Origin of the sequence: Micromonospora purpureochromogenes, assembly GCF_900091515.1 — a bacterium.
Lineage (GTDB): Bacteria > Actinomycetota > Actinomycetes > Mycobacteriales > Micromonosporaceae > Micromonospora > Micromonospora purpureochromogenes.
Genome location: NZ_LT607410.1, coordinates 2,995,037 through 3,051,848, shown reverse-complemented (window position 1 = coordinate 3,051,848; position 56,812 = coordinate 2,995,037). Strand labels below are relative to the sequence as shown.

Here is a 56,812-nt window from a genome sequence, read left to right as displayed (position 1 = left end):
AGGGCGACTGGCCCGACTGTGACCGGGTCGATCGCAGCGTACGGTGCCGCAGCGACGCGCCTGCGGATCCGCGCGCGGCCCTCGCGGCGTTCGAGCGGTGGCCGACCTGGATGTGGGCCAACGAGGAGGTCGTCGACTTCACCCGCTGGCTGCGGACCCACAACGCCCAGTTGGACGAGCCGGCACGGGTCGGCTTCCACGGCCTGGACGTGTACTCGCTGTGGGAGTCGCTGCACGAGATCCTCGTCTACCTGCGCGAGCACGACCCGGAACAGGTGCCGGCGGCGCTGGCCGCCTACCGCTGTTTCCAGCCGTACGACGAGGACCCCCAGCAGTACGCGCTGGCGACCCGGCTGGTGCCGAACAGCTGCGAGAACGAGGTCGTCGACCTGCTCGCCGCGCTGCACGAGCGGGCCGCCACCGACGGCGCGGGCCGCTTCGGGGCGTGGCAGAACGCCGAGGTGGTCGCCGGCGCCGAGCGCTACTACCGGGCGATGGTGCGCGGTGGCCGCGAGTCGTGGAACGTCCGTGACCGGCACATGGACGACACCCTCGACCGGCTGCTCACGCACTACGGACCGGGCGCGAAGGCGGTCGTCTGGGCACACAACACCCACGTGGGTGACGCCCGGGCCACCGACATGGTCGAGGCGGGTGAGGTCAACATCGGCCAGCTCGCCCGCGAGCGCCACGGCGTCGACCAGGTCGTCCTGGTCGGCTTCGCCACCCATCGGGGGACCGTGGTGGCCGGCGACGCCTGGGGGGCGCCGATGCGGGTGATGTCGATGCCGCCGGGCCGGCGGCACTCGCTGGAGGACGCGCTGCACGCCGCCGCGCCGCCGGAGGCGCTCTTCGTCTTTCCCCGGGACGGCCGTCCCGATCTGCTCACCGACGAACTCGACCATCGGGCGGTCGGGGTGGTCTACCACCCGGAACGGGAGAGCTGGGGCAACTACGTCTCCACCGTGCTCGGCGACCGCTACGACGCCCTCTGCTGGGTCGACCAGTCCCAGGCCGTCCGGCCGCTGCACATTCGGCCCGCCAGCCTCGCCGAGCCCGAGAGCTACCCCTCCGGCGTCTGACCACATCGGCCAGCGGTGCCCTACCTGACGGCGACGGTGATCTTGTCGAAGTCGGGTGCCGGCGAGTCCGGGTTGAACATCTTCAGCGTGTTGGACCCGGGTCGGAGCGGCACCGTCACGACCATGGTGCCGACGCTGCTCCACCCGCCCGTCCCCGGGAAGGTCAACGTGATCGGGGCCGCGCCGTTCACACTGATCTGCCCCACCCGGGGGGACTCGCCGTTGACGTACGCGATGGTCACGGTGGCCGACCCGCCGGTGCGGGCGGTCACGCCGTTGAACTGCAGCGTTCCCATGTCGCGCCCGATGTTGCCCACCTTCTTCCCGCCGGAGCAGCCGGGACAGTCGTAGATCCTGATGTTGTCCAGGCCGTTCTCCGTCGACTCGGCCTCGTAGGACCGCACCACCATCGGTGCCGCCGGGGCGGCGGGCGGGCGGGTGGCCGGCGGTCGGGTGGTCGGGGGTGCCGTCGACGGCGCGGCGGGTCGGGTCGCCACCGATCCGACGCGCACCTCCCGGCCGCCCTCGGCCGAGGTGGCCGTCGCCGGGTCCGGCGTCGGGAAGGCCGGATCAAGGTGGCTCGCCGGGCCGGTCGGACCGGGGCGATCCGCCGCCGGCGACCCCCCGAGACCCAGATCCACGTTCATCACCGCCAGCGTCAGCACGATGATCAGGTAGCCGACTCCCACCACCGCCAGCAGGCGGATCGGGCCGATCCGCCACATGCCGTCAGGACCGGATCCGTGACGTGGACTCACTCCCGAGGCTCCCCTCCACGCGCCGAGTGGTGCGCCCGGCGCGGCGACGACCCGGAGCCGGGTGTGACAGGTGCCACAGGATTGTAGGGGGCCGATCAACTTCTGGCCCGCCGCCAGGTGCCGTTACGCGGGCACCGTCCCGGTCCGCGGGCCGCCGCCGGGCCCGCCTACTCCTCGATCTGGGTACGCGGCAGCATGGTCGGCGACCAGCCGAAGTCGTACCGGGGGGCGGCTACCGCCTGGGCGAAGGCCTTGGCGGCGGCCGGAGAACTGACCACCCGCCAGTCCACCTCCTTGTTCGCCTCGAACCAGATCAGGCCGATGATGTCCCGGTGGCGGGGCAGCAACTGGAAGGTCTGCTTGATCCACTCGGCCTTGCGCCCGTTACCGTCGGAGGCGCCGGTCTCGGTGATGACCAACGGCTTGTGGGTGAAGGCGCGGATCTCCTTGATCGTGGGGTTGAAGATCGCGTCGAAGGACCGGTACGTCGAGAGCGCCCCGGGGCCGTAGTAACCGGAGAGTCCGATCCAGTCGACGTAGTCGTCGCCCGGGTAGAGCGTGGAGAGTTCCGGGGTGGAGTCGTCCCACCTGACGTTCGGGCTCCACGTCCAGATGACGTTCTTGACCCCGGCCGCCTCGAACACGTCGTGGACGTGCCGCCAGGCCTTCACGAAGTCGCCGGGCCGGTTGCCGTTGACCGTCTCGCACCACGGGTACCAGTCGCCGTTCATCTCGTGGGCGAACCGGATGGCCACCGGATAGTCGAGTGACTTGATGCCCTGGGCCCAGGACAGCAGGTACTTGTCGAAGCTCCCCCGGGCGATGCGGGACAGCCGGTAGTGGGGTTGGTCGGAGCGGATCTTGTCGATCTTGCGGGCGCTGAAGCCCTTCTTGCGGGCCGCCTGGTCCAGGCGGTAGTCCCACGGTTCCCACGCCAGCATCGGCAGCATGCCGCGGCTGCTGATCCGGTCGAAAAGCGTCCGGTCGAATGTGTCGGACGCCCACCCTGAGCTGAAGAGCATCACCTGCGGCTCGCGCTTCGCGGCCGCCGTGAACATGTCCACCGCGGTGAAGTCGTGCGGGCCCTCATGTGTCATGACACCGATGAACGCCTTGCCGGCCGGCGGGAAGAGTTCCGCAGCCGGTCGGGGGGGCGGGCTCGGTGCCGCCGCACCTGGCTCGGCCTTCGCAACCCGGCCGTCCTCCCGGCCCCCGGACGTGGTGGTCGGTGCGATGGCGAACGCGTAGGTCAGTAGCAGCGCGCCGATCAGCACCATCAGGACCCGCGGAACGGTCAACCTCATCGTTGCAGAACCCCCTCAGCCGCCACCCGCAACCTCGGCGGGTGGCGTTCCTCGCTGTCGGCGCGAGCGACCGGCTCGGCCATGTCGTCAACCGCCGGCAGGTCCTGGTCGGCAGCCTCGCCCCCGGGCGCTCCGCCGACGCCGCGGTGAAGTTCCTGACCCGGTACGGGTTCGTCAGTCTGTCCTGGCCGGGCGTGACGTGAGTGAATGGCCCGGCACCGGGTCACCCGTCCTGCCGGTGCGGGTGTCGACATCGACCGGGACGAGGCCGGGTACGGAACATCTAGTCCTCGAGTTTCCTGCGCAGGAGCATGTCTGGCGACCAGGTGACCTGGTAACGAGGGCCGGCGACCCCCTTGGCGAAGGCTTTTGTCACGGCCGGTGAGCTGACGATGCGCCAGTCCACCTCCCTCTCCTTGTTCACTTCGAACCAGATGACGCCGATGATGTCCTTGTAGCGGGGCAGCAGCCGGAATGCCCGCGTGATCCACTCGGCCTTGCGCCCGTAGGCGTCGGAGGCACCGGTCTCGGTGATGACCAGCGGTTTGCTGCTGAAGGCGCGGATCTCCTTGATGATCCTGTCGAAGATCACGTCGAAGGGCCGGTAGTCCGAGGTGAACACAGTGGTGTAGTAGCCGGAAATGCCCACCCAGTCGACGTAGGCATCGCCCGGGTAGAACGTGGAGAGTTTGGGGAGCGAATCGTCCCAGATGTTGTTCGGGCTCCACACCCACGTGACGTTGGTGGCCCCGGCAGCCCGGAACAGATCATGTACGTGGCGCCACGCCTTGACGTAGTCGCCCGGTCGGTTGCCGTTGACCAGCTCGCACCACGGGTACCAGTAGCCGTTCATCTCATGGGCGAACCGGATGGCCACCGGGTAGCCGAGTGACTTGATCCCTTCGGCCCAGGATCGCAGGTAGCTGTCGAAGTCCCCGCGCGCTATGTGGGACAACCGGTACTGGGTCTGCTCGTTCCGTAACCTGTCGACCTCGCGGGTCGGGAGCCCCTTCTTGATGGCCGCTTCGCCCAATCGGTAGTCCCACGGTTCCCAGCCCAGCATTGGCAGCATGCCGCGGTCTTTGATCCGGTCGAAGGGCGTCCGGTCGAATGCCTCGGATGCCCATCCGGAGCCGAAGAGCATGACCTGCGGCTGGCGCTTCGCGGCCGCCGTGAACATGTCCACCGCGGTGAAGTCGTGCGGGCCCTCCTGAGTCATGACACCGATGAACGTCTTACCGGCCGGAGGGAAGATTTTCCGGTCCGGTCCGAGCGACGAGCCTGGTTCGGCCGTCGCCACCGCGCTTGGTCCGGCCGCGGCAACCCGGTCGGACGGCGCCTCCTTTCGGCCCTCGGCCGTGGTCTTTGGCGCCATGGCGAAGGCGTAGGCCAGCAGCAGCGCGGCGATCAACACCGTCATGACCCGCGGGACGGTCAGCTTGGCCATGGCACACCCCCGTTCGCCGGCACCCGGGACTTCGGCGGTTGGCGCTCCTCATTGCCGGCGGGCGCGGCTTGCTCGGCCGTGTCGTCGTGCTGCTTTCCGCGGGCCGTGATGTTCGACAGGAGCGCGATCAGCGGCGGACCGAGACCTGTCAGGAGGGTCAGGATCGGCCAGACGTGGAGCATGGTGAAGCTGGTGTCCAGTACGAAACTCGCGCCGAGCAGGGCAGCGGCGAAAGCCGCCCAGCAGAAGTGCAGCCGGAAGGTGCCGAGCGACTCGGTGGTGCGCAGCTTCCCCTTGGCCGTCACCACGAACCCGAGCTTCCGCCGAAGCAGCGCACTGACACCGGCGGCCGCGTAGATGGGACCGGCGAACAGCGCCAGCGCCATCCCGACCAGGCCGATCTCCTCCCGTTCGTGGGGAGCGATGTTGAAGCGGCGGAGCCAGAGCCACAGCAGAAACCAGGTGCCCATGCTCGAACCCCACAGCACCGACCACACGGTGACGTCGAGTTGGGCCGCGCCCACACCGGTGAGCAGGTACATGGCCGTGGCGAGATTGCCCAGCAACAGGCTGACGGCGACGCTCGGGTAGTAGAACTGGAGCAGGCGGTACTGCCAGCGGCGCCGTCCACCGAGTTCGCGCGGTGCGCGCAGCTCGGGGCGGATGAGGATCTCGCAGATGCCGGCCGCCCACCGCTTCTGCTGGTTGAAGTAGTCCGCCCACGAGGTCGGGCCTTCCCCGATGGCCAGCACGTCCGGGGTGTAGACGCCCTTCCACCGGTTGCCGGTCTGCGGGTTGACGGCGGCGTGGACCCGGATGCTGGTGAGATGGTCCTCGATGATCGAGTCCTGGTAGCCCCCGATGCTCCGCCAGGCCGCCGGTCGGTAGAGGTGGCCGGTGCCGGTGAGCAGCGGCGCGTCCAGCCCGTTCCCGCCCCGCGCGATGAGCCCGTTGTAGAGGTACTGCTGCACCGACGCGCCGTGCGCGACCCAGTTCTGGTGCATGTTGCCGTAGACCTGGGGCGTCACCACGAAGGCGACGTCCGGGTCGCGGAAGTACCCGAGGGTCCGTTCGAGGAAGCCCGGCAACGGGACGTGGTCCGGGTCGACGTTGGCGACCACGTCGTAGCCGTGCTCGTGCTCCGCCCGCCAGGCGTTGTGATTGCCCGACTTCGTCCGGGCCCGGAACTCACCGCTCGGCTGGTTGTACTCCGGGCGGCCCTTACGGCTGAAGTGCCGCACGCCGAGCCGCGCGGACATCTCCTTCACGGCCGGGTCGTCCCCCTCGTCGAGGATCCAGACGTCGACCTGGCCGCAGTACACGATCTGTGTCATCCTCCGCAGGGTCCGCTCGGCGACGTCGATCGGCTCCTTGCTGGGCACGATGGTGGTGAGCAGGGCCACCCGCAGGCCGACCGGCGGATCGACCGGGACCGGATCCTTGGCGTGGTACGCGAACACCCAGATCACCACGTTCTGCGCGAGGCGGATCAGCTCGACGCCGACGACCACGCAGAAGCCGAGCCGGGCCGTCATCGTCTGCCAGTTCCCGATCCCGGTCACGCCCGGCCCCGGCACGTGCGCCGGGAGCAGCAGCCAGCCGATGAACAGCAGGCCGGCCGCGCTGTTGACGAGGACGAACAGCGTCAGGATCAGCCGTGACGCCGGCGACAAGGCATGGCGGAACTCGACCGCCGCCGCCGGGTGCCGTGGCGCGACCAACGGTCCGGCCGTCGTCCCGCACGCCGCGTAGGCGCGACGGGCTCTGACGTTGCGCTGTCGCCGGTCGGGGGGCTGCTCCGCCGAGGTCCGGGGCGGGGAGACGGCCGGAGCACCCGCGGTAGCCTGCCCCGCGACGTGAGACAGCCGGCTATCGCTGGCGATCCCCACGTTGCCCCCCAAGGATTCTGCCCGACACGAACTCGACCGGAGCTGATGCTATTCGGGCAATCAGCCCAAAGCGTGCGTGTTGCTCAAATACCCCAGGAGCCTTCTTCCGCCGGCCGTTCTCGTCCACCGGCGGGGGCCGGGCGAGCCCCGTGCGGCGTCTCGCCGCCGGCGGGCCCGGTCCACAGCTGAATGAACCTCGCGAGATCGCCGGTCGCCCGCTCGTGTCCCTCCAACGCCGGCCGGGCCAGCTGTGCCGGCGCACCGAGCACCGCGATCGCCACCAGGGCGAGCGCACACCACCGGGCACGCACCCGGGTAAGGGCGACCGCGCCGAGCGTCGCCCACGCCGGAAGCGTGAAGAGCAGCACCTCCGGCAGCCAGATCGGCGTCGCCTGCGCGACGAGCAGCAACCCCAGCGGCGGCACCACCGCCCACGCGGTGTAGACGGCGGCGGAGCGCCGCAACGGAAGGCTGAACAGGGCCAACACGAGCAGTACGATCCCCAGGGCGGTGACGCCGAACAGTTCCCGGGGGGCCGCGGCCAACACGTCCGGGGTGAGCTTCGATCCCCGCGCGATCGGCGCGCCGGGTTGCCCGCCGAACAGTCCCAGCGCGGCGGCCGTGGGTAGCGCACCCAACAGCGCCACCGTCGACCAGCGGCCGGCCACGCCGCGCCGGAAGGCGAACACGGTCCAGCCGTGCCCGGCCAGCAACAGCAGCGCGAGACCGTGGGAGAGGCCCAGCAGCAGCACCGAGGCGCCGTAGCCGGCGAAGCGTCCGAACGTCGGCCGGTCGACGGCCAGCACGAGCAGGAACGTGGCGAGCACGGCGGCGAACACCGTCAGCGCGTACGGCTGGACCTCCTGGGCGTACCGCGTCGACGTCGGCACCAGCGCGAAGATCACTCCGGCCAGCAGGCCGACCCGCGGCGTGAACAGTCGGGCCGCCAACAGCCCGACAAGAGCCGCCGCACCGATGATGGCCACCATCGACACCGCCCGCACCGCCGGGCCCGGCGCGCCGAGGACCTCCGCCCACCAGCGCATCAGTGCTGAACCGGCGATGGCCCATTCCGGGGCGTCCTCGGTGGGCGGGGCGGGCGCGCCGCTCCGGACGAGGCAGAGCGCGACCGTCAGCAGTGCCGGTACCAGCCAGGCGGCGACCCGCCACCGGACGGGGTCGGCCGCCGGCTGGGGGGCATGTCGTGGCCTTCGCCCCAGGGGTCCTCGACGTCGACCTCCGTCGACGTCAGCCGGGGCAGGACTATGGTGTCCGCGTCCTTCATCGTGTCTCACGCATTTCTGTCGGAACCGGCGGTGGAAGCCGCAGCAGGGGCGCCCCGAGGCGACGCCAGCCCAGCGGGTCCTCGGCGTGGGCAGCACGCGGCGCAGGACCGGCCGGAGTCCTGGATCGGGTAGGAATGTCACCTGGAGCATAGGGAACAAGGATGGACAGACATCCCGGATGCGTCAGAAGCACCGAATCGGGGACCAACCACCTACTTGGTGGCCGGGATGCTGATCGAGTCGCCGCTCGGTGAACCCTTCGCGGGCTCACCCGCAGGGCGCCGTGGTCCAACCGCCCGTGCCACGAAAGTCCGGGCTCACCGGTCGTTTCGCGGCGCCTGAGGAGTCTGGTGCGTATCGAGGTGCGCGCGCAGCGCCGCGGCGATCTCGCCCGCCGCGGCGAGCTGATCCGGCGTGAGAGCGTCGACGAAGAGTTCGCGGATGGCGCGCAGGTGCGGGACCGTGGAGCGCCGGAACGCGTCGGCTCCGGCCGGCGTGAGCAGGACCTCCGCCCCACCGCGATCCGTTGCGCACTCCTGGCGGCGGATGAGCCCGCGCCGCTCCATCCGCCCGAGATGGTGGGAGAGCCGGCTGCGCTCCCAGCCGATCTGGGCCGCGAGTTCGGAGGAGCGCAGCTGCCGCTCCTGTGCCTCGCTGAGGGCGAGCAGCACGGCGTAGTCCCCCGGGGAGAGGGAAGACTCGACCTGGAGGCGGGACGCGAGCTGAGACCTGAGTGCTTCCGCCGTCTCGATGTAGGCGCGCCAGGCCCGCAGTTCCGCCGCGCTCGGTAGCTGGCGTCCGGCCCGCCGGTCAGGTGTGGCTTTCGTCATCTCGCGCTCCTGGTTGACATGTCAATCCTGAGGCTAGCATGGTTGACGTGTCAATCGTCGAGGGCTTCCTGCGGCGAGATCGCCGCCGGGAAGCGAGCGTGAGGAGGAGACGATGACAGCTGAGGGCTTTGAACTGGGGCTCAACTCGTTCGGAGAGGTCGCCACCGACGGCGGCCGGGTCCTGAGCGACGCCGAGACGGTGCGGCTGCTGATTGACGAGGCACGGCTCGCGGAGTCGGTCGGCCTCGACGTGTTCAGCGTGGGCGAGCACTACCGGGAGGGCCACAACGACTCGGCGACGCCGGTGTTGCTCGCGGCGATCGCGACGGCGACCAATCGGATCCGCCTCGGGACCTCGGTGACCGTGCTCAGCACCAACGACCCGGTACGGCTCTACCACGAGTTCGCGACCCTGGACGCGGTGTCGAACGGCCGGGCCCAGCTGGTTCTCGGGCGGGCGTCAGCGACCGAGTCGTTTCCGCTGTTCGGCTACGACCTGGCGGACTACGAGCGCTTGTTCGAGGAGAAGCTCGACCTCTTCGTCCGACTTCAGCGGGACGAAAAGGTCACCTGGTCGGGCACCGTACGCAGTCCCCTGATCGAGCAGCGCCTGCATCCGCGGATGCGGGCCGGTGGCATCCCGACGTGGATCGGTGTCGGCGGGAGCCCGAACTCGGTGGTCCGCGCGGCCCGCTACGGACTCCCGCTCATGATGGCGATCATCGGCGGGCGCCCACAGCGGTTCGCCGGCAACGTCGACCTCTACCTCCGGGCGCTCGAACAGTTCGGGCATCCCGTGCAGCCGATCGGGCAGCACTCGCTCGGCCTCGTCGCGGACACCGACGAAGAGGCCGTGGAGACCTGGTGGCGGTACTGGCAGCCGGTCGTGGCGGCGCTTGCCGAGGAGCGCGGCTTCTACAAGCCGGACCGCAAACGCTACGAGGCCGAGCTCGACGGTGGCGCGCTCTTCGTCGGGTCACCCGAGACGGTCGCGCAGAAGATCGCCACCATGGCCCGTGACCTGCGGCTGAGCCGCTTCGACCTCAAATACGACGTCATGCACCTGCCTCGCGAGGCACGCGCGCGCACCATCGAGCTGCTGGGCAGTGAGGTCGCGCCGCGGGTCCGGGAGCTGCTGGCAAAGGAGCCCACCCATGTCTGATCTCGAGTTCGGCCTCGACACCTTCGGCGACGTGCCGGAGGACGACTCCGGCAAGCTCGTCTCCTACGCCGCGGCGATCCGCCAGGTCGTCGACGAGGCGGTGCTGGCCGACGAACTGGGGGTCGACGTCATCGCCCTCGGCGAGCACCACCGGCCGGAGTACTCGGTGTCCACGCCGGAGACCGTGCTGGCCGGGATCGCCACGCGCACCTCGCGGATCCGGCTCGCCTCCGGGGTCACCGTGCTGAGTTCGGACGACCCGGTCCGGGTGTTCCAGCGCTTCGCCACGGTGGACGCCCTGTCGCACGGTCGGGCCGAGGTCATCCTCGGGCGCGGCTCGTTCACCGAGTCCTTCCCGCTGTTCGGCTACGACCTGCGCGACTACGACGTGCTGTTCGAGGAGAAGATCGAGCTGTTCGTGAAGCTGCTGGACGAAAAGCCGGTCACCTGGAGTGGCACCAAGCGTGCTCCGCTCGAGCGCGCCGACGTCTTCCCGAAGACCGAATCGGGACGCCTGACCACCTGGGTGGGCGTCGGCGGCTCGCCGCAGTCGGTGGTGCGTACCGCCCGACACGGCCTACCGCTCATGCTCGCCATCATCGGCGGCGCTCCCGAGCGGTTCGCGCCCTACATCGACCTCTACCGCCGGGCCGCCGAGCAGTTGGGCACCACGGCGCACCCGGTCGGGATGCACTCCCCCGGCTTCATCGCCGACACCGACGAGGAGGCGAAGGAGCTGTACTGGCCGTACTACCGCGTCATGCGGGACCGAATCGGCGCGCTGCGCGGTTGGCCGCCGATCCGCCGCGCGGAGTTCGATGCCGAGGTGAAGGACGGTTCCCTCTACATCGGCTCCCCGGAGACCGTCGCCCGCCGGGTGGCCCGCGCCATCCGCAGTCTCGGCGTGGGCCGGTTCGACCTCATCTACACCGCCGGAGCCCAGCCGGTGAGCGCCCGGATGCGCGCGGTGGAGCTGTACGGCACCAAGGTGATTCCCATGGTCCGTGACATCCTGGCCAGTTGATCACGAACGCCCGATCGGAGAGCGGAAGGACGACATGAACGACAGCGCCCGGAGCGAGCCCCGGACCCTCGGCATCCTCGGTGCCGGCAAGGTGGGCACCGTGCTCGCTCGACTCGCCCTCGGCGCCGGCTACCGGGTGCGGGTCGCCGGCTCCGGCGACCCGGAGAAGATCGCCCTCACCATCGAGGTGCTCACGCCCGGAGCGGTGGCCACCACCGCGGTCGACGCCGTGGCCGGCGCCGACATCGTCATCCTCGCCCTTCCGCTGGGCAAGTACCGGAGCATCCCCGTCGAGGCGCTGCGCGGCAAGCTCGTCGTCGACGCGATGAACTACTGGTGGGAGATCGACGGCATCCGCGACGACCTCACCGACCCGCGCACCTCGTCGAGCGAGACCGTCCAGGCGTTCCTGGCCGGCTCCCGCGTCGTCAAGGCGTTCAACCACATGGGCTACCACGATCTCGAGGACGGGGCGCGGCCGAGCGGCACACCCGACCGCAAGGCCATCGCCATCGCCGGCGACGACCCCGGTGATCTCGATGTCGTCGCATCCCTGGTGGACCGGCTCGGCTTCGATCCGGTCGTCGCCGGCCCCCTGGCCGAGGGCGTGCGACTCGAACCGGGCAGCGAGTTGTTCGGCGCCAACGTGAGCGCCGACGAGGTGCGCACCATGCTCGACCGCTTCCCGGAGTCCGAGCGTGGGCGGACCGTCGCCCTGGCCCGGGCCAGGGCGAAGGCGGGGTGAGCCCGGCTTCACCACTCGACAGCGCGCACGGCCCGGGCCACGCTGGTCGCGCTGCCCGGGCCGTGCTGCGCGGTCCGGGTCAGCCGACCGGCGGGGTGTACGTGTCGCAGACCCGGCCACGCTCCGCCCGGGCCACCGTGGTGCCGACGCACAGCCGGAGCCGTGGCTTGAAACCGCCCCACAGCAGCTCGGAACGGGTCTGGGCGGTCGTCTTACCAGGAGTGCACAGCGCGGCGAAGGTCCGCCAGACGAGCTCGTCAGCCGGCCCGTTGGTGGCGATCTGGACCACGCCGCACCGCCCGGGGGCGTTGACGGCGAGCGTCCCGTTGACCGCCACCGGCGGTACCGGCCGCTCCGGGATGCTCATCATCATGTCGTAGCTGCCGTAGGCGCTGACCCCGGCGCTCTCCAGTGCGAAGTCGCTGTCGGCGGAGGCCGTGGCGGGTGACGCGCCGGCCGCGACTGCGATACCGGTGACGGCGACCGCACCGAGCATCCTGACACCGAGTGACGTCATTGTGCACTCCCTTTCGAAAGGGCCCACCGATCGGGCGGGCGAAATGGGCGGCATCCACCGTGGTCGCGCGCCAAGGGTGAATGGCACGACCACGAAGACGGGACGCCGGACGGCGCCGGCCGTTTGATGATTCGTCGGCGCCGGCCCCGATGAGATCGCATCACGGATACGCCGTCAAGGAGATCCGGGCGGGTTCCGGCGGCGCGGCGACCGGCGCGGCGGGTCCCTTTCGCTGTTCAGCGTCGGCGCCGCCGACGAAACGGCGCCGACGGATGTGTCATGCTTCACTTCGGCACCGCTCCGCACGATTTCACGATTGTCGCAGCGAATTCTTCTCGTCCACATATTCGCTGCCGGCGACGCTGGCCGCTGCCTCGCGATCACCGCCACCGCCCGCCGCGCAAGAATGGCCAGGGCGCGGCCACCGCCAAATTGCCGGTGGAGGAGCCGACCCGGGGAGTTCGGTTATGAATGTTTTCGTCATGCCGGCGAAATAATGGCGATCGTTACGCGACAACCCGCCCCGATCAGCCTCAGGCAGCTCCCGGAGCCAGTCCCCGCTTTCCGCAGGGGCGAAATGTTCTCGACCTCGACATGAATCGAGCTGGGTTACCCCGATCTGCGCGGGCTCGATGATTTCCGGGACCAGGCTCCACGCCGTGCCGGCCTGGCGGCCACACCGGATCACCGGCCCAAGGAATTGGCTATCCCCGCCGTGCCCGTACGCCGTATGCCTCGCCTCGGGGCAGCGGGCCGACGTCAGCGCGGCGGCCGGGGCGCAGCGCCGCGTGCCGCTGGCCGGGGCCGGCGCCGTCGCGGGCGGCGAGGGTGTCCGCGACCGCTCCGGTGACGAATCCGTAGATGGACTTGTGCAGGACGTCGACGACGAGTTCGCCGCGCGGCCAGGTCTGCGGTGGCGCCCCCACTCCGGTGGCGTTCTCCAGAATCTGATCGTTGGTCAACCGCACCACGGTGAACATCCCCGAGGCCCACGCACCCCGCAGACCGGCCTGCGCCATGATGCTGCGCACCACGCCGACGAGCGCGCCCTGGCCGTAGTGCATCGCGAGGTTGCGCCACCGTGGCTGGCGTGTCGGTGCCTCCGGCAGGCCGGTGAGCCGCGCCAGTACGCGGGCCGGCACATGGGAGTCGGGCCGCCCGGTCACCCGCTGCTCCAGCTTCTCCGCCGCGGTCATCACCGCCGCCCCCGCCAACCCGGCCACCAGCCCCTGCCACACCGCGCGCTTCACCATGGCGAACCCCTACCCGCCGGCCGCGCCCCCACACGGGAGATCGGGTAGCGAGCCGGGCTCGTACGACGCATCGAGCAGCGTTACCGGCTGTCAGACCACCGTGAGCAGCAGCTTGCCCGGGAAGGAGGTCTGCAGGCGACGGTGTGCCTCCGCCGCCTGCCCCAGCGGGAACTTCTGGGCGACGTGCACCTCGAACGGTCCCGCCTCGATGAGCTCGTTGAGGCGCTGCAACTGCCGGGGCCCGGTCTCGCCGTCGTACGCCTTGACCGTCACCCCGGGCCGCTCGCTCGGTTCGGGTTGCACCCCGTGGGGGTACCCGAGCACACCGCCGTCGCGCAGCGCCTCGCTGAGCTTCTCCAGCGTCTTCCCACCGGCCATCGCCAGCACGCCGTCCACGCCGTCGGGCGCCACCTCCCGGATCCGCCCGAGCACCTCGGCGAGGTCACCGTGACCGTCGACGGCCAGATCGGCACCGAGCCGGCTCACCAGCGCCACGCCCTCCGCCCCGGACGCCACGGCGACCACGTTGAGCCCCTGCCGCTTGGCCAGCTGCACGGCCAGGTGACCCTGTCCCCCGCTCGCCCCGAAGATCAGCAACCACGCGCCGGCGGACAGGCCCAGCACGTCCAGGCCCGTCAAGGCGGTCAGCGCGTCGGTCGGCATGGCGCCCGCGTGCTCCACCGGCAGGCCCGCCGGCAGCTTCGCGACGTACTCGGCCTTGGTCGCCGCGTACTCGGCGTAGAAGCCGCCCTTCGGCCGGGTGTAGCCGTACACGTAGATCACGTCGCCCACGGCGACGTTGGTCACCTGCCCGCCGACAGCGGCGACGCTGCCGGCGGCCTCGGCACCCGGGACGATCGGGAAGGCGCTTCCCTCGGGCACCAGTGCGCCCTCCCGGGTCATGGCGTCCCACACCCCGACGCCGGCGCTCCACACCTTGATCAGAACCTCGTCGCCGGCGATCTGCGGCACCGGCAGGATACGCGGGGTGATCACCTCCGGACCGCCGAACTCGTCGAAGGCCGCGGCCTGCATCTGCTCCGGCACGTCGCCGTCTGCCATCTGGAATCCTCTCCGCCCCGGTTGCCGTGCGGGCACCGCATCGTCGAAGGCAGCATGCCGGTGCACCCGTCGTCGGGGGTCCCCGCGCGAGCGCGGTTCACCCGGTCGGGCTACCGGCCGCGAGCCCACCGGGCCTGCCGTGGACCACCTCCGCGTTGCCGGCGCCCGGAACACCTCGGCCTACACCGGGTCCGGCGACCGATCGGCAGCAGTAAGATCGCTGCCACCCGGCGAAGACGCGTCCTCCCCCACCCGGAGCCCGCATGTCCGAGCAGCCCGCCGCCGACGTCACCCGCCCCCGCAGCTGCCGTCGGTTACGCGGTGCGGTCCTGCTCGGATTCCTTCGTCGGCGCGGGGCTGATCGTTCGTACCGAATTCTCCGCCCGGCCCTGGTCGTGGTGTGCCTGATCGCCGTGGCTGGGATGCCGGCCGGATCGTCGGTGGCCGGCGCCACCGGAGCCACCGCCCTGCGGGTGCTCCAGCTGAACCTCTGCAACAGCGGCCGGGCCGGCTGCTACACCGGCCGATCGGTGCCCGAGGCCGCGGCGGTGATCGGCGCCGAGGCACCCGACCTGGTCACCCTCAACGAGATCTGTCAGGACGACGTGGCCGTGCTGGAGCACGCGTTCGCGGCCGTCCACGGCGGCGGCACCGTCGTCTCCGCCTTCAAGGCTGCCGGTGACCGCCCTACCGGCGCCGTCACCCGGTGCCGCAACGGGCAGCCGTACGGCGTCGCGCTACCGGGGTGCGGGCCAGTGTTCCGCCCTTCAGGGCGGGGGTGAAGGCCCGCGCTGGGAGGGCCGCCAAGGCCCGAGCAGTGCCTTAGACCGGGCGGTTCTGCTGTTCGATGTACTGACGCACGGCACTCAGCGGTGCGTCGCCGAGGGAGCCGGCGAAGTACGAGCCCGACCAGAGCTTGTTGGCCCGGTAGTAGTGCCGCCGCAGGTCGGGGAACTCCTGCCGCATCCGCCGGCTGGACACGCCCTTGAGGCTGTTGACCAACTTCGCCAGGGCGACCTTGGGCGGGAAGTTGACGAGCAGGTGGACGTGGTTGTTCTCGCCGTTGAACTCGACCAGTTCGGTCTCGAAGTCGGCACACACCGTCCGCATGATCTCTTCCATGCGGGCGAGGTGCCGGTCGCCGAACACCTTGTGCCGGAACTTCGTCACGAAGACCAACTGAGCGTGCAGAGCGAACACGCAGTGCCTACCAGTGCGGATGCCTTCGAGTTCAGCCATAAACCAATGGTATTTTGCGCTCGTGCAGCTCCGTTACAACTACCGCGTGTATCCCACGCCGAGTCAGCAGGCTTCGCTGGCTCGGGCGTTCGGGTGCGCGCGGGTGGTGTTCAACGACGGGCTGCGCGCACGGCAGGAAGCCCGCGAGCAGGGTCTGCCGTACCTGTCGGACGCCGAGCTGTCCAAGCGGGTCACCGCGGCCAAGGGGACCCCGGAACGGGCATGGCTGGGCGAGGTCTCGTCGGTCGTGCTGCAACAGGCCCTCGCGGATCTGAACGTGGCGTACCGCAACTTCTTCGCCTCGATCACCGGCAAGCGCAAGGGCCGCAAGGTGGCACCGCCGCGGTTCCGCTCCCGCAAGGACAACCGGCAGGCGATCCGGTTCACCGTGAACGCCCGATTCAAGGTGCTGGACAACGGCCGGCTGCGCCTGCCGAAGATCGGCGACGTGGAGGTGCGCTGGTCGCGGGGTCTGCCGTCCGAGCCCAGCTCGGTCACGGTGATCCGGGATGCGGCGGGCCGGTACTTCGCCTCGTTCGTCGTGCAGACCGCAGACGAGCCGTTGTCGCCGGTGGAGTCGGAGGTCGGTATCGACCTGGGCCTGACCCACTTCGCGGTGCTCTCGGACGGCACGAAGGTGGCGGCCCCGAAGTTCCTGCGCTGCGCGGCCCGCAAGCTCAAGCGGTTGCAGCAAGACCTGTCCCGCAAGACCAAGGGATCGAACAACCGCAAGAAGGCCGTCGTGAAGGTCGCTCGGGCGCATGCCCAGGTGGCCGACACTCGGCGGGACTGGCAGCACAAGCTGTCCACGGCGATCATCCGCGACAATCAAGCGGTGTACGTCGAGGACCTGTGCGTCGTCGGTCTCGGCCGGACCCGGCTGGCCAAGTCCGTGCACGACGCCGGTTGGGCGTCGTTCACAGCCATGTTGGAGTACAAGGCCGCCCGGTACGGGCGTACCTTCGCCCGGGTGGATCGGTTCTTCCCGTCCACCCGGATGTGCTCGGACTGCGGCCGGATCAACGACAAGATGGCGCTCGACGTCCGAGCGTGGGACTGCCCGTGCGGCAGCACCCACGACCGGGACGTCAACGCGGCCATCAACGTGCTCGCGGCGGGACGCGCCGAGAGCCTAAACGCCTGTGGAGCGCAGGTAAGACCGGCATCCGTGCCGGCACCGCGCGAGGAAGCAGGAATCTGCCCGGACGCCGCGTGTTCCACGCGCAGCGTGGAGGGAACCTCCGTCCTTTAGGGCGAAGAGATCGTCAATGACCACCCTCACGATCGATCGACGACCGACGTCCCACCTGGGCCGCCACCGCGCCGCGTTGGACACCCGCCCGCGTTGCCCCGCCCCGGAGAGCACGGTGGACGCGGCACCGCGCGGGTCCGGCGGCCGTCAACGGTCGCCGACGAGCGCGTCCGGGGCCCGCATCCGCCACGCATCGGTCACCAGCTCCCGCAGGCGCTCGACATCGACCTTGTCCAGCCGCAGCATCACCAGCGGCCACCCCTCGTAGCCCGGTGTGGTGAAGAAGAGGTCGGGCTCGCCGAGGAGGAGAGCCTGCTTCTCGGCCTCGTCGCCGACGAACAGCACCGCGATGTCGGTCCGGATCACCCTTGGCTTCCCCGGCCTGCGCTCGGGGTAGGACCAGATGAACCCCTTGTCGGCGACCCGGAAGTCGAAGCCCTCGCTGTCGATCTCCACCACGTGCGGCAGGGCCAGGGCTGTCCGGCGGACATCATCGGCGTCAGCCATCGGGGTCCCTCCCGGGTCGGATCCTCACCGGGCCGAGGTTACGCCTCAGCACCGACATTGATCATTCGTGCGCGTGTCGTCTGCGTCGCGCGCATCGCGGCGGAGGCGCCCATCGGTCTTGCGACAATCAACGAACACGGACGCCGAACCCGGCGCGGTCCGCCGCTCGACCAAGAAGAGGTACGTATGCCACTTGACCATGACGCGTGGCCGACGCTGGAGGAGTTGCTGCGCGAGGAGGGCGAGTTGGAGCTGCCGGCTCTGTCGGAGTCGGACGCGTACGAGTTGGGGATGCGGGCGGTCGCCGCCGCGAGGGAGCGGGACCTGCCGATCTCGGTCGGTGTGTGGCGGACCGGGCGCCAGTTGTTCCACTGCGGCTTGCCCGGTTCGACGCTGGACAACGACGGGTGGCTGCGTCGCAAGGGGCGAGTGGTGATGCGGTTCGAGCACTCGTCGCTGTACATGGCACGGCTGTGCCAGGACAAGCAGGTGACCCTGGCGGAGAGATTCGGACTGCCGGCCGCGAAGTACGCGGCCGCCGGGGGCGCGCTGCCACTGCGCGTTCGCGGCACCGGCGTGGTGGGCTGGTTCGGCGTCTCCGGACTTCCGCAACTGGACGACCACCGCTTCGTCGTCGACGTGCTTCGCGGGACCTCGCGATAGTCGTACACCGGGGCGGTAAGTAGCCAGAGGGTGGGCACGGATCGGGGTTGACGGGCCGCGCCGGCGGCTCGTCAACCGCGCCGATCTTGTCGGGGGCGGCGGTTAGCGTGTGGTCACTGTCGCCGCGCCGGCCACGTCGGGCCGGTCGCTGACCCCTCGGAGGCCCCCATGTCGCAGGAGACGACCTACCTCGAACTGTCCGAAGTGGACGGTGCGCACAAGTTCTACGAGGTCGTCGTCGAGGACGCCACGCTGACCGTGCGCTACGGCCGGATCGGCGACCAGGGGCAGGTCAAGGCGAGCGCCTATCCGGACAACGCGCGGGCCCGGGCCGCCGCGGCGAAGAAGATCGGGGAGAAGGTCCGCAAGGGGTACGCCCCGGCGGTCCCCGGCGTCAGAAAGAAGCGCAGCGTCTCCCGGCGGCAGATCGTCAGCACCCGCTCCACCGCCCGCACCGCCCCGGTGCTGTGGCGCTACGACTCCGGTGCCCCCGCCTTCGGCATCTTCGTCGACGGGCAGCACTGCATGGTGGGCAACGAGCACGGCGTGATCACCACCCTCGGCCACGACGCCCAGGTGCGCAGCCAGGTGCGCCTCCCCGACGGGGTGAAGTGCATCGTCGCCGACGACGCCTGGATCTACGCCGGCTGCGACGACGGCAACGTCTACGACCTCTCCGGCAAGGTGCCCCGGGTGGCGTACGCGATCGCCCCGGAGATCGACATCTACTGGCTGGACATCCACGACGGCGTCCTGGGCGTCTCGGACGCCGACGGCGGGATCGCCGCCATCGACCACGAGGACGAGTTCCTCTGGCGCCGGCCCGGGCGGGGCCGCTCCGCCTGGATGGTGCGCTGCGACACCGACGCGCTGTACCACGGCCATTCCCAGGGGGTGACCGGCTTCGACTGGCGTACCGGCCGCGAGCTCTGGCACACCAGCACCGGCTCGGTGCTCTTCGGGTGGCAGGAGCGCGGCAGCGTCTTCGCCGGGACGAGCACCCGCGAGGTGGTGCGGCTGGCCAAGAACGGTCGGGTCGAACGCCGCTACCGGTGCGACGCCCCGGTCTTCTCCTGCGCGACCGCGGAGGGCGGCCGGTACGTCTTCGCCGGCGACAGCCAGTCCTCGATCTACTGCTTCGACGCGACGGGCACCCGACTGTGGAAGCTCGGCACCGGCTGTGGCTCGGCGTACTCCATGCAGTACCACGACGAGCGGCTCTATGTCGTCACCACCGGCGGCCATCTGGCCTGCATCGACGCCAGCGAGCCGGCGATCCGGGCGGCCCAGGTCGGCGACGTGCCGCAGGTGCTGGACGTCAAGGCGCCCCGGCAGGCGCCGCGGACCGTGGAGCCGACGGTGGTCGAGGTGACCAGCGACGCCGGCGCGGGCGTCGTCGTGCAGTGCCTGGACGATCGCGGGCGGCTGCGGGTCCAGGTGGTTTCCGACGGCTACCGGCGCGACTGGTCGGTGCAGTTCCCCAAGGGCATCCGCGAGCCGGGCGCCCGCTACCTGGTGACCGAGGTCCGCGAGTCCGGCCGAGGTGGGTTCTACCGGGCGTACGGCGACATCCGCCGGCTGCGCTGAGCAGGGCGCGTGGTCAGGTCTGTCGCGGTGACCACCCGGCGGCGACGAGGAGGGAGGCGTCGACGCCCTCGCCGTCGAAGAGCACCCCGTCCCGGTCCCCCGCGACGACCCGGTCGACGTACACGCCACGACCCTGGCCGGAGCCGTCGGTGCTGCTGCTCCACCGCAGGTGGGTCGCCTGGTCGGGCAGCGTCACCGAGACCTGCCACCAGACCCGGCCGCCGTAGCCGGTGACCGTGCCGTCGCTGGTCCAGTGTCGGTCCCCGTGCCGCAGCAGCATCCGCGCCGGAGCCCACGTCCCCCCTCCGTCGGTGGAGACCTCGAACCGCGCGCTGTCGTAGCGGGGCTCGGTGTCGTACCAGAGCAGGAAGCTCGCGGCGCCGCCTTGCGCGGCCCGGCGCAGCGGGGCGGTGAGGGTGACCGTCGCGAGGTCGCGCGGGTCGGCCCGCCAGGCCGCACGCGACCGGGGTCGCACCGGCATCGCCTCGGCGAGGTCGCGCGCGACCGCGCGCCGGGCGACGTTGTTGCTGCCCCAGCCGCGGTCGGGGTGCACCCGGTTGCTCAACAGGATGACGAACGAGTGGGAGAGCGGGTCGATGACGATGGACGTGCCGGTGAAGCCGGTGTGCCCGAACGCCACCGGGGAGGAGAGCCCCATCATGTACCAGTGCTTGTTGAGCTCGAAGCCGAGCCCGCGATCGCTCTCCGGGTAGGCCGCCTCCAGCGGCGCGTTGTAGTTGACCAGCATCGCGCGCACCGTGTCCGCCCGGAGGATCCGTCGCCCGCGGTACTCGCCCCCGTTGAGCAGTGACTGGCAGAGCAGCGACAGATCGGCCGCGGTGGAGAAGACCCCGGCGTGCCCGGCCACGCCCCCGAGCGACCAGGCGTTCTCGTCGTGCACCTCGCCCCAGACCAGGCCGCGCCCGGCGTACGGCTGGTACTCGGTGGCGGCGATCCGCGACCGCCGTTCCGGCCCCGGGTTGTAGCCGGTGTCGGTCATGCCCAGGGGCGCGGTGACGCCGTCGCGGACCAGGTCGGCCAGCGGCCGCCCGGTCACCCGTTCCACGAGTACGCCCAGCGCGATCAGGCCGAGGTCGGAGTAGACGTAGCGGGTGCCGGGCGGGGCCGCCAGCGGCGTGGCCAGCGCGGCGGCGAACCGCTCGGCCGGCGTCGGGTGACGGCTCCACAGTGGCGTGAAGGCGGGCAGACCCGAGGTGTGGGTCAGCAGCATCCGTACCGTGACCGCCTCCTTGCCGCCGGCCGCGAACTCCGGGACGTAGCGGGCGACCGGGGCGTCCAGGTCCACCCGCCCCCGCTCGACCTGCTGCATGGTGACGATCGTGGTGAACAGCTTCGACACCGACGCCAGGTCGAAGACGGTGTCGGGCCGCATCGGAATCTGCTGGTCGGCGGGAAGCTCCACCCCGACCAGCCCGGGCGGCGGTCCGACGGCGGCGTACCGCACCGCGGTGCCCACGGCGGCGTGCTGCACGACCACGCCGTCCTTGGCCGCCAGGACCACCGCGCCCGCGTACGCCGGGTACCCGGGGTGGTCCGGCGTCGGCTGGAGATAGGCCGCCAGGTCGGCGGGGAGGCGATCCACCTGCGCGGGGAGCAGACCGACCTCGCCGGCGCTGCCGGGCCGCAGCGTGTCCTGCCGGAAATGGATGTCGGCGGGGGTGACGACGGGCGGCCCGGACTCGTCCAGCAGCGGCGCGCCGGCCGCCCCGGTGGCCGGCGCGGTCGTGCCCAGGATGACCACGGCGAGGCCGAGTGCGAGTCGGCGGAGCGCGGGCGGGCGGCGGTGCAGCGGGCGGGACGACGTGGTCATGGCCGCACTCCTCAGTAGAGCAGGTAGGGCTTGCGCTGGTCGTCGAACGCGGTCAGCTCGTCGGCCCAGGCGCCGACGACGTCGTCCACGTCGGCCCCGGCGTCGATCTGGATACGCAGGCGGGGCGACCCGGTGAGCTTGTCGATCCAGTAGGGGCGGACGGCGTCCCAGGAGTCGCGCCGCCAGGCGAACGCGGGGTACCTGCGCGCCTCCACCAGCATCGCCACCGCGGTACGGATCGGGTCGTACACCGCCCGGTCGACGACCTTGACCTCGACGCCGGCGCAGAGCTTGTTCAACAGCGCCGGCTTCTGTCCGGCCGAGGTCGGTGCGAAGTACGCCTCGCGGAACTCGACCCCGGGCAGGTCCCGGGCGTTGAGGCGGTCACTCCAGTGGTGGTCGAAGTCGGTCGCCAGCCCGCCGATCAGCTCGAACGGGCGGCAGGTGCCCCGGCCTTCGGTGATCGACGCGACGCCCTCGAAGAGGCCGGTACCCGGGTAGACCAGCGCGGTGTCCGGGGTGGGCATGTTCGGACTGGGCATCACCCAGGGCACGTCGGTGTCGGCGGCGAGCCGGTCACGCTTCCAGTGCTCGCACCGCACCACGTGCAGGTCCACCGGTCGCCCGGCTTCGACGGGCAGGAACGTGCCGTTGAAGAACCGGGCCAGCTCCCCGACGGTCATTCCGTGCTGCTGGACGATCTCCTTGAGGCCGACCCCGGAGGTGTACGGCGCCGTCATCATCGGCCCGTAGGCCCGCCCGCCGATCGGGTTCGGTCGGTCCAGCACGACGTAGCGTTTGCCGACCCGGGCCGCGGCGACCATCGAGGTGTACATGGTCCAGATGTAGGTGTAGAAGCGGACCCCGACGTCCTGGATGTCGAAGACGATCGTGTCCACGCCCGCCTCGGTGAACATGCTCTCCCACCGGGCCTGCGAGGCGCCGTACGCGTCGTAGACGGGGATGCCGGTCCGCGCGTCGACGCCGGTGCCCTCGCTGCCTCCGGCCTGGGCCGAGCCGCGAAAGCCGTGCTCGGGGCCGAACGCCGCGGCCAGCTGGACCTGGCCCGAGCCGTGCATCAGGTCGACGAGGTGGCGGTAGGCGCCGTCGACGCCCGTCGGGTTCGAGACGACGCCGACCCGTTGGTCGGCGAGCACGGCGAAATCGGAGGCCACCAGTTGGTCCAGACCGGTGCGGACCCGGCGGACACCGGGGCTGCCCGCCGCGGGCGCCAGGGCCGCACCGACGCCGAGCGCCCCCGCGCCGGCGCCGAGCGCTCCAGCGCCGACCGCGCCGGCGAGGAAATTCCTACGCTGCATGGGTTGCCTCCTACCAGGTCAGGCCGTGGCCGTACGGGTAGAGCACGGTGCCCGCACCCTCGGCCGTGGGGATCGTGACGGGCAGCCGCCCCCGGGGGGACAGCTCGCCGTACAGCGCGCGGACGAGCGCGTCCATCGCCGCCCGGGTGTACGAGTAGGTCGCCAGATAGGTGGTCACGCCCGGCAGGTGGGCGATGTCGTAGGGATCCCGCACCGCCACCACGACGACGGGTTTTCCGGTGGCGAGCAGCGCCGCGACGAGGCGCTGCTGGGTGGCCCGCGGATCGGTGATGGTGGTGTCCCACGCCTTGTTGACCAGCACGACGGTGAGGTCGTGCTCGGCCGCCTGGGTGGCCGTCGCGGCGATCACCGCGTCGGACGGCAGCGTCGCCGGCCGGGCGGTGGCCCGGGCACCGCGGGCGGTGAACCCGTCGGCGACCGCCGCGACCGGAGCGAACGCCGCGCTGTTCCAGCCGGTGACCAGCACCGACCGATTGGTGCCGGCCAGCGGCAGCAGCCCGGCGTCGTTGCGCACCGCGGTGAGCGTCGGGTCGGTGACCTGGGCGACGGCGGCGAGGTGCCCGGGCGCCCCGACCGTCCGTACCGCCTCCTCGACGTCGACCAGCGGTGACCCGGCCAGTCCCTGCCGGTACTTCATGCCGAGGATGCGCCGCACCGACTCGTCGATCCGCCGCTCGGTCAGCTCGCCCGTGGCGACGGCGCGCAGCACCGCCTCCCGGGCCAGCGCGAGGTTCGGCGGCATCAGCAACTGGTCTGCGCCGGCCTTGAGCGCCAGCACGGGCACCCGCTCGTCGCCGTACTTCTGCCGCACGCCGGCCATGTTCAGGGCGTCCGTGACGATGACTCCCCGGAAGCCGAGTTCATCGCGCAGCACGCCGGTGAGGATCGTCGACGACAACGTCGCCGGGTCGCCGGACGGGTCGAGCGCGGGCACCACGATGTGCGCGGTCATGATCGATTCGACGCCCGCGCTGATCGCCCGCCGGAACGGCGGCGCGTCGATCCGGTCCCACTCGGCCCGGCTGTGGTTGATCACCGGCAGGCCGGTGTGGCTGTCGGTGGCCGTGTCGCCGTGGCCGGGGAAGTGCTTCGCCACCGCGGTCACGCCGGCGCCGTCCTGGAACCCGGCGACCTGCGCGGCGGTCAGCTCGCCCACCAGGGTGGGGTCGGCCCCGAAGGACCGTACTCCGATGACCGGGTTGCCGGGGTTGACGTTGACGTCGGCGATCGGCGCGTACGGCTGGTGGATGCCCACCGCGCGCAGCTCCCGCCCGGTGATGTCCGCCGCCGTGCGCGCGTCCTGGGGTGAGCGCCCGGCACCCAGCGCCATCGCGCCGGGGAATTGCGCGGCGGGAGCGGGCATGCGCAGCACCGTGCCCTGCTCCTGGTCGGTGGAGATGAGCAGGGGGACGCGCCCCTTGGTGCCGTCGCCCAGGGCGGCCCGCTGCAGTCCGTTGGAGAGGCCGGCGATCTGACGGGGACTGTCCAGGTTGTGGGACCAGGAGAAGTAGCAGACGCCGCCGAGGTGGAACTGGTCGATGACCTCGGCCGGAGTCTCGACGCCGAACGCGGCGCGGTTGGCGGCGCGGTCGGCGGCGCTGGGCTCGGTGGCGTCACTGCCGTAGACGTAGGTGGAGAAGAGCTGCCCGACCTTCTGCGCCAGGCTCATGTGCCGCAGCGTCGAGGTGACCCAACCCTGCTCCGCGGTGAGCGGGCCCGCGGGCTCGGCCGAGGCGTTGACGGGGGGCGGCGCGAGGGTGGTCACCAGGGTGGCCACCAGGACGGTCGCGGTGACGGATCGGGTCTTCATAGACGGCGACCTCTCAGTCCGGGTGGCTGAAACTTAGCTACATATCAATGACCAGTCAAGAAGGTTAGCTACAGAACGTCCCGGACTGGGTCGACCCGGCCGGCCCAGCCCGCCGGCAGACCGGTCGCTGCGGTAGCGGCGTGAGGTTTTCCGGGACTTCCTGCACATTGAGGGCGCATCGAGCAGACTGAGGCTGACATACCGTCCTGTCCGGATCGCGAGAATCGCTTGGAAGGGCGCGTCTTGCGCGCCCGGGAACCGGCTCGGCCCAATTCTCAAGGATGTCGCATGACCTCGTTGACGCCGCTGTCGGCAACAGTTGCGGAGCCGGAGGCGCTGTCCACGCTCCCGACACCGGCGCGTCCCCGCGTCGACCCGGCCGACGTCGTGGTACCCGACGGCTACCGCGTGGAGGTGGTGCTCGTCGGCCTGTCGATGCCGTGCGGGATGGGTTTCGCCGAGGACGGAACCCTCTACGTCCTGGAGGGCGGCAGCACCTGGCCCACTCGCCCCTACGTCCCGGCCCGGATCCTGCGACTGGACCCGGACGGCCACCTTGGCGTGGTCGCCGAGGAGGATCTGGGCGGGCCGCGGCACGTGGCGGTGCACGGCGACGCGCTGCTGGTCTCGTGCAAGGGCGGGCGACACGCCCGGATAGATCGCATAGACCTTGCCAGCGGGCGGACCGAGGCGCTGATCGATGGGCTGCCCAACGGCGGTTGGCACGAACCGGGCGGGCCGGTGTTCGGCCCCGACGGGCTGATGTACTTCGCCCAGGGCTCGGTGTCACAGCAGGGCGTGGTGCTGCCGCAGGGGTTCCAGGTCGACGTCGCCCGACACATCGGCGTGCACGACGTACCCGGCGAAGATGTCGTGCTGACCGGCAACAACGTGCAGACGTACGACCCGACCGCACCGTATCCGTACCTGGTGGAGACCGGGCCCTTCAAGCCGTTCGGCACACCGGCACGGCCCGGGGAGGTGGTGCGCGGCACGCTCAAGTGCAGTTCGGGCCTGTGGCGCGCCCAGCCCGACGGCAGCGAGATGGAGCTGGTGGCCTGGGGCCTCCGCAACCCGTACGGGATGGCCTTCGGCGAGGACGGCAACCTCTACGTCACCGACAACGACTTCGAGGAGACCGGGGACCGGGCGATCCGGGCCGACCCGGACCGCATCTGGCGCATCGACGCCGCTCGCACCCGGCACGGTTCGATCGACCGGCCCGCCTGGTACGGCTTCCCCGACATCTGCGGGGACGGCCTGCCCGCCTGGCACGAATCCCACCTGCCTCGGCGAGGACGACCGGCGGAGCCGCTGCTCAAGGACCCGCCGCCGTGGGCGGGGCCGGCCGTGTTCCTCGAAGAGCCGCACTCGGCGATGGCCGGTCTCGACGTCTCCCGCAGCGACGCGTTCGGTTACCGGGGGCGGCTGTTCGCCTGCGAGTGGGGAACGCTCGCCCCGCTGAACTCGCCGGACCCGACGGACCTGGAGCACGGATTCCGGGTGGTGGCGGTGGACCCGACCGACGGCACGTGCGAGGTGTTCATGCGCAACTCGCGGCCCGGACCGGCCTCCGCGCTGGGCACGGGTGGGCTGGAGCGTCCGGTGGACGCCAAGTTCGCGCCGGACGGCAGCCTGTACGTGCTCGACTTCGGCGTGTCCCGGGTCACGGAGGCGACGCAGATGTCCTACGGGCACACCGGCGTGCTGTGGCGTGTCGTGCGTGACGGGAGCCGGGGGTGAACCGCCCGCTGCTCCTGGAACTCGACCACGACACCGTCACCGCTCAGCTCGACCGCGTCGTACCGTGGCTGGTCACCACCCGCACGCTGCAATCCGCATACCGCAAGATCCTGGAGGACACCGCGGACGAGGTCGGCGAGCCGCACATCCGCGCCTGGCTGCACGAGATCGCCGCGCCGGCCCGACAGCACGAAGAAGCGGTGGCGGACCTGCGCCGCGCCTTCGGCCACCAATCGGCGACAGGGACGACGGCTGCCGCCCCGGCTGCCGCCACCGCCCTGAGTGCGCTGCGTGAGCTGACCGGCGAGGCGCAGGGCGTGGTCGCGGGCGCACGGGGACGGGCGTGGCGGCACCTGCGCCTGCTGCTGCTCAGCAACCTCGACGCGATCAGCGGCTTCGCGGTGGCCGAGCAACTGGCTCTGGCGCTGGGCAGACCGGCCGTTGTGGACATCACCTTTCCCATCGTGGCCGAGAAGACCCGGCACCAACTTCTGATCCGCGAGTGCTTTCTGGAGATGGCGTCGAACGCGATCCTGTACCGGCGCGACGTGTGAGCCAGCCTCGGCACTGGGGGTATCCCCTGCTGCTCACCGGCCTACCGGCCGCACTGCTGGCGGTCTTCGGCGCGGTGCAGGCGCTGGAAGCGCCACTGCTGACCGACCCGTCTCCCCTGCTCGGCAGGGCAGGGCCGGTAGCGGCCGCGACCAGCCTGGCCCTGCTGCTGGCCGACGTGGCACTCCCCGTGCCGTCCAGTCTGGTGATGGTCGCCAACGGCGCTCTGTTCGGTGTGCTTCCCGGAACGCTGCTGTCGCTGCTCGGCGGACTCGGGGCCACTCTCGTCGCCTTCGGCCTCGGCAGACGCAGCCGCGGCCTGCTCGCCCGCACCACCACGTCGGCGCAACGCGCACGGGCCGAACGGCTGCTCAACCGATACGGTCTGCTCGCCGTGCTGGTCACCCGCCCCGTACCGGTGCTGGCGGAGACCGTCGCCCTGCTCGCCGGCACCACCACGCTCGGGTGGTGGCGCGTCACGTTGGCGAGCGCCGCGGGGGTCCTGCCGGCCGCGCTGATCTACGCGGCTGCGGGCGCCACCGCACAGCGCGGGCTGTCCTGATGTCAGGCCGGTGCAGGCGGTTCGTCCAGCCCGTCATCGCTCACGGTCGTCTCGTGCGGAGATAGGCGAATCGACGACCGGGACCGCGCGCACCGCCGTACGGTCAGAGGCGTGGGTCCGTCGGCCGACTCCCGTCGGTCCGGTCAGCGTGGCCCACGGTCGACGTGTGTCTTCCGGGAGGACACGATCGGACGTGACCATGAAGTCGCACCGAGTCGCCGCCCCCTCGGCACCCACCCCCACCATCCTCACCCTGGGCGTGGAGGAGGAGTTCCTGCTCCTGGACCCGGCAACCGGGGAGAGCCTGCCCGTCGCGGACCGAGTGCTCCACACGCTGTCGGGGACCGCTCGGGAGCAGAGCCGGCACGAGTTCCGGCACAGCATGGTGGAGATGGTCACCCCCGTCTGCACCGACCTGGCACAGCTGCGCGAACACCTGGTCGCGCTGCGCGGTGCCGCCGCCGAGGCGGCGAAGGCAGCCGGGGCACGCCTCGTCGCGGTAGGGGCCACCCCGGTGTGCGAAGCGCACCGTTCGGTGCCGGACGAGCAGCGCTACCACGCCATGTCCCGCCGGTTCGGTCCGGTGGCCCACGACCCGGCGGTCTGCGGCTGCCATGTCCACGTCGGGGTGCCGGACCGGGAGCTGGCCGTGCAGGTGTGCAACCACCTGCGCCCGTGGCTGCCGGTGGTGCAGGCGCTCACCGCCAACTCCCCCCTGCACGACGGAAGGGACACCGGGCACGCCAGCTGGCGGTCCATGCAGCTGGAACGCTGGCCGAGCATCGGACCCACCCCGCACTTCGAGTCGGTCGCCGAATACGACGCCACGGTGCAGGAGTTGATCGCCGCAGGGATCATGCTCGACGCGGCGATGGTCTACTGGTACGCCCGCCCGTCGTCCGCGTACCCGACCGTGGAGGTCCGGGTCGGCGACGTCTGCCCCACCGTCGACGACACGGTGCTGGTCGCCGCGCTGGTCAGGGCGCTGGTCGCCACCATGGCCGACGACGTCCGCGCCGGGGTCCGCGCCACTCCGGTCCGGGACTGCCTGGTCGCCGCCGCGCACTGGCGAGCCGCTCACGACGGGGTCGACGGTGACCTCATCGACCTGCGCGGCGGCGGCGCCCGTCCCGCCTGGGACCTGATCGACGAGCTCCTCGTCACCGTCACGTCCGCGCTGACCCGGCACGGCGATCTGGACGCGGTGCTGCGCCAGCTCGACCGGATACGCCGGGACGGCACCGGCGCGACCCGACAGCGGCGGATCATGGCCCGCACCGACGGCGATGTCCGCGCCGTTCTGGATCACCTGACCGCCCAGACCACCGCCTGCTGATCGGCGGCCGGGGCCGACCTGAGCCGGGTGAGCGAGCGCGCCGGGCGTCAGTGGATGTCGTGGGTCTGGAGCCAGAGTTCCAGCAGGCCGAGCTGCCAGAGCTTGTTGCTGCCGGCCGCGGCCTGCGCCTGGGCCGGTTCGGCGAGCAGGTCGGCGACGTACCCGGGCCGGAACAGGCCGCGCTCGCGGGCGGCCGGCGCGGTCAACGCCTCCTCGACGAGGTGCCGCACCGGCCCGTCGACGTTGCGCAGGGCGGGCACCGGGAAGTAGCCCTTGGGCCGGTCGATCACCTCGGCGGGCAGCACCTCCCGGGCCACCTCCTTGAGCAACCCCTTGCCGCCCTGGGCCACCTTGTGCTCCGGCGGGCAGGCCGCGGCGAGGGCGACGAGGTCCTGGTCCAGGAACGGGGTGCGCACCTCCAGCCCCCACGCCATGCTCATGCTGTCCACCCGCTTCACCGGGTCGTCCGGCAGCATCAGGTGGGTGTCCAGGCGCAGCACCGCGTCCAGCGCGGTGTCCGCGCCGGGCGCGGCCAGGTGCGCGTCGAGCAGTTCGCGGCTGGCGTCGTGGCCGCACGCGTACGCCGGGTCGACCACCTGATCCAGTTCCGCGTGGTCACGGTCGAAGAACGCGGCGGCGAACGCCTCGGCGGCGCCGTCGCGGGGTACCCGGGTGAGGGGCTGGTGGTAGGCGTAGCCGGCGAAGACCTCGTCGGCGCCCTGTCCCGACTGGGCCACCTTGACCTGGCGGGCCACCTGCTCGGAGAGCAGGTGGAAGGCGACCACGTCGTGACTTCCCATCGGCTCGGTCATCGCCTCGATCGTCCGGCGGACCGCCGGCACCAGGTCGTCGTTGCCGAGTTGAATGCGCTGGTGGTCGGTGCCGAAGGCGGCGGCGACCAGGTCGGAGTAGTGGAACTCGTCGCCCACCTCGCCGCCGCGGCTGTCGAAGCCGATGCTGAACGTCTGGAGGTGGTGCTGCCCGGCCTCGGCCAACAGCGCCACGATCATGCTCGAGTCCAGGCCGCCGGAGAGCAGCACCCCGACCGGTACATCCGCCACCAGCCGCCGGCGCACCGCCGTGCGCAGCGCATCGCCGGTCGCGGCCTGCCAGTCCCGCGCGTTCATGCCGACGTGTGCCGGGTCCCGTTGGTAGTCGGGCCGCCAGTAGACGCGCTCGCGGCTGCACCCGTCGGACTCCACCACCCGCACCGTGGCCGGGGGGAGCTTGCGCACCCCGCGCAGGATGGTCCGGGGCGCCGGCACGATCGAATGCCAGGAGAGGTAGTGGTGCAGCGCCACCGGGTCGATGCCAGTGTCCACGTCACCGGCGGCCAGCAGCGCCGGCAGGGTGGAGGCGAACCGCAGCCGCCCGGACGACTCCGCCAGGTAGAGCGGCTTGATACCCAGCCGGTCCCGGGCCAGCACCAGCCGGCGCCGCCGCCGGTCCACGAGCACAGCGGCGAACATGCCGACCAGGTGGTCGACGAAACGTTCACCCCACTGCGCGTACGCCACGAGGATGACCTCGGTGTCACTGGTGGAGTGGAAGGTGTGCCCGGCCTCCCGCAGCTCGTCGCGCAGCTGCGGGTAGTTGTAGACGCAACCGTTGAAGACGAGCCCCAGCCCCAGGTCCTCGCGCACCATGGGCTGGCCGCCCGCCTCCGACAGGTCGATGACGGTCAGCCGACGGTGTCCCAGGGTGACCCAGCCGTCGTTCCACAACCCTTCGCCGTCGGGGCCCCGGGAGCGCATCGCCTCGGTCATCCGGGTCACCGCGCCGGCGTCGGGGGTCGCGCCGTCGAACCTCGCCTCACCGCTGATGCCGCACATCTCACCGGTGCCAGATCGCTCGACGTGCACGCAACACGACAACACTCCTGCCATCGTCGTCTGCCGGTCGATCGGCCGGCGGTACCGGAGCCGGCGACTACCCGATGCCCACCCCGGGAAACCCGACCGCCCACCTGGCGTTCTTCGGCGCGCGCCGCCGGCGACGGCGGCGGACGGGTGTACGACCGGCTTCCGGGGGTAGGGACATCTCCGGGTCAAGAAATGCGCCCTGAACCGCCGCTGCCGCACCGTCGCGTGGGCAAGCGGGTGATCCCCGGCGAAGGGCGGAGGCGCCATGTCGACAGATCCGGTCTTTCCCGAAGAACGAGGACCTGCCCGATCCTCGGCCGAAGGGCGACCAGGATTGCGTGACCCCATCATGTCGTTGTCGTTGAGCTGCGACGGCGCCACCAAGGTGATCACCGCCAGTGGCGAGATCGACATGAGCAACGCCCACCTGCTCGTGGAGCTGGTGCAGTTTCTCTGCCGTCCTCCGCTGCCCCCGATCGCGCTCGACCTGTCAACGGTGACCTACCTCGGGGCGCCGGGAGTGGCTGCCCTGCTGCAGGTGCGCGAGCTGGTCACCTCGGCCGGTGGGCGGCTGACCCTCCGTAAGGCCCCGCCCTTCGTGCTCCACGTCCTCGGTGTGACCGGCGGGCCACCGCAGCCCGATCTCGACATCGCCTCGGCCCGGGCCACGGTGACGGCACCTCCGGTCGTCACCCGCCTCCCGCTGGCCAACGGGCACGGCGGCAGCCGGCGGCCGGCGCCACGAGGCTCCTTCGACGGCACTGTCCCTGCCGACCAGCCGGCGCCTTCCGGCTGACCGAGACCTCCCCTCGACACCAGCGCCTGCTGGGCGATCCCGGATAGCACCCGACGGGCGCACCCCGACGCGAATGGAGAGCCATGTTCAACCCGCTGGACCACAAGGGGATCCCCCTGGAGAGCCAGATCCGCAACTGGCGTGAACTGAACGTCGAACCGATCGATCCCGAGGCGGTCGACCCCTACACCCGGTGCCGGATCATCACGATGAACGGCATCGAGGTCGAGGCGATCAACTTCCAGCACCAGTTCGCCCGCGTCTGCCCGGACCAGGAGGTCCGGCGGCAGCTCGCGTACGTGCGGTACGTGGAGAGCCAGCAGCAGCGGGTGGTGAACTGGCTGCTGCCGGGGGTGGCGAGCGTGCTGGAGACGACCCTCGGCTACGAACAGGTGGCTGTCGACCTGACGGCCTGGGTGGCCCGGCACGAACCGGACCCCTACCTGAAGCAGGCGTACGAGTTCGGGGTGCTGGAGGACTTCGACCACCTGTACCGCTACGCGAACCTCTACGAAATGGTCGAGCGGCGCAAGGCGGAGAAGATCGTCGACGGCCTCACCGAGGTCATGCCCGGCCGGCCGACCGTGCAGGAGCACCGGCACCCGTTCGACGAGGTCCGTACCCCGTACGACCGCAACTCGGTCGACCCGCGCTCCAAGCTGAACGCGTTGACGATCCTCTCGGCCGAGCAGCAGGTGATGTTCTACTACATGAACGTCGGCCCCCAGTACATGGAACCGATCGCGCGCCAGCTCTACCAGGAGATCAGCCTGATCGAGCAGGAGCACGTCACCCACTACGAGTCGCTGCTGGACCCGGGCGAGAGCTGGTGGGAGCGACTGCTGACCCACGAGTACAACGAGTGCTGGTTGTACTACTCCTTCCTGCAGCAGGAGAGCGACCCGCGGATCAAGGCGGTCTGGGAGCTGCACCTGCAGATGGAGCTGGCCCACCTGCAGCAGGCGGCCGACCTGTTGCGCCGGCACGACGGCCGCGAGCCGGAGGAGATCGTCGGCAGCGCCGGCCTGCCCGAGCCGCTCACCTTCGAACCGAACAAGGAGTATCTGCGTCACCTGCTGGCCACCCAGATCGACCTCACCAAACTCGGCGAGGGCTACGTCACGGAGGCACACGAGCGCTTCGAGTGGATGCAGCAGCAGCTGCACGGCGGTCAGCAGCCGCCCACCGAGCAGGTCATCGACATGCACCGCGAGCGCTTCGGCGACGAGTACCGCATCGAGACCGAGGGACCGCACCCGGTCGAGGGGCTGCGCGCCCGGGAAGGTAGCCATGCCTGACACCGATGCCCCGACCACGCCCGGGCCCGAGGAGGACGTGGTCGACCTGCTGCTCGCCCAGCACGCCCGCGTCGAGCAGCTCTTCCTGCTGGTCATCGGCGACACCGGCGACACCCGCCGGGAGGCGTTCGACGACCTGGTCCGGCTCCTCGCCGCGCACGAGACCGCCGAAGAGGAGGTGATCCATCCGCTGGCCCGGACCCTGCCCGGTGGTGGCGGCGGCGCGATGGTCGACGACCGGCTCGACGAGGAACGCCAGGCCAAGGAGACGCTGAAGACCTTGATCGCCAGCGGCGTCGACGCCGACGGCTTCGACACCGGCATCATCCTGCTCCGCGACGCGGTCCTCACCCACGCTCGCTACGAGGAGCGCTACGAGTTCCCCCGGCTCCGACAGCACGTGCCGGCCGACCGGCTGCGTACCCTCGCCGCCGCCGTCCGCGCCGCGGAGGCCGCCGCGCCGACCCGACCACACCCGAGCGCACAGTCGGCCAAGGGCAACCTGGCGGCCGGTCCCGCGCTGGCGGTCGTCGACCGGGTCCGCGACGCCCTCCGCAAGCCGTCCGTCGGCTGAAGCACCACGCGCGGAAGCAGTGCGCTGCCGGGGCACCGGCCGGTCGGCCGGGACGCGGCGGCGAGCATCGGGGGCCGGTCGGTCAGCGCTGGGCGACGGGAGCCGCGGGCGTCGGCGCGTCGACGGGGCGCGCACCCATCGACCGCAGTATCGACAGCACGGGGTCGAGCTTCTCGTACAGGACCAACAGGACGTCCCCCGGCCCGCTCATGGCCGTCGCCTTCGTGATCGCCTCGGCGACATCCGGCGCCTGCTCGCACCGGACGCCGGGATTCTCCCTCCTCATCTCCCGGCACATCAGCTCGGGGACTTCGCCTGCCGACCGGCCACGCAGGTCCGCGTCGGGATAGACCACCACGCGAGCGAACATTCGACCGATCACGCGCGCGGAGTCGGCGAGCAGCTGGTCGGAGCGGTCGCCCGGCAGGGTCACCGCGGCCACGCAACGGTCCGCGCCCCACAAGGTCTGTACCGTGCGGGCGACCGCCTCGATGGCTGCCGGATTGTGGGCGTAGTCGACGAAGACGTGCACGTCGTCGACGCGCAGCAGCGTCCCCCGCCCCGGATTGCGGTCGTACGGGCTGAAGGAACGCAACTGCGCCTCGACCACCTGCCTCGGCGTCCCCAGTTCTCTTGCCGCTGCCGAGGCGGCCAGAGCATTGGCGATCATGTGCCGGGCGGCGCCGTTGAAGGCTCCCGGCAGCTCCGCCGCCGGCAGCAGAGGCGTTCGACCTTGCCCGGCCATCTCCACCAACTGCCCGCCGGCGAGCGCATACGCCGTACCGCCGTCGGCGCAGTGCTGGCGGACCACTGGATTGTCGGGGTCCAGGCTGAACCACACGAGCCGCTTGCGCTCGGCGCGCACGCGGGGACGGGCGATCAGCTCACGCAGGTACGGATCATCGGCGTTGAGAACGAGGGTGCCGCCGTCACGTACCCGTTCCGCGATCAGTGCTTTGACATGCAGGACGTCCTCGACGGTGTCCAGCCCGTCCTGGCCGAGATGGTCGGCGGTGACGTTCGTGATCACCCCCACGTCGGTCCAGTCGTAGCCCAGCCCCTGGCGCAGGATGCCGCCCCTTGCCGTCTCCAGTACCGCGGCCTGCACGGTGGGGTCGCCGAGCACCGCCTGCGCGGAGCGCGGTCCGGTGGCGTCCGCTCGCTGGACCAGGCGCCCGTCCAGGTAGATGCCGTCGGTGCTGGTCAATCCGACCCGGAGCCCCGAGCCGGCCAGCAGGTGAGCGGTAATCCGTGCGGTGGTGGTCTTGCCGTTGGTACCGGTGACTGCGACGGTGGGAATCCGGCCGTCTCCTCCACCGGGGAACAAGGCGTCGACGATCGCCCCGCCGACGTATCGGGGTGTCCCGACTGACGGCGCCAGGTGCATGCGTAGACCGGGAGCGGCGTTCACCTCGATCAACGCCCCGTCGGCACCGCCGTCGAGCGGCGGAGGTGCCGCGATGTCGGGCAGGCGCAGGTCGATGCCGGCGATGTCGAGACCGACGATGGCGGCCGCCCGGCCACACAGCTGGGCCAGCTCCGGGTGCACGCGATCCGTCACGTCGATGCTGGTGCCTCCGGTGGAGAGGTTCGGCGTGTCACGCAGCCAGACGGTGCGACCGGCGGCCGGGACAGCGTCAGCGGCGAGCCCCTGCCGCCGGAGCAGCGCCGTGGCGTTGCCGTCCATGCGCAGCCGGGTCAGCACCTTCTCGTGGCCGTTGCCCCGACGGGGATCGGCATTCAGCCGTTCCACCAGCTCTTCCACGCTGTTGGTGCCGTCTCCGACCACGTGCCCGGGTATCCGTTCGGCCGCGGCCACGACCCGCCCGGCCACGACCAGCACCCGGTAGTCGCGGCCCTCGATGTACTGCTCCACCACCACGTCGCCCTCAGCCGCGAAGAAAGCCGCGGCCACCGCTTCGGCGGTGTCCAGGGCCAGGTGTACGTGCCGACCCTGCCGGCCGTTGACGGGCTTGACCGCGACCGGCCCTCCCAGGTCAGCGAACAGATCCAGGGCCTGTGGCAGCGTACGGGCCGGTCCCCCGGCCGGGACCGGGATACCGGCCCGGTGCAGCAACTGCCGGGTCAACTCCTTGTCACCGCAGATCTCCAGACCGATGGCGCTGGTCTGGTCGCTCATGGCCGCCCAGGCCAGCCTCCGACGGCACCCCTGACCGAGTTGCAGCAGGCTCAGCGCGTTCACCCGCTCCACCGGTATTCCCCGCCGACGGGCGGCATCGATGATGGAAGCCGTGCTCGGCCCCGGCGCCTCCTCCTCGAATTGGTCCCGCAGCGCGGTGAGCGCCCGCTCGTGCTCCGCCGGCCGCCCGGCCAGCACCTGCCGGACTGCCAGGATGGCGGCCTCCAGCAGTGCCCCCGGCAACGGGGAATCTGCCCGCTCGTCCTGCGGGCACTCGATGACGAGGTCGTAGAGACCGGCCGCACCGCCGGAAACCGTACGACCGAAGCTGACCGGCCGGCCGATCAGGTGGGACATCTCGATCGCGACGTGCTCGACGACGTGACCGAAGTAGGTGCCGCCATGGAGGCGGGTGACGAAGCCACCCGGCTCGCCCGCTGCGCAATGGTGCTCTGCCAGGCCGGGGAAGGCGTCGAGTATCCGGTCCGGGAAGCCGACGAAGTCGTTGCTCTCGCGCTCGGTCAGGTCACCGAGCGCGACCCGGACAACCTGCACCGGTCGGTCGAGGTAGACGTTGGGCCCCCGCAACCGGCGAACATCCAGCACCTTCACGGCGCACCACCGTCCCCGGTGCGGACGATGCACGGCTCCCTGTCGTTCAGTTCGAACGCGTAGCCGGCGGGCAGCACGTGCAGGCGGGCCCCGACGATCCCGATCGGGCCGTGCGGACCGGCGAGAACTTCGACGTGGCTGGCCGGCCCGGCATCGACCATGGTCACCGAGCCACTGCCGATCACCTCGAACCGCTCCCCCTCGACGACGAGCGCGGTGTCCTCGTCAATCCCCACGCCCAGCTCATGCGGGAAGTTCGCGACCGCGCTGAGCAGGCGGGTGAGCCGGCCCCGTTCGGCGAAGTGCATGTCGATGAGCAGGTGGGGCAGGAACTCCATGCCCGGCCCGGTGCGGACGCTGTCGCTGTTGACCCCGACGCCCTCGCCGCCCAGCACCATGGTGCTCGACATCATCGCCGCACCGGCACTCGTACCGGCGAGCACCAGGCCGTCCCTGACCCTGGCGTGCAGCAGCGAATCGACGCGGGTTCCCCCGAGCACGGCGGCGATCCTGAACTGGTCACCACCGGCGAAGAAGACTCCGGTAGCCGCCGTCAGCACCCCTCGCGCATGTGCCGAATTGGCCTGTACCCGGTCCTCCAGGCGCAGCGCACAGACGTGCTCCACACCGAGCGCGTCGAAGACCTGGAGGTACTCCGACTCCACGCGGCGCGGCTCACCACTGGCCGTGGTGATCACCACAATCCGCGCCCGCGGCCCTCCCGACAGGTTCACGAACCGCTCGAGGATGCCCGTGCCGTCCGAAGCCCTCCGCTCACCTCCGCCGATGACGACCATCCGGCGGCTCTCCACTCCAGCAGTTCTCCGGGGAACACCCTCCGCCATCGACCACCTCACCGAACCAACACGCGGGCGGCGCCCGGGAAACGGACGCACACATGCAGGCGCCGGGAGCGACAGACGGACCCGGCAGCTCCGAGCGTGCCGGCTTACCCCTCGCGGCCGTGCATAGTCTCGACTGCCGCCCCTGACCGAAGATTCGAGAAACCTCGGGGTGCGCGTCGGCATTGCGCCGGCCGGACGGGGCCAGGACCGGGTTGCGCCCGCCCCTCCCCTGCCGTGGGTGCGCGCAGGGGAGGAGCAGGTGCGGCAGTTCAGCGCCGACGGGCAGGCGATCTCAGCGGGCGGACCGCATCCAGTCCTGGTAGTGCGTGGGTGCCAGGTGTGCGTCCGGGCCCGCGATGAGCACGTCGCCGGTGACGGCCGCGAACATGCCGGCCCCGTCGTCCCTGACGACGTTCCGGTTGTCCTGCTGTGCGGCCAGGGTGACCCGGCCGAGGTCGTCGAGGGCGAAGACATCCGGACCGGCGACATTGCGGATGCCCTGCAGCGGCGTCCCGGTGGCGACGTCCACCACCGCGTCGACGACGTCCGCGGCGGCCATCGGCTGAATACGGGTGCCGGGCAGCCGAACGGTGGTGTCGTCGGAGGTCCAGGACAGGACCGCGTTGACGAATTCGAAGAACTGGGTGGCACGCATGATGGAGTACGGCGTGGGCCCCTGCCGGAGCAGGTCTTCCTGCAGGGTCTTGGCGCGGTAGTAGTCGAGCTGGGGCACCTGATCGACGCCGACGATCGAGAGGACCACCTGGTGCCGGACGCCGGCGCGCTCCCCGGCGGCCAGCAGGTTGGTCATGGAGGTACGGAAGAAGCCGAGCGAGGCCTCGTCGAAGGTCGGCGAGTTGGAAACGTTGACGACGACGTCGGCGCCCGCCAGCGCCTGGTCCAGGCCCTTCCCCGTGAGCAGGTCGACGCCGGTTGACGGCGACGCGGGGACGGCCTCGTGTCCCGCCGCGGTCAGCTTCTGGGCCACCTGCGAGCCAATCAGTCCGGTACCACCGATGACTGTGAGCTTCATGGCTCTCACCCTTCCACGCGCGCCGCGCGGGCACGCCAGATTTGTCGAGGACCAGCCTCGAACTCGGACAACTCTTGTCCGAGACAGTAGTCGGATAAACTTTGTCCGAGTCGAGCGGGGGGTCGGATGAAGCTGTCAGGTGGGGTCGAGTGGGCACTGCACTGCTGCGTGGTGCTGACCACGGCGACGGAGCCGGTGCCGGCGGCCCGGCTCGCGGAACTGCACGACGTCTCCGGCAGCTACCTGGCCAAACAGCTGCAGGCACTCTCCCGCGCCGGCCTCGTGACCTCCGTCCAGGGCAAGGCGGGCGGATATGTCCTGACCAGGTCACCCGAACTGATCACCATGCTCGACGTGGTCGCCGCCGTCGACGGCGCTCAGCCCGCGTTCGTGTGTACCGAGATCCGCCAGCGCGGCCCCCTGGCGACACCGCAGGAGGCCTGCACCCGGCCGTGCCCCATCGCCCGCGCGATGGCCGGCGCCGACGCCGCCTGGCGCGCCGCCCTCCAGGCGATTTCCATCGCAGACCTCGCCAGCAGTGTCGACGACGACTACGGCCCTGCCGCGCTCGCCGGCCTCGGCACCTGGCTCGCCGCGCGGCACGAGGGCGACACCGCGACCGGCGAGCAGAGTTGATCGCGGAGGGCGCCGGTCGGATCCAGCGTCCCGACCTGCACCCGACGCGGTTGACCCGGCCCGAAGACGATGATCGGCCGGTGGGCGAAGCCCTCGCTTCGCCCACCGGCCGACTCCCCCCTTGGGGGAACTCTCACGGCTGCCATCGGTCCTGTCGATGCAGGTTCGACGACGTCACCTACCGCCGCGGTCCGCAGCGCATGCCGCGGCACAGGCGGTCCTATTCGCTGGAGCGTGACCGCTGCTGCTCGCGGAACTGCTCGACCGGCAGGCCGCCCCGGCCCCAGTTCTCGGTGTCGACCTCGTCGATGACGACGAAGGTCGAGTCCAAGGGCTTGTTGAGGACGTCGCGCAGCAGTTCGCTCACGCCCTTGATCAGCGCCGCCTTCTCCTCGGCGGTAGCCGCCGACGCGCCAGGCGTGCTGCCCTCGCGGGTGATCTGGATGTTGACGATCGGCACTGGAGGCTCCTGTCTACGGGTTGCGGTGAGGGTGGTCAGCGTCCGGCGTTCTGGCCGCCGTCGACGTGCAGGATCTCGCCGGTGACGAAGGGCGCGGATTCGAGGTAGATGACGGCGTCGACCACGTCGCTGGTCTCGCCGATCCGGCCGACCGGGTGCAGGCCGGCAAGGGCGTCGTGGGTCTCGACCGGGTGCATCGGGGTCTTGATGATCCCGGGTGCGACAGCGTTGACCCGGACCCCACGACTGGCGTACTCGATGGCCAGGGACTTGGTCGCGGAGCTGAGGCCACCCTTGGTCAACGAGGCGAGCGCGGACGGGACGTGCGCGCTGGGCTGGTCCACCAGGCTGGTCGTGATGCTGACGATGTGACCGCCGCCGGCTGCCAGCAGGTGCGGCAGGACCCGCCGGGTGAGGTGGAAGAACCCGAAGAGGTTGACCTTGGTGACCTGGTCGAGATCCTCGTCGGTGTAGTCGGTGAACGGCTTGGCGACGAAGATGCCGGCGTTGTTGACCAGGCTGTCGATACGGCCGAACCGCTCCACGGCCGCGTCGACCACCCGCTGCGCGGTGTCGGGGTCGGCGATGTCGCCCCGGATGGTGACGACGTCCGAATCATGGGCATCGCCGATCGAGCGTGAGGTTGCCACGACGCCGTATCCGAGCTTGCGGTACGCGTCCACGAGGCCGGCGCCGATGCCCTGGGAGGCACCGGTGATCACGGCAACCTTCTGAACCTGACTGCTGCTCATGACGAACCACTTCCTGACTGGCCGAAGCCCTGGTAGGACGGCGGCTGACGGGGCCGGGAGCCGCGATCGCGGCAGCCGGATGACCACTAGACGACTGGTCGACTAAAAGCTAGCCGACCGGTCGTGTATCGTCAAAGCATGGGTAGGACCAGTGACGCACGGAACAAACTTCTCGACGCGGCCGCCACGCTGATCGAGCAGCGCGGCTACGCGGCGCTGGGCGTAGCCGAGATCTGCACGACCGCCGGCGTGCCGAAGGGCAGCTTCTACTACTTCTTCGAGTCCAAGCAGGCACTCGCCCTCACCGTCATCGACGAGCACTGGGCGAGCCAGCGCCGGCAGTGGGAGGAGTTGCTCGGCAGCGGACACGACCCGCTGCGCCGCCTGCGGGACCTGTTCGAGGCCACCGAGGAGGTGCAGCGCACCGGGCAGCAGCAGGTCGGGCTGGTCGCCGGCTGCCTGTTCGGCAACCTCGCCCTCGAACTCAGCAACCAGGCGGAAGAGATCCGCCGTCGGCTCCAGGAGATCTTCGAGGCCCAGATCGACCTCATCGAGCAGGTGGTCATCGAGGCGAAGAAGCAGGGCCAGGCCGGTCCGTCGGTCCAACCCCGGGAGGCCGCCCGGTCCATCGTCGCGCAGATCGAGGGGCGGGTCCTGCTCGCGAAGCTGCTCAACGATCCGGGGCAGCTGGAGACGCTGTGGCGCAACTGCCTGGACCTGCTCCAGGTGCCGGCGCACGCCCGGCCGACTGATTGAACGACCCGAGCCGTCGGAGAAGCTCCCCCGCACCCGCAGGTGTCCCCGTGCGGATGAGCATCGGGCGATACGGCTGCCGGCCCTGGCCCCGCCGAGGACGATCGAGCGTGCGCCAGGCGGCCCCTCACCGAGGGACCGTGGCGCGCCATAGCGGGCACCGTCGGTCAGTGCGGTTGGCGAGGCAGGGAGCCACACGTGTCGAAAACGCCGTATTCGGACCTGGCCGAGCGAGCGCGAGAGCTACCGACCGCCCCGGTGCCGCAAACCGCCCTGGGCCCCGAGGTCCCCAAGGCCGGGTACGTCCTGGAGGAGATCGCCGACGGAGTGTTTTGGCTCAGTGAGGGCATGTACCAGATGATGTTCGTGGTCACGGACGAAGGCGTCATCGCCGTCGACGCGCCACCCACCCTCGGCCACAACATTCTCCGCGCAATCGGCAGCGTGACCAGCCGATCCATAACCCAGGTCGTCTACAGCCACCAGCACTCCGACCACGTCGGAGCGATGTCGGTCTACCCCGAGGACGTGCCGCGCTACGCGCACCGCGTCACGGCGGAACGACTCGCGCTGCTCCGCGACCCCAACCGCCCGCTGCCGACACACGTCTTCGACGACACGGTGACCATCGAAGCGGGAAACCACAGCCTCCAGCTCGACTACAAGGGCCCCAACCACGCCGAGGGAAACATCTTCATCTACGCCCCGACGCAACGCGTGCTGATGCTCGTGGACGTGATCTTCCCCGGCTGGGTCCCGTTCTCCAACCTCGCCGTCTCCGCGAACATCCCCGGCTTCGTCAACGCTCCCGAACAGGCTCTCGAATACCCCTTCGACAAGCTCGTCGGCGGACACGTGACGCGGCCCGGCACCCCGGACGATGTCAGGATCCAGATCGAATACCTGAAAGACCTGCGCTCCACCACCGAGGCAGCGCTCTCCTCGGTCGACGTGCAGAAGATCCTGGCCCCGGTCGACGCCACCAACGCCTGGGCCATCTTCAAGGCCTACCTCGACGCCGTGGCCGCCCAGGCCGCCGATGAACTCGTTCCGCGGTGGAGCCAGCGTCTGGGTGGCGCCGACATATTCACCCTGCCGAACGCCTGGGCAATGGCCGAAGCCCTCCGGTTGGACTACGGCAGCATGGGCCCGTTCGGCATCGTGCCCTGACGCGACCACGGCAGCAGCAGGAGGTGTCGGTGTCGGCAACATCCGGGCGTCCCACGCCTGCGGATCCGATGGTCACCGGGACCACCCGTCGCGTGCCGAGCGGCGCTTGCCGTGACCTCCCGCCCGAGTTGGGACCGGACGCGATCGGCGTGTTGGAAGGGCGCACCTTCATGCTCTCCGACGCCGTGGGGAACGTGCCGGACGGGTCCATCGGCGGGCTCGTGCACGACGACACCCGCTTCGTGAGCAGGTGGGTGCTGACGATCGGCGACGCACCGCTGCTGGTGCTCTCCTCCGGCACCGTCGACCCGTACTCGGCGGCCTTCTTCCTGGCCAATTCGGAGCTACCCGGGCTGCCGGCCAACCGGGTCGGCCTGCGGCGGCAACGGTTCGTCGGCGACGGGCTCTACGAGCGCGTCGAGCTGCGCTACTTCGGCATCGAGCCGGCCCAGGTGCGGCTGCGGCTCGCGGTGGGAACCGATTTCGCGGACCTGTTCGAGATCAAGGAGTCCGGCCGGGACCGCAGCCCGCACATCGTCCGCCGGCACGCGCCGGACGGCTCGGCCCTCGAGTTCGCGTACCGCAACGGCGACTTTGCGGCGATGATGCGGATCGAAGCTGATCCGCCGGCCGACCAGGTGGACGGCGACGCGCTGGAATGGAACCTGCGGCTGGTCCGCGGACAGCAGTGGGGCTGCGAGCTGTGGGTACCGCTGCGCTGCGGCGAGGAGGACTACCGCCCCACGCCCCGCGAGTTCGGACAGGCCGTCGACCACGGCATGGAGGATCCGTCGACCCGGTGGGCGGCGAGCAAGCCGCACCTGCACGCCGACACCGACCTGGTGCGGGACGTCTACCACAAGTCCGCGGTGGATCTCGTGTCGATGCGGATCGAGAAGACCATCGCCGGGGAACCGGTCGTGCTGATCGCCGCCGGCCTGCCGTGGTTCCTGACCGTCTTCGGCCGGGACACCCTGATCACCGCCTACCAGACCATGATGTGCGGCCCCGACGTCGCCCGCGGCGCCCTGATCGTGCTGGCCGCCCACCAGGCCACCACGTTCGACGAGTTCACCGACCGGGAACCCGGCAAGATCTTCCACGAGTACCGGTCGGGCGAGCTGACCTTGCTCGGCCTCAAGCCCTACCGCCCCTACTACGGCGGCGCCGACACCACCGCGTTGTGGCTGATCCTGCTGTCGGAGTACTGGCGGTGGACCCGCGACGACGAGTTCGTCCGCCGGCTGCGCGGCAACGCCGACGCCGCCCTGGGCTGGATCGACCACCACGGCGACCGCGACGGCGACGGCTACGTCGAGTACGCCACCCGCTCCGAGCAGGGCCTGGGCAACCAGTGCTGGCGGGACTCCCCGGACGGCGTGCAGTACGCCGACGGAACCGTCCCGGTCCTGCCGATCGCCACCTGCGAGACGCAGGGCTACACCTACGACGCCAAGGTGCGCCTCGCGGAACTCGCCGACGGCCCCTGGCAGGACCCGGACCTGGCCCGCCGGCTGCGGGCGGAGGCCGACCGACTGCGTGAGCAGTTCGACCGGGACTACTGGATCCCGCGCCGCGGCGGCTACTACGCCGTCGGGCTGGACGGGGACAAGCGGCCCATCGACTCGATGACCTCCAACATGGGTCATCTGCTGTGGAGCGGCATCGTGCCGGAGGACCGCGCCGGGCACGTCGCCCGGCAGCTCATGTCCGACGAAATGTTCTCCGGCTGGGGTGTCCGCACCCTGTCCACCGTCGACACCGGCTACAACCCCATCGGCTACCACCTCGGCACCGTCTGGCCGCACGACAACTCCATCATCGCCGCCGGCCTCGCCCGCTACGGCTACCGGGACGAGGCGAACCGCATCGCCATGGGCATGCTGGAGGCCGCCCGCCACTCCGAGCACCGCCTGCCGGAGGCGTTCTCCGGCTACGACCGGTCCTTCGGCCGCCAACCCGTGCCCTACCCCACCGCCTGCAACCCGCAGGCCTGGGCCAGCGGTGCACCCCTGCTCCTACTGCGCACCATGCTCGGCCTGCAACCGCAGGCGGACACCCTCGTCGCCGACCCACATCTGCCCGACGAACTCGGCCGAATTCGCCTGCACGACGTGATGGCCGGGGGCCGGCGGTGGGACCTCGACGCCATCGGCCGCGACAGCACCCTCACGGAAGCGACGTGACGGCCGGGAGCGGAGGGGGCGGGCGGCGTGTCGGTCGCAGGAGGTAGCGGGCGGCGTCGTTTCTTCGGCACGGTCAGTCCCATGGATGAGGTGGGCTTCCTCGCAGCCCTGATCGCAGGGGAACCGTCCGGTACGCCGACGTCCGGCGGGCTCTGGGGCGCGGGTGAGCCGACGCCGGGTGCCCGGCGCGCCGCTGAAGACGTCACGAGAACTTCGAGAGCCGTCATCGGGCTCGCTTCGCGGCGCTCTCCGCCGCGAGGCTGAAGGCGTGGATCAGCGCGCTGGCGGCATGAGTAGCCCTGTGTCAAGCGGTGGTCGCCAGGACGGCCTGCAGAGCTCGGTGGCGGATGGGGTCGTAGGGGACGCAGTCTTGCCAGCAGCGCCAGATCACGTGCAGCCAGGCGCGGGCGAGGATTCGTGTCGCGTGGGGGTGGTCGTGGCCCCGCGCTCGGGCTCGTTGGTAGAGGTCGGCGGCCCAGGGGTTGGCGTGGTGGGAGTCGCCGGCGAAGTCGATGACCGCTGCACGGAGTTGTTTGTCGACGGCCCAGCGGAAGCCGACGACTTTCACTTTCCCGGACTGCCTGGTCGAGGGTGCGGCGCCGGCCAGGCAGGTGAGTGCCTCCGGTGTCGGGAAGCGGCCGCGGGCGTCACCGATCTCAGCCAGAAGGCGGGCCGCTCGCACGATTCCCGCCCGGGGCAGGGACGTGAACACCTCCGCGTCGGGATGCTGGAGCAACTGGACCTCGATCTGTTCCTCCAGCGCGTTGATCTGCTCGCGCAGGGTAGTAAGCCCAGCCACCAACGCGGCGGTGACGTGCGCCCGGGCGGTGGCTTCAGGACCGGTGGTTCCGCGGGTAGCCGCGAGCAGATGGGCGTGCAGCAGCCCGGCTCGTGCCGGGTTGGGGTAGGAGACGGCGTGCAGCCAGTTCTGCAGTCTGCGTGGCGACAGCCAGTCGACCTTGTCCTGAGTCGGGAACCGAGTGAGGAAGCTCAGGGTGATGGCGGAGTCGATGTCGCGGAACAGCCCGATCACGCCGGGGAGAACGTGTTCGAGGTGGGCTCGGAGTTGATTGGCCATCGCGACCCGGGCGGCGATGAGGTCCTTGCGGGCGCGGACGGTCATCCGCAACGTGAGTGTCGCGGGAGAGTCGGGGGTGAGGGGACGCAGGCGGTGGTGATCGGTGCGGACGGTGTCGGCCAGGACGTAGGCGTCGAAGCGGTCGTCCTTGTTGCCGGCTGCCCCGTAGCGGCGGCGCAGGTGCTTGATCTGGTTCGGGGCGATCACGAAGACCGTGAGTCCTGCCTCGAGGAGGGCCTCGACGACGGGCCCGTCGGGACGTTCGATACCGACCTCGAGTACCCCGGTCTGCTGCAGGCAGCGCAGCAGCTTCCGCAGCCCCGTAGCGGTGTGTTCGACGATCATCCGTTGAACCTCGACACCGTCGAGGCCAACGATCGCGAGGGCGTGTTCAGTGCTGGCCCAGTCGATGCCCGCGGTTGGTCGACGCATCGAGGGGTCGTGTTCGACACTCATGGTGTCCTCCTTGCTGTTGCAGCAGCAGGTGGGCACCCAGTGGTCTCAGGACACGGAAGCCAGTCGCTCACTGATCGGCGCTCGACGGCGCTCAGCCCTGTCGCCAGTCATACGTGTCCTGGGACCACCGGGCCCCGCGGAACTCATGCCGGACCTCTCAGGGTCGAGCGGACGAGGCGGTGGCCCGGTGGGGACCAGGTGCGCCGACGACCCGAAATCGCCGGCACCAGACACGGTGCCCGACGAGACCGCCGACAGGAAGAGTCTGCGCAGTGAGCGGGCCAGATGAGTGCCCATCGCAGCAGTGGAGCGTCGTGGATGGGGACGTAGGCAACGTCGGGGCGGGTGTAGTAGCGCTGCGCCTGCTCGCCGACGGGGAAGACGCCAAGCCCGGCCCCGACCATCGCCAGCAGCTCGTTCAGCGTCCGAGCGGATGCGCCGCGCGCGACAGGGCGACCCATCGGCGTCCGTCCGGGAGAGCGTTCGTCGGAGTAGGCGTCCGGGACGTCGGCGAAGCGCAGGACGGTCGTGTCCCCCAGGTCCTCGATGGAGACCGACGCGCGACGGGCGAACGGGTGCTGTGCGGGTACCGCGAGAATCCGGGCCTCCTCGAGGAGGACGGGGCCGGTCGTCAGGTCTTTGTCGAAGACGGGCAGTGACGCGAATGCGACGTCCACGGTACGGTCGCGCAACCAAGGCAACACGTCCGCGATCTGTGCCTCTCGGACCTGCACGGTGCAGTCGGGCAGCTGATGGCGGAGCACCTCGGCGGCGCTGAGCAGCAGCTGACCTCCCGCAGCGCCGACGAAGGCCACCCGTAGCGTCCCGGTGCCACCTCGGCCTGCCGCGACCGCCGCCTCGACAGCGGCGGTGATCTGCGCCCAGGGCGGCTGGATCTCCTCGTACAACCGGCGGCCCAACCCGGAAAGCTCCACCCGCCGGCTGGTGCGGTGAAACAGCGGCGCCGACCTGCCGCTCCAGCTTGCGGATCGTCTGGCTCACCCGAGCGGTGGACACCCGCAGCCGGGCCGCCGTCCGACCGAAGTGCAGCTCCTCCACCAGGACGAGGAGCGGACTACGGCGTCCCCCGCTCGTGGTGGCCATGGCTCGCCACAGCCGAGGCCCTCGGGGCCGCAGGCCTGCTGGCCGGTCTGGCTATGCCGATCATCGGCGTCATCGCGGCCACCGGCCTGGTGCTGTACTTCGCCGGCGCCGTCGTCACCGTCCTGCGGGCAAGGGCCTTCTCGCACGTTCCGTATCCGCTGCTGTACCTGGCGCCGAGCATCGCCGCGCTCACGCTGGGACTCACCGCCTGAACACGTCTGCCCACTCCGCGAGGTCGTTGGCTCTGGTGGGAAGTCCTGCCACGTCTCATGACAGCGCGGCGGCCCACCAGTGGTCAGACCAAGGCGCGCTACCTCCGGATCCGGACGACCTCCTGCGTCGAAGAATTTGAGCAGCACGCCCAAATCAGACTGGCACTCACCAGGGCGTCACCAACGTGGAACGACGTGCCGTCCACGTCAGCCACCACCAGGACTGCTGCCTGCTGCTGCTCGCCGGTACAGGTGACCACGACATGGTCGGAGCCTTGAGCGATACGGCTGCCGACCGCCTGGGTCACGGTGACGCCAAAAACGCCACTCTCCCCACCGTCGCAAGACGGAACGGAATAACGACATTTCGATTTGGCTGGATGGCACGGCGAAGCTGGCGCGCCTGCGGTCCACGGTGGAGCCCGCCCGAGCCGCCCGACGAAGGGCGACCGGGCTTCGCCGTCGCTCGGGTCGTCACGATTCCCCGACCTGTTTCGCACGGCGAGCCGGCACGCATGCCGACCGGTACACCCTGATGGCGACGGAGGGGCCGCGGCCAGCTACTTCGCGGTGCAGTCCGCGTTCATGAGCCTGACCGGCGGCTGATTCCGATCGACACGGTCAACGAGGCGTACGGCCAGGCCGTCTCGCTTCCGATACGTCATCGACAACTCGACGCCGCTCACGCCCGGCGCCTGACCGCCGATCTGCTCCGCCACTGACATGAACGACGCGGATGCGGGAAGAAGCGGTTTCCCCTGTGAGCGGACCAGGTCGAGGAGGACAGAGTGACATCTTGGGCCGGCAGGGAAAGGACCGGGCGGTGCGACGGCGGTCGGCGAACTGCCTACAGGTGCCCGGAGAGCCCGGCGACGCGCGTATGGACGGTTTCTCCCTGACTCGCCGGCTGATGGACGCTATCGCGCTTCAATCATCTTCGTCCGGCGCGACGTTTTTCTGACCCGGCTCTCCGATCGCACCACCCGCTCCCCGCCGGAACCCGGAAATGGCGATGGAGGGAAATCCGACGGTTGACGGGCGAACAGGCGGGGCGGGGCGGGAGGGGGTTTCGTGACGGGGAAGGCGCAGGCGGCCGGCGCGGTCGCCAGGCCCGTACGAACCCCCGCGTCGGCGTGGTGGGCCGATGCGATCGCCTCGGCCGCCGCGGTCAGCCTTCTGGTCGTTGTCGCGCTCTGGGTGCGGGGCGGCGGTGTGCAGGGTCTTCGTGGCTGGGCGGCGGGCCTGACGTCGCTCGGCCGGTTGACCGGACTTGTCGCGGCCGACCTGCTGCTCATCCAGGTGCTGCTGATGGCCCGCGTGCCGTGGATCGAGCGCACCTACGGACAGGACGTGCTCGCCCGTTGGCACCGCGTCGTCGGGTTCACGTCCTTCAATCTCCTGCTCGCGCACATCGTGCTTGTCACGGTCGGGTACGCCGCGACGGACGGGGCCTCCGTGACAGGCGAGGCGTGGACCCTCGTCACCACGTACCCGGGAATGCTGCTGGCGGCCGCCGGGGCGGCCGCCCTGACGATGGTCGTGCTCACCTCCCTGCGGGCCGCCCGGCGGCGGCTGCGCTACGAGGCGTGGCACCTGCTGCACCTGTACGCCTACCTCGGCGTCGGCCTGGCGCTGCCGCATCAGCTCTGGACCGGGGCCGACTTCACCAGTTCCCGGGCCGCGACGCTGTACTGGTGGACCGCGTACGCCGTGTGCGCCGGCGCGCTGGTCGCCTTCCGGCTCGGGCTGCCGGCCTGGCGGACGCTGCGGCACCGACTCACGGTCGCCGCCGTCGTCCCGGAGGCTCCCGGCGTGTACTCGATCTACATGCGTGGACGCGATCTGGACCGGTTGCCGGCACGCGCCGGGCAGTTCTTCCAGTGGCGTTTCCTGAGCGGCCCGGGTTGGAGTCGCGGCCATCCGTACTCGCTGTCCGCGGTACCGCGTGAGGACACGCTGCGGATCACGGTGCGATCCCGCGGCGAGGGCAGCGAGCAGGTATCAGAGTTACGGCCGGGTACGCGTGTGCTGATTGAGGGGCCGTACGGCCGGCTGACCGCCGCCCGGCGCACGGCTGCGCGGGTCACCATGATCGCGTCCGGTATCGGAATTACCCCGCTGCGGACGTTGTTGGAAGAGTTACCGTATGCGCCGGGCGAAGCCACGCTGCTGTACCGCGCGCGTTCGGCAGAAGACCTGGTGTTTCGCCAGGAACTGGAGCGCCTCGCGGCCGTCCGTGGCCTGCGCGTGGAATACCTGTTGGGGCCGCGCGGGCGGGCGGGTTCGTGGTTGCCGGCCGGGTTCGGCGACGACGCGAAAGCCTTGCGTGAGCTCGTCCCGGACATCGCGCAGCACGACGTGTTCGTCTGCGGACCGGACGAGTGGATGCAAACGGTCGTACGGGCGGCTCGGCAGGCAGGCGTGCCGGCGGAACGCATTCATCTTGAACGCTTCACCTGGTAAATGAGCCATCCATCCTCATTGCGCTCGCAATCGGAGGAGGACGACATGCGCAAGATCACGATGTGGTTCCTGACAACGATCGCCGTGGTGGTACTTCTCTTCAGCTACCGGACGTCGACCGGACCCGACAGCTCACTTTCGGCCGGAACCGGTGGCGGCGCCAGCGCGCCGGGCGTGGTGGCCGGCCCCGGTACGCCGGCGGACCCCGCGAGGTCACGGGGCAACATCGCGCGATCGGGCTCCACCACGGTCGCCGACGGCCCAGTCGTACAGACCAAGCGCGGGCGCGTCCAGGTGCAGGCACACATCAGCGGCGGCCGGATCACCGACATCACGCCGCTGGCGGTGCCGAACGTGAACAACCGCGACCGCGAGATCAACAAGCACGCGGTGCCGCAGCTGCGTGCGGAGGCGCTCGCCGCGCAGAGCGCCCAGATCGACGCGGTGTCCGGGGCGACGGCGACCAGTGAGGGCTACGCGAAGTCGCTCCAGGCCGCGCTGGACGCCGCTCAGTTCCAGGCCAAGCCGTGACCAGGCAGGCATTCGTCGAGCAGATCATGGGGCTGCCCGTCAGCGTGCACCTACGTGGCCCCGGTGCCGACTCTCCGGCGGCGGCGGACGCCGTCGCCGGGGCCTTCGCCGAACTGCGCGCGATGGACGCCGTCTTCAGCACGTACCGCCCGGACAGTCGGGTGAGCGCGCTGAACCGGGGAGAGCCGGTGGACGATCCGTTGGTCGAAGCGGTACTCGACCTGTGTGAGCAGGCGCGGCAGCGTACCGACGGCTACTTCAACGCGTACCTTCCCGAACCGGGCGGTGGCCCCCGCTTCGACCCGTCCGGCCTGGTCAAGGGCTGGGCCGTCGAGCGCGCCGCGGAGCACCTGGAGGGGTACGAGTTCTACCTGAACGCCGGTGGCGACATGACGGTACGCGGATCCTGGCGCGTGGGCGTCGAGGATCCGGCACAGCCGGATCAGCTCCTCACCGCCATCGAGGTCGTCGACGGGGCCGTCGCGACCTCGGGCAGTGCACAGCGCGGAGCGCACATCGTCGATCCGCACACCGGCGCATCCGCCCGGGGCCTGCGCTCGGTCACCGTCATCGGGCCGTCCCTCACCTGGGCGGACGTGTACGCCACCGCAGCGGCCGCGCAGGGGCCTCAGGCAGTGACATGGCTCGCCACGCTACCCGGGTACGAGGCCCTGCTCGTCGGCGACGACGGTGCCCTGCTGGCCACGCCCGGCTGGCCACTGCCCGCGTGACGCGGCGGGGAGCTCGGGCGACGCGCTTTCCGGCGGGCCGTGCCTGAATGACTCTCTGGGTGAACGGCCTTTCGCCAGCCTTCAGCTGAGCGCGGATGGTAGTTGCGCTCGCGCACGACCTTGTGCCGCGTGTTGTCCCGTTACGGGATCGTCAATCGGTGCGGGTGCGGAGGCTCCTCGCCAGGATGGGGATCATCACCGTCGCAGGGACGAGGTGTAGCCCGAGGAGGGCGCTGGTGGTGGCGGTGTTTGCCCCGGCCAGGAGGGGCGGGACCAACGAGATCGCGGTCAGCGACACTGCCGTCCACACGAATCGCTCGGCGGGGCGAGCGTTCCAACGAAGAAGAGCGACGGCAATGACGATGCCCGCGACCGAGAAGAAGCCGGTCACCACGGCGAACCCGGACAACGGGATCGTCTCGCCACCATCGGGGACCTCGAAGTCGACGCCAACGGCCTGGGCGAGCGCAGCGGCGAGGGTGGTGGCCACCATCGCTGCGAGCGTGGCAATGAAGCCGGTGCCGGCGAGCCCGCGGAGTCGGTGGGTGTGGCTGGTCTGGCCCGATGCCGGGCCTGCGACGACCCCGGTGTCGTTCATGCTGTTCATGTCATCCTCCATCATTCGGCAACTGGCGTAGGGGTGTGTTGACTGGCAAGGGACGGTCCTGGCCCTGGGGGTGACGATGCGCACCCTCGCCGTGCGACGGCCGGGGTTCCGCAGGGCGCGGACGCCGGTGCCGCGGAGCCAGAACCCGGCGTCGCGTCCGAGGACCCGCCCGGGCTCGCCGTCGCGCAGCTCCAGCTGCACCCGCCCGCGGGTGACGACGCCGAACGCGTCGCACCACTCGGCCGCGACCACCGCGACACGCGCGCCACCGCGCAGCGCGAGCGTCCACACCGGGACTACTCCGTGCCCTCCGCCGGCAGGCGCTCCGGCAGCCCGAGGCGCGGGAACTGGTCGTTGTGGAAGATGGTGATCTCGGTGATCGCCCCGCCGGTGACGCGCAGGACGTCGATCGTCAGCGGCAGGTACGCGCCCTCCCGCTCCCGCCACAGGTAGAAGGCGACGGCGGGCTGCCGATTCACGGAGGTGGGGACCGCGCGCAGGCCCTTCATGCCCTCGAAGCCGCTCTCGACCCAGTCGTTCACCACCGCGTCACGGCCGACGTACAGGCCCGGCGTGGGCGGCATCGAGCAGCGGACGTCGTCCCGCAGCATGCCAGCGAGCACGTCGATGTCCGTGGCCACGCTCGCGTCGGTGAAGCGGCGCACCAGCTCGCGCGTCCCGGCGTCCTCCTCGCCGCCGGTCCAGTCCTGCCGCTCTGCGGGCAGGTGCTCCCGCATGCCGGCGCGGGCCCGCTGCAGCGCGCTGTTCACGGAGTTGACGGAGTCCCCGAGGAGCTCCGCGACGTCCTTCGCCGGCCAGCCGAGCACGTCCCGCAGAATCAGCACGGCCCGCGGGCGCGGCGCGAGGTGCTGGACCGCGACCAGGTACGCCAGCTCGATCGTCTCCCGCGCGACGGCGACGGTCTCCGGCTCGTCCGCGTCGCCCGCGGGCAGCTCGTCGAGCAGCCGGTCCGGATAGGGCTGCAGCCACAGCACCTCACCGCCGGTCGCGGCCTCCGGGCGGCGCTTGGCGAGCAGGTCCAGGCAGGCGTTGGTGGCGATCCGGTACAGCCAGGCCCGGAACGTCGACCGCCCCTCGAAGGTCTCCCGCCGCCGCCAGGCACGGAGGAACGTCTCCTGCACGGTGTCCTCGGCGTCCTCGAACGACCCGAGCATCCGGTAGCAGTGCACGTGCAGCTCCCGCCGGTGCCGCTCCGCCAGCCCCGAGAACGCCGGCTCGTCGACCTCGCCCAGACCGCTCACGCCCAGCTCCTCCAGCCGCGTGTCCGCACTCATCACGTCATCCTTCCGTCTCGTCGTGTCGCGTCGTAGGTGTGACGGGTGCGGGCGCGACAACTCATCACTAGGGCGGTCGGCGGTGGTCCAGCCGCTGAATCGCCATGTCCCCGAGCATCTCTGGCTAGCTCGGTGTGGGCGGGCTCAGGTGGTGGTGAGGGCTGGCCGCGGGGACAGCGCGGTTGGAGCATCGCGTGGCACGATCCGCGGGACCTGCGAGCGGCACTCCCGGAAGGATCAGTGACTTGAGCGCGACAGTGCCCACGCTGGATACCCGGATCTATCGCCAGGCGTCCGGACTGTCCGACGGTAACCTGGCCCTCGCCACGTCTGCGCCGGATCGGGTGGACGAACAGACCTTTTTCGCGGGCTTCGTGCGTACGCCGCGGCTGGTCGCCGGTGGCCTGCTGGCGCTGGCCGACATCGCGGGTGCGGACTTCCGGCAGGCCCGTACCGACCTGGCCCGTGGCCGCGATCCGGTGGTCACCGGCGACAGCGAGCGGCTGCGGTTCGAGGCGCTGTCGACATGCGGTGGTCTGTACGGACGGCTGGACCTCACCGCCGCCGAACTCGATGGCGCGACCGTCGGCCGTGGCACCACCAACGTGGACATCAATCCTCCCCTGTACGAGTCGCTGACCAGGGTCGGCGGTGACGACCCGTTGCGCATGTCGGTGGGCGAGGAGGGGCTCGCCATGTCGACGCTCGACGGCAAGGTCGTCGAGAAGCGTGTGCCGCTGCCGACGCGTTGGCTGCGCGGGCTGGCCGAGGTGGCGGCGCACGCTCTGCCGATGGACCCGCGGCTGGAGATCCGCGCCGGACGTGCCGTCGCACTGCTGGCCGAGATGTCGGCGCGCACTGCCCGGCAGGCCCGCTGGCTGCTGCCGGCCGGATCCGGGTGGCGGTCCACCACACGGCCGGTTCCCGGCGCTGTCTGCGTGGCCGACGGATTCCGGCTGTCGGTGCTGCGGCCGCTCCTTCCCCTGGCGCAGACGTTGACCCTCTACGCACCGCCGGTCACCGGCGCACCCGCCCAGGTGAGCGGCTGGGTGCTGGACTTCGGCACGGCCCGGTTCACCCTGCTGCTCTCGACCGGCGTCAGCCAGGGCTTCGCCGGCGACGGTCAGCTGCTGGCCGACCTCGGGTCCGGGTCGGCTGTCGCCGACGCCGACGCACTGGATGCGCTCCTGGCCGTCGATCCGGTCATCGACCGCGCGTCGGTCGCCGCGCTGACCGGTTGGGACGCCGCCCGGGCCACGTCCGCCCTCGCCGCGCTGGCCACCGCGGGCCAGGTCGGGTATGACGTCGCGGAGGCGTCGTCGTTCCACCGCCCGCTGCCGTACCGAGCAGACCTGGTCGCCGCGCTGCACCCCAGGCTTGCCGCAGCCCGGATCCTGACGACGACGGGCGGCATGGTGGTGACCGCAGCCGGGATCGAGGTGACCTCCGGCGAGTCCACGTACCTCGTGCATCGACGCGGCGACGAACACGCCTGCACCTGCGCCTGGTGGGCCGAACATCAAGGCCGGCGGGGGCCGTGCAAGCACGTCGTGGCGGTTGTCATCGGGCAGACGGGACAGCAGGGTGAATGACGTCTGGCGCGACGTGTGCGCGCGGATCGACGACGCCGACTTCGACGCGCTCGCCGGCGTGCTCGCCGGTCTGGACGCCACCGGGCGGGCAGCGCTGCTGCCGATGCTGGAAGGGCACACCCCGACGCGTGCGGAGCCGGAGCCGGTCGTCCGCCCACCGGTGGAACCCGAGCCCGAGCCCGAACCGCCCACCAATGGCGTCTTCGCCTTCGCGTTCGTCCTGTCCAGGGACGACGACCCGCCGCCCCGCGACCTCGAAGGCCTCCGCGCGTACGCCGGTCGCCAGCGGCTGCGGGAGCGCGAGAGCCGGTGGGCCCGGGACAAGTGGCACCTCGAGCGGCAGGCGGCCCAGGCCGCCGACCGGCTGACCGAGCGCCGCCACGCCGCCCTTGCGATGGCCATCGTGGCGTGCGTGCCGACGGCCACCGAGGCGGTCAGACGCCTGCACCGCCCGTGGACCGCCGGCCCGTCGCTGCGCGTGGTGCCCGAGGTGGTGCCCGCCCTGCTCAGCGTGCGCGGTGCGGCCTGGGGCACCGCCCTGGCCCGCGGCATGGTGCGGCGTGCGGGATCCCGCAGCCGGATGACCCCGTGGCCGTTCACCGAAGCGCTCATGCGGGCCGTGGGCACCGAGCCACCGGACACGCCCGGTGCTGTCGCACGGTACGTGGAGACGTGGCGCCCATCGCTGGCCTCCTTCCTCGCCGCCGATCCATGGCTCGACCACGTACTGCCGTACCTCTTCGACGAGGACCGGGTGGCCGCCGTGTTCGTCACCGGCGTGGCCCGCCGGGACTGGCCGCAGGCGCTGATGGAGTTGGCGAGCAGCGGGCGCGTCGATCGCGAGGTGCTCATCGCGGGGTGCCTACGCCGCCTGCGCGCCGGCGGGCGCAAGGGACTGCTGCAGCCGTACCTCGACATGCTGAAGCAGCTGGCGCCGGGCACCGACGAGTTGGCCAGACACCGGCAGGAGCTGACCGGCCTGCTGACGGCACCGATGTCGACGGTCGCCGACTACGCGTACACGTCGCTGCAAACCCTGCACCGGACGTCCGAGCTGGACCGGGCCACCCTGGCCGAGATCACCCAGGGCATGCTGTCGCGCCAGGAGAAGAAGCTGGTCCGTGCGCATCTCGCTTGGCTGCGCACGCTTCCGCTGGAGCACCTCGTGGACGGACTGGTGGTCGGGCTGCACCATCCGGTGCCCGAGCTCGCCGAACGCACCGTCGACCTCATCGAGGCCCGGCTGCCCAAGCTGTCCGACGCATCTCGCGGACGGTTGGCCGCCGAGGTCCCCTCGCTCGACGGTGTCGCCGGGCAACGACTCGCCGCGCTGCTCGGCTCCGCGCCACCCGCCCCCGCATCCGTCCCCGCCCTCGTCGCAGAGCCGCCGGTCGAGATGCCGCCACCGCTGGACCTCGGCGCGGTCGCCGGCGAGCTGGCGATCCTGCTGCGTCGGGGCGACGACGACCCGATCCGGCACGAGCTGGTGCTCGACGGGCTGGTGCGCGCGGCCGGCGCCGACCGGGACGCCGCCGCTCGGGTGCTGGAGCCGTTGATCCCACAATGGCCCGGGCTCTGGCCGGGCCTGGTCGCCGCCGCCATCGGACGTGACGCGCCACCCCACCCCGCGTACCACTGGCAGTACCGCACGGAACAGCATCCGATGACGCTCTTCGTGACACGCCGTGTTGCCGAACTCACCGCGCGGCTGGTCACTGCCCCGCCGGTGGCGCTGCTGGCCACTCCGGCCACGGTCGCCGGACACGTCGACCCGGCCCGGGTTCTCGGCCTCCTGGTGGAGGCAGAACGCGACGGCTGGCAACCTGGCGAAGCCGACCTGGCGCAGGCCATCCTGCGCCTGCCTCGCGAGGTGGACCCCGCCGTCCGGGCGGCCGCCGCGCGCCTGGTCTCGCCGGCCGGCCGCCGGTTCGCCGGCTGGCTGGCCACTCCCGCCGAACCGCGAACCTGGGTCGAGGAGGTCAGGCACCATCCGTACGTCTCCGGCCGGCGGATTGCGATGCTGGACCCGGCCGGCCTTCCCGCCGAACTCGCCGATCCGCGCAGCGCGGCCGAACGGGTCAGGTCCGCCCGGAACGCACGAGACGTAGCCCTGTGGCCGATGGTCGCGCCGTCGCACCGCGAGGCGATGGCCGCGCACATCCAGCCGTTCGTCGCCTCCATCGTGGACCAGGGCAACCCCGGCACGGGTTTCCTCGCCGGGCTCGCAGCGGCCGACGGCCCGGCCGGTCCGGCGATGTCCCTGACGATGGCGTACGCGCTGGCCAACCACCGGCAGACCGCGCGACTGGCGGCAGGCGACGCGCTCATCGAACTCGCCACCCGCCCGGGCTGGGACAGCACGGGTGTCGGGGCGGAGGTCGGGGCCCTCGCGGCGGCGGACCGGATCGTGCTGCAGCGGATAGTCCAGCCCTTGGCCGAGGCGCTCAAGGCCGGCGCCCGCGATGCGGTCTGGCAGGTGACGTCCGCGGCGCTGCCGGTCCTCCTGCCCGCCGGACCGCGCCCTGGCCTGGCCGACCTCGTCGACCTCGCCGCCAACGCCGCTCCTCGCGACGGCCACTCCGCCGACCTCCCGGGCCTGGCCGCGCTCGCCGCCAGGCCCGGCCGCAACCGCCTCACCGAGGCCGCCCGTCGGCTCGCGGCGTCCATGACGACCTGACCTCCTGCGGACCGCCGAAGCGGTCACCGATCACGTCAGGATCTCGTCAGGATGACGAGTTGCTGAGTTGCTCGGGTCATCGCGACATAGCGGTCCACAGCTCCTTCGATGCCGTCACCGAATCCCTCTGGATCGACGAGGACGACCAGGTCGAACTCGAGCCCCTTC

Annotated in this window: 50 protein-coding genes and 2 pseudogenes (2 of these 52 cut by a window edge); 26 read left to right on the top strand and 26 right to left on the bottom strand. The window is 70.9% G+C overall.

What is annotated here, in order from left to right; genetic code table 11:
• Nucleotides 1-1,082 carry the 3' portion of an erythromycin esterase family protein gene (locus GA0074696_RS14105; RefSeq protein ID WP_088961531.1) on the top strand. 205 nt of this gene lie to the left of the window's left edge, so the window shows 1,082 of its 1,287 coding nt (coding positions 206-1,287); its start codon lies beyond the left edge, outside the window; the stop codon is at nt 1,080-1,082.
• 20 nt (nt 1,083-1,102) lie between these two features.
• Here the strand turns inward: GA0074696_RS14105 and GA0074696_RS14100 are convergent, their stop codons facing one another.
• Both GA0074696_RS14100 and GA0074696_RS14095 read right to left on the bottom strand, forming a co-directional pair.
• Nucleotides 1,103-1,840, bottom strand: a complete 738-nt coding sequence (locus tag GA0074696_RS14100; protein WP_157745916.1) for a carbohydrate-binding protein — start codon at nt 1,838-1,840, stop codon at nt 1,103-1,105.
• 167 nt (nt 1,841-2,007) lie between these two features.
• Nucleotides 2,008-3,144 carry a glycoside hydrolase family 26 protein gene (locus GA0074696_RS14095; RefSeq protein WP_088961529.1) on the bottom strand — a complete coding sequence of 379 codons (1,137 nt, stop codon included), beginning with the start codon at nt 3,142-3,144 and terminating at the stop codon, nt 2,008-2,010.
• A gap of 41 nt (nt 3,145-3,185) precedes the next feature.
• Between GA0074696_RS14095 and GA0074696_RS14090 the strand changes: the two genes are divergently transcribed.
• Nucleotides 3,186-3,347, top strand: coding sequence for a hypothetical protein (locus tag GA0074696_RS14090; RefSeq protein ID WP_157745914.1), 162 nt, complete (start codon nt 3,186-3,188; stop codon nt 3,345-3,347).
• Between the two features lie 80 nt (nt 3,348-3,427).
• On the opposite strand, the gene GA0074696_RS14085 is transcribed toward GA0074696_RS14090, so the two are convergent.
• The 4 genes from GA0074696_RS14085 to GA0074696_RS14070 all read right to left on the bottom strand — a co-directional run bounded on the left by GA0074696_RS14085 (nt 3,428) and on the right by GA0074696_RS14070 (nt 8,596).
• Nucleotides 3,428-4,591 (bottom strand): glycoside hydrolase family 26 protein, encoded by a 1,164-nt coding sequence (locus GA0074696_RS14085; RefSeq protein WP_088961527.1) that lies wholly within the window; start codon nt 4,589-4,591, stop codon nt 3,428-3,430.
• Nucleotides 4,579-6,264, bottom strand: coding sequence for a glycosyltransferase family 2 protein (locus GA0074696_RS14080; protein WP_231925372.1), 1,686 nt, complete (start codon nt 6,262-6,264; stop codon nt 4,579-4,581). Before GA0074696_RS14080 ends, GA0074696_RS14085 begins: the two co-directional genes overlap by 13 nt.
• A gap of 299 nt (nt 6,265-6,563) precedes the next feature.
• Nucleotides 6,564-7,526 carry a glycosyltransferase family 39 protein gene (locus GA0074696_RS14075; protein WP_157745912.1) on the bottom strand — a complete coding sequence of 321 codons (963 nt, stop codon included), beginning with the start codon at nt 7,524-7,526 and terminating at the stop codon, nt 6,564-6,566.
• A gap of 557 nt (nt 7,527-8,083) precedes the next feature.
• Nucleotides 8,084-8,596, bottom strand: a complete 513-nt coding sequence (locus GA0074696_RS14070; RefSeq protein ID WP_088961524.1) for a MarR family winged helix-turn-helix transcriptional regulator — start codon at nt 8,594-8,596, stop codon at nt 8,084-8,086.
• 112 nt (nt 8,597-8,708) lie between these two features.
• Between GA0074696_RS14070 and GA0074696_RS14065 the strand changes: the two genes are divergently transcribed.
• From GA0074696_RS14065 to GA0074696_RS14055, 3 genes are read left to right on the top strand one after another with little or no spacing between them, the layout of a single operon-like run.
• A complete protein-coding gene (locus tag GA0074696_RS14065) occupies nt 8,709-9,758 on the top strand; it encodes an LLM class flavin-dependent oxidoreductase (RefSeq protein ID WP_088961523.1) in 1,050 nt (349 codons plus the stop codon).
• On the top strand, nt 9,751-10,782 hold the full coding sequence (locus tag GA0074696_RS14060; RefSeq protein ID WP_088961522.1) for an LLM class flavin-dependent oxidoreductase: 1,032 nt from the start codon (nt 9,751-9,753) through the stop codon (nt 10,780-10,782). Before GA0074696_RS14065 ends, GA0074696_RS14060 begins: the two co-directional genes overlap by 8 nt.
• Nucleotides 10,783-10,816: 34 nt before the next feature.
• Nucleotides 10,817-11,527, top strand: a complete 711-nt coding sequence (locus GA0074696_RS14055) for an NADPH-dependent F420 reductase (protein WP_088961521.1) — start codon at nt 10,817-10,819, stop codon at nt 11,525-11,527.
• 79 nt (nt 11,528-11,606) lie between these two features.
• Here GA0074696_RS14055 and GA0074696_RS14050 read toward each other — a convergent pair whose 3' ends face one another.
• The 3 genes from GA0074696_RS14050 to GA0074696_RS14040 form a co-directional block, all read right to left on the bottom strand.
• Nucleotides 11,607-12,044 carry a hypothetical protein gene (locus GA0074696_RS14050; RefSeq protein ID WP_157745910.1) on the bottom strand — a complete coding sequence of 146 codons (438 nt, stop codon included), beginning with the start codon at nt 12,042-12,044 and terminating at the stop codon, nt 11,607-11,609.
• Nucleotides 12,045-12,748: 704 nt separating this feature from the next.
• On the bottom strand, nt 12,749-13,297 hold the full coding sequence (locus GA0074696_RS14045) for a hypothetical protein (protein WP_088961519.1): 549 nt from the start codon (nt 13,295-13,297) through the stop codon (nt 12,749-12,751).
• Nucleotides 13,298-13,387: 90 nt separating this feature from the next.
• A complete protein-coding gene (locus GA0074696_RS14040; RefSeq protein ID WP_197700843.1) occupies nt 13,388-14,359 on the bottom strand; it encodes a quinone oxidoreductase family protein in 972 nt (323 codons plus the stop codon).
• A gap of 413 nt (nt 14,360-14,772) precedes the next feature.
• Between GA0074696_RS14040 and GA0074696_RS14035 the strand changes: the two genes are divergently transcribed.
• Nucleotides 14,773-15,141 carry a hypothetical protein gene (locus GA0074696_RS14035; protein ID WP_231925371.1) on the top strand — a complete coding sequence of 123 codons (369 nt, stop codon included), beginning with the start codon at nt 14,773-14,775 and terminating at the stop codon, nt 15,139-15,141.
• A 40-nt stretch (nt 15,142-15,181) separates the two neighbouring features.
• On the opposite strand, the gene tnpA is transcribed toward GA0074696_RS14035, so the two are convergent.
• Nucleotides 15,182-15,598, bottom strand: coding sequence for an IS200/IS605 family transposase (tnpA, locus tag GA0074696_RS14030; RefSeq protein WP_088964552.1), 417 nt, complete (start codon nt 15,596-15,598; stop codon nt 15,182-15,184).
• A gap of 22 nt (nt 15,599-15,620) precedes the next feature.
• Here tnpA and GA0074696_RS14025 point away from each other — a divergent pair, with 22 nt between their 5' ends.
• The gene (locus GA0074696_RS14025; protein ID WP_157745908.1) at nt 15,621-16,850 is read left to right on the top strand and encodes an RNA-guided endonuclease InsQ/TnpB family protein; all 1,230 of its coding nucleotides are present in this window, start codon (nt 15,621-15,623) and stop codon (nt 16,848-16,850) included.
• Between the two features lie 147 nt (nt 16,851-16,997).
• Here GA0074696_RS14025 and GA0074696_RS14020 read toward each other — a convergent pair whose 3' ends face one another.
• On the bottom strand, nt 16,998-17,357 hold the full coding sequence (locus tag GA0074696_RS14020) for an MmcQ/YjbR family DNA-binding protein (protein ID WP_088961518.1): 360 nt from the start codon (nt 17,355-17,357) through the stop codon (nt 16,998-17,000).
• Between the two features lie 186 nt (nt 17,358-17,543).
• On the opposite strand from GA0074696_RS14020, the gene GA0074696_RS14015 reads away from it, so the two are divergent.
• Both GA0074696_RS14015 and GA0074696_RS14010 read left to right on the top strand, forming a co-directional pair.
• Nucleotides 17,544-18,020 carry a heme-degrading domain-containing protein gene (locus GA0074696_RS14015; protein ID WP_088961517.1) on the top strand — a complete coding sequence of 159 codons (477 nt, stop codon included), beginning with the start codon at nt 17,544-17,546 and terminating at the stop codon, nt 18,018-18,020.
• 168 nt (nt 18,021-18,188) lie between these two features.
• Nucleotides 18,189-19,607, top strand: a complete 1,419-nt coding sequence (locus tag GA0074696_RS14010; RefSeq protein WP_088961516.1) for a WGR domain-containing protein — start codon at nt 18,189-18,191, stop codon at nt 19,605-19,607.
• 13 nt (nt 19,608-19,620) lie between these two features.
• On the opposite strand, the gene GA0074696_RS14005 is transcribed toward GA0074696_RS14010, so the two are convergent.
• Genes GA0074696_RS14005 through GA0074696_RS13995 form a run of 3 tightly spaced genes read right to left on the bottom strand, consistent with a single transcriptional unit; the run spans nt 19,621 to nt 24,588 of the window.
• Entirely contained in the window at nt 19,621-21,438 is a 1,818-nt protein-coding gene (locus GA0074696_RS14005) for a serine hydrolase domain-containing protein (protein WP_088961515.1), read from the bottom strand.
• An 11-nt stretch (nt 21,439-21,449) separates the two neighbouring features.
• Nucleotides 21,450-22,757 (bottom strand): exo-beta-N-acetylmuramidase NamZ family protein, encoded by a 1,308-nt coding sequence (locus GA0074696_RS14000; protein ID WP_088961514.1) that lies wholly within the window; start codon nt 22,755-22,757, stop codon nt 21,450-21,452.
• 10 nt (nt 22,758-22,767) lie between these two features.
• Nucleotides 22,768-24,588 (bottom strand): glycoside hydrolase family 3 protein, encoded by a 1,821-nt coding sequence (locus GA0074696_RS13995; RefSeq protein ID WP_088961513.1) that lies wholly within the window; start codon nt 24,586-24,588, stop codon nt 22,768-22,770.
• Between the two features lie 288 nt (nt 24,589-24,876).
• Between GA0074696_RS13995 and GA0074696_RS13990 the strand changes: the two genes are divergently transcribed.
• The 4 genes from GA0074696_RS13990 (at nt 24,877) to GA0074696_RS13975 (ending at nt 28,781) form a co-directional block, all read left to right on the top strand.
• Nucleotides 24,877-26,331 carry a PQQ-dependent sugar dehydrogenase gene (locus GA0074696_RS13990; protein ID WP_088961512.1) on the top strand — a complete coding sequence of 485 codons (1,455 nt, stop codon included), beginning with the start codon at nt 24,877-24,879 and terminating at the stop codon, nt 26,329-26,331.
• Nucleotides 26,328-26,885: a hypothetical protein gene (locus tag GA0074696_RS13985; RefSeq protein WP_088961511.1), complete on the top strand. Its 558-nt coding sequence runs from the start codon at nt 26,328-26,330 to the stop codon at nt 26,883-26,885. Before GA0074696_RS13990 ends, GA0074696_RS13985 begins: the two co-directional genes overlap by 4 nt.
• Nucleotides 26,882-27,445, top strand: coding sequence for a VTT domain-containing protein (locus GA0074696_RS13980; RefSeq protein WP_088961510.1), 564 nt, complete (start codon nt 26,882-26,884; stop codon nt 27,443-27,445). The genes GA0074696_RS13985 and GA0074696_RS13980 overlap by 4 nt, the downstream gene beginning before the upstream one ends.
• Nucleotides 27,446-27,644: 199 nt before the next feature.
• Nucleotides 27,645-28,781 (top strand): carboxylate-amine ligase, encoded by a 1,137-nt coding sequence (locus tag GA0074696_RS13975; RefSeq protein ID WP_088964550.1) that lies wholly within the window; start codon nt 27,645-27,647, stop codon nt 28,779-28,781.
• A gap of 47 nt (nt 28,782-28,828) precedes the next feature.
• Here the strand turns inward: GA0074696_RS13975 and GA0074696_RS13970 are convergent, their stop codons facing one another.
• On the bottom strand, nt 28,829-30,613 hold the full coding sequence (locus GA0074696_RS13970) for an N-acetylglutaminylglutamine amidotransferase (protein ID WP_088961509.1): 1,785 nt from the start codon (nt 30,611-30,613) through the stop codon (nt 28,829-28,831).
• Nucleotides 30,614-30,977: 364 nt separating this feature from the next.
• Between GA0074696_RS13970 and GA0074696_RS13965 the strand changes: the two genes are divergently transcribed.
• The 3 genes from GA0074696_RS13965 (at nt 30,978) to GA0074696_RS13955 (ending at nt 33,311) form a co-directional block, all read left to right on the top strand.
• Nucleotides 30,978-31,439, top strand: coding sequence for an STAS domain-containing protein (locus tag GA0074696_RS13965; protein WP_157745906.1), 462 nt, complete (start codon nt 30,978-30,980; stop codon nt 31,437-31,439).
• An 83-nt stretch (nt 31,440-31,522) separates the two neighbouring features.
• Nucleotides 31,523-32,737 carry a hypothetical protein gene (locus tag GA0074696_RS13960; protein WP_088961507.1) on the top strand — a complete coding sequence of 405 codons (1,215 nt, stop codon included), beginning with the start codon at nt 31,523-31,525 and terminating at the stop codon, nt 32,735-32,737.
• On the top strand, nt 32,730-33,311 hold the full coding sequence (locus GA0074696_RS13955) for a hemerythrin domain-containing protein (protein WP_088961506.1): 582 nt from the start codon (nt 32,730-32,732) through the stop codon (nt 33,309-33,311). Before GA0074696_RS13960 ends, GA0074696_RS13955 begins: the two co-directional genes overlap by 8 nt.
• Nucleotides 33,312-33,393: 82 nt before the next feature.
• Here the strand turns inward: GA0074696_RS13955 and cphA are convergent, their stop codons facing one another.
• The 3 genes from cphA to GA0074696_RS13940 form a co-directional block, all read right to left on the bottom strand.
• Complete coding sequence (gene cphA, locus GA0074696_RS13950) at nt 33,394-36,063, bottom strand: cyanophycin synthetase (protein WP_088961505.1); 2,670 nt, start codon at nt 36,061-36,063, stop codon at nt 33,394-33,396.
• The gene (locus GA0074696_RS13945) at nt 36,060-36,860 is read right to left on the bottom strand and encodes a cyanophycinase (protein ID WP_231925370.1); all 801 of its coding nucleotides are present in this window, start codon (nt 36,858-36,860) and stop codon (nt 36,060-36,062) included. Before GA0074696_RS13945 ends, cphA begins: the two co-directional genes overlap by 4 nt.
• A 340-nt stretch (nt 36,861-37,200) precedes the next feature.
• Nucleotides 37,201-37,941 carry an SDR family oxidoreductase gene (locus tag GA0074696_RS13940; protein ID WP_088961503.1) on the bottom strand — a complete coding sequence of 247 codons (741 nt, stop codon included), beginning with the start codon at nt 37,939-37,941 and terminating at the stop codon, nt 37,201-37,203.
• 126 nt (nt 37,942-38,067) lie between these two features.
• Between GA0074696_RS13940 and GA0074696_RS13935 the strand changes: the two genes are divergently transcribed.
• Nucleotides 38,068-38,577 carry an RrF2 family transcriptional regulator gene (locus GA0074696_RS13935; RefSeq protein WP_088961502.1) on the top strand — a complete coding sequence of 170 codons (510 nt, stop codon included), beginning with the start codon at nt 38,068-38,070 and terminating at the stop codon, nt 38,575-38,577.
• 220 nt (nt 38,578-38,797) lie between these two features.
• On the opposite strand, the gene GA0074696_RS13930 is transcribed toward GA0074696_RS13935, so the two are convergent.
• Both GA0074696_RS13930 and GA0074696_RS13925 read right to left on the bottom strand, forming a co-directional pair.
• Nucleotides 38,798-39,037 (bottom strand): tautomerase family protein, encoded by a 240-nt coding sequence (locus GA0074696_RS13930; RefSeq protein ID WP_088961501.1) that lies wholly within the window; start codon nt 39,035-39,037, stop codon nt 38,798-38,800.
• 35 nt (nt 39,038-39,072) lie between these two features.
• A complete protein-coding gene (locus GA0074696_RS13925; protein WP_088961500.1) occupies nt 39,073-39,789 on the bottom strand; it encodes an SDR family NAD(P)-dependent oxidoreductase in 717 nt (238 codons plus the stop codon).
• 138 nt (nt 39,790-39,927) lie between these two features.
• On the opposite strand from GA0074696_RS13925, the gene GA0074696_RS13920 reads away from it, so the two are divergent.
• The 3 genes from GA0074696_RS13920 (at nt 39,928) to GA0074696_RS13910 (ending at nt 43,898) form a co-directional block, all read left to right on the top strand.
• Nucleotides 39,928-40,545: a TetR/AcrR family transcriptional regulator gene (locus GA0074696_RS13920; protein WP_088961499.1), complete on the top strand. Its 618-nt coding sequence runs from the start codon at nt 39,928-39,930 to the stop codon at nt 40,543-40,545.
• 195 nt (nt 40,546-40,740) lie between these two features.
• Complete coding sequence (locus GA0074696_RS13915; protein ID WP_157745904.1) at nt 40,741-41,712, top strand: MBL fold metallo-hydrolase; 972 nt, start codon at nt 40,741-40,743, stop codon at nt 41,710-41,712.
• 68 nt (nt 41,713-41,780) lie between these two features.
• On the top strand, nt 41,781-43,898 hold the full coding sequence (locus GA0074696_RS13910; protein WP_088961497.1) for an amylo-alpha-1,6-glucosidase: 2,118 nt from the start codon (nt 41,781-41,783) through the stop codon (nt 43,896-43,898).
• Nucleotides 43,899-44,202: 304 nt separating this feature from the next.
• Here the strand turns inward: GA0074696_RS13910 and GA0074696_RS13905 are convergent, their stop codons facing one another.
• The 3 genes and pseudogenes from GA0074696_RS13905 to GA0074696_RS32605 form a co-directional block, all read right to left on the bottom strand.
• A complete protein-coding gene (locus GA0074696_RS13905) occupies nt 44,203-45,432 on the bottom strand; it encodes an IS110 family RNA-guided transposase (protein ID WP_088961496.1) in 1,230 nt (409 codons plus the stop codon).
• 143 nt (nt 45,433-45,575) lie between these two features.
• Nucleotides 45,576-46,367, bottom strand: a complete 792-nt coding sequence (locus tag GA0074696_RS13900; protein ID WP_157745902.1) for a LysR family substrate-binding domain-containing protein — start codon at nt 46,365-46,367, stop codon at nt 45,576-45,578.
• Nucleotides 46,368-46,443: 76 nt separating this feature from the next.
• Nucleotides 46,444-46,536 (bottom strand): annotated as a pseudogene (locus tag GA0074696_RS32605) (hypothetical protein); the annotation flags it as partial.
• On the opposite strand from GA0074696_RS32605, the pseudogene GA0074696_RS32600 reads away from it, so the two are divergent.
• The 4 genes and pseudogenes from GA0074696_RS32600 to GA0074696_RS13875 form a co-directional block, all read left to right on the top strand.
• Nucleotides 46,515-46,748: pseudogene (locus tag GA0074696_RS32600) on the top strand (DoxX family protein); the annotation flags it as partial. The pseudogenes GA0074696_RS32605 and GA0074696_RS32600 sit on opposite strands and share 22 nt — an antisense overlap.
• Before the next feature lie 1,071 nt (nt 46,749-47,819).
• Nucleotides 47,820-49,211: a ferredoxin reductase family protein gene (locus tag GA0074696_RS13885; protein ID WP_088961492.1), complete on the top strand. Its 1,392-nt coding sequence runs from the start codon at nt 47,820-47,822 to the stop codon at nt 49,209-49,211.
• Between the two features lie 45 nt (nt 49,212-49,256).
• On the top strand, nt 49,257-49,742 hold the full coding sequence (locus GA0074696_RS13880) for an FMN-binding protein (RefSeq protein WP_088961491.1): 486 nt from the start codon (nt 49,257-49,259) through the stop codon (nt 49,740-49,742).
• Nucleotides 49,739-50,473: an FAD:protein FMN transferase gene (locus tag GA0074696_RS13875; RefSeq protein ID WP_197700842.1), complete on the top strand. Its 735-nt coding sequence runs from the start codon at nt 49,739-49,741 to the stop codon at nt 50,471-50,473. The genes GA0074696_RS13880 and GA0074696_RS13875 overlap by 4 nt, the downstream gene beginning before the upstream one ends.
• A 151-nt stretch (nt 50,474-50,624) precedes the next feature.
• Here GA0074696_RS13875 and GA0074696_RS13870 read toward each other — a convergent pair whose 3' ends face one another.
• Both GA0074696_RS13870 and GA0074696_RS13865 read right to left on the bottom strand, forming a co-directional pair.
• On the bottom strand, nt 50,625-51,371 hold the full coding sequence (locus tag GA0074696_RS13870; protein WP_088961490.1) for a DUF6069 family protein: 747 nt from the start codon (nt 51,369-51,371) through the stop codon (nt 50,625-50,627).
• 5 nt (nt 51,372-51,376) lie between these two features.
• Complete coding sequence (locus GA0074696_RS13865; protein WP_407940583.1) at nt 51,377-52,378, bottom strand: RNA polymerase subunit sigma-70; 1,002 nt, start codon at nt 52,376-52,378, stop codon at nt 51,377-51,379.
• Between the two features lie 242 nt (nt 52,379-52,620).
• Here GA0074696_RS13865 and GA0074696_RS13860 point away from each other — a divergent pair, with 242 nt between their 5' ends.
• Nucleotides 52,621-53,967: an SWIM zinc finger family protein gene (locus GA0074696_RS13860; protein WP_157745900.1), complete on the top strand. Its 1,347-nt coding sequence runs from the start codon at nt 52,621-52,623 to the stop codon at nt 53,965-53,967.
• Nucleotides 53,960-56,644, top strand: a complete 2,685-nt coding sequence (locus GA0074696_RS13855; protein WP_157745898.1) for a DUF6493 family protein — start codon at nt 53,960-53,962, stop codon at nt 56,642-56,644. Before GA0074696_RS13860 ends, GA0074696_RS13855 begins: the two co-directional genes overlap by 8 nt.
• Nucleotides 56,645-56,679: 35 nt before the next feature.
• On the opposite strand, the gene helR is transcribed toward GA0074696_RS13855, so the two are convergent.
• Nucleotides 56,680-56,812, bottom strand: partial view of an RNA polymerase recycling motor ATPase HelR gene (gene helR / locus GA0074696_RS13850; RefSeq protein ID WP_197700870.1) — the end only. Its footprint extends 2,012 nt past the window's final position; only the last 133 of its 2,145 coding nucleotides appear in the window; the start codon falls outside the window, past its right edge; its stop codon occupies nt 56,680-56,682.

Bases quoted from the DNA above. Each gene is read 5' to 3' on its own strand.
- GA0074696_RS14010 (WP_088961516.1), top strand. From the start codon at position 18,189: ATGTCGCAGGAGACGACCTACCTCGAACTGTCCGAAGTGGACGGTGCG.
- GA0074696_RS13970 (WP_088961509.1), bottom strand. From the start codon at position 30,613: ATGTGCGGCATCAGCGGTGAGGCGAGGTTCGACGGCGCGACCCCCGAC.
- GA0074696_RS13960 (WP_088961507.1), top strand. From the start codon at position 31,523: ATGTTCAACCCGCTGGACCACAAGGGGATCCCCCTGGAGAGCCAGATC.
- GA0074696_RS14085 (WP_088961527.1), bottom strand. From the start codon at position 4,591: ATGGCCAAGCTGACCGTCCCGCGGGTCATGACGGTGTTGATCGCCGCG.
- GA0074696_RS14050 (WP_157745910.1), bottom strand. From the start codon at position 12,044: ATGACGTCACTCGGTGTCAGGATGCTCGGTGCGGTCGCCGTCACCGGT.
- GA0074696_RS13945 (WP_231925370.1), bottom strand. From the start codon at position 36,860: ATGGTCGTCATCGGCGGAGGTGAGCGGAGGGCTTCGGACGGCACGGGC.
- GA0074696_RS13905 (WP_088961496.1), bottom strand. From the start codon at position 45,432: ATGAGTGTCGAACACGACCCCTCGATGCGTCGACCAACCGCGGGCATC.
- GA0074696_RS14015 (WP_088961517.1), top strand. From the start codon at position 17,544: ATGCCACTTGACCATGACGCGTGGCCGACGCTGGAGGAGTTGCTGCGC.
- GA0074696_RS13935 (WP_088961502.1), top strand. From the start codon at position 38,068: ATGAAGCTGTCAGGTGGGGTCGAGTGGGCACTGCACTGCTGCGTGGTG.
- GA0074696_RS13955 (WP_088961506.1), top strand. From the start codon at position 32,730: ATGCCTGACACCGATGCCCCGACCACGCCCGGGCCCGAGGAGGACGTG.
- GA0074696_RS14020 (WP_088961518.1), bottom strand. From the start codon at position 17,357: ATGGCTGACGCCGATGATGTCCGCCGGACAGCCCTGGCCCTGCCGCAC.
- GA0074696_RS13975 (WP_088964550.1), top strand. From the start codon at position 27,645: ATGAAGTCGCACCGAGTCGCCGCCCCCTCGGCACCCACCCCCACCATC.
- GA0074696_RS13880 (WP_088961491.1), top strand. From the start codon at position 49,257: ATGCGCAAGATCACGATGTGGTTCCTGACAACGATCGCCGTGGTGGTA.
- GA0074696_RS13925 (WP_088961500.1), bottom strand. From the start codon at position 39,789: ATGAGCAGCAGTCAGGTTCAGAAGGTTGCCGTGATCACCGGTGCCTCC.
- GA0074696_RS14005 (WP_088961515.1), bottom strand. From the start codon at position 21,438: ATGACCACGTCGTCCCGCCCGCTGCACCGCCGCCCGCCCGCGCTCCGC.
- GA0074696_RS14000 (WP_088961514.1), bottom strand. From the start codon at position 22,757: ATGCAGCGTAGGAATTTCCTCGCCGGCGCGGTCGGCGCTGGAGCGCTC.
- GA0074696_RS14070 (WP_088961524.1), bottom strand. From the start codon at position 8,596: ATGACGAAAGCCACACCTGACCGGCGGGCCGGACGCCAGCTACCGAGC.
- tnpA (WP_088964552.1), bottom strand. From the start codon at position 15,598: ATGGCTGAACTCGAAGGCATCCGCACTGGTAGGCACTGCGTGTTCGCT.
- GA0074696_RS14045 (WP_088961519.1), bottom strand. From the start codon at position 13,297: ATGGTGAAGCGCGCGGTGTGGCAGGGGCTGGTGGCCGGGTTGGCGGGG.
- GA0074696_RS14060 (WP_088961522.1), top strand. From the start codon at position 9,751: ATGTCTGATCTCGAGTTCGGCCTCGACACCTTCGGCGACGTGCCGGAG.
- GA0074696_RS13990 (WP_088961512.1), top strand. From the start codon at position 24,877: ATGACCTCGTTGACGCCGCTGTCGGCAACAGTTGCGGAGCCGGAGGCG.
- GA0074696_RS13940 (WP_088961503.1), bottom strand. From the start codon at position 37,941: ATGAAGCTCACAGTCATCGGTGGTACCGGACTGATTGGCTCGCAGGTG.
- GA0074696_RS13920 (WP_088961499.1), top strand. From the start codon at position 39,928: ATGGGTAGGACCAGTGACGCACGGAACAAACTTCTCGACGCGGCCGCC.
- GA0074696_RS14055 (WP_088961521.1), top strand. From the start codon at position 10,817: ATGAACGACAGCGCCCGGAGCGAGCCCCGGACCCTCGGCATCCTCGGT.
- GA0074696_RS14065 (WP_088961523.1), top strand. From the start codon at position 8,709: ATGACAGCTGAGGGCTTTGAACTGGGGCTCAACTCGTTCGGAGAGGTC.
- GA0074696_RS14075 (WP_157745912.1), bottom strand. From the start codon at position 7,526: ATGCGCTGGTGGGCGGAGGTCCTCGGCGCGCCGGGCCCGGCGGTGCGG.
- GA0074696_RS14095 (WP_088961529.1), bottom strand. From the start codon at position 3,144: ATGAGGTTGACCGTTCCGCGGGTCCTGATGGTGCTGATCGGCGCGCTG.
- GA0074696_RS13910 (WP_088961497.1), top strand. From the start codon at position 41,781: ATGGTCACCGGGACCACCCGTCGCGTGCCGAGCGGCGCTTGCCGTGAC.
- GA0074696_RS14040 (WP_197700843.1), bottom strand. From the start codon at position 14,359: ATGGCAGACGGCGACGTGCCGGAGCAGATGCAGGCCGCGGCCTTCGAC.
- GA0074696_RS13995 (WP_088961513.1), bottom strand. From the start codon at position 24,588: ATGAAGACCCGATCCGTCACCGCGACCGTCCTGGTGGCCACCCTGGTG.